Annotated in this window: 54 protein-coding genes (2 of these 54 only partly in view); 20 read left to right on the top strand and 34 right to left on the bottom strand. The window is 67.8% G+C overall.

The window, feature by feature from the left end; genetic code table 11:
- The 7 genes from ACGTN6_RS06390 to ACGTN6_RS06360 form a co-directional block, all read right to left on the bottom strand.
- On the bottom strand, positions 1 to 266 hold the start of the coding sequence (locus tag ACGTN6_RS06390) for a thiolase family protein (RefSeq protein WP_394590520.1). 925 nt of this gene lie to the left of the window's left edge; 266 of the gene's 1191 nt are visible here — the first part of the coding sequence; the start codon lies at positions 264 to 266; its stop codon lies beyond the left edge, outside the window.
- 40 nt (positions 267 to 306) lie between these two features.
- Positions 307 to 1866 carry an acyl CoA:acetate/3-ketoacid CoA transferase gene (locus tag ACGTN6_RS06385; RefSeq protein ID WP_394590519.1) on the bottom strand — a complete coding sequence of 520 codons (1560 nt, stop codon included), beginning with the start codon at positions 1864 to 1866 and terminating at the stop codon, positions 307 to 309.
- 100 nt (positions 1867 to 1966) lie between these two features.
- Positions 1967 to 3265: a TRAP transporter large permease gene (locus ACGTN6_RS06380; RefSeq protein WP_394590518.1), complete on the bottom strand. Its 1299-nt coding sequence runs from the start codon at positions 3263 to 3265 to the stop codon at positions 1967 to 1969.
- A gap of 3 nt (positions 3266 to 3268) precedes the next feature.
- Positions 3269 to 3787, bottom strand: a complete 519-nt coding sequence (locus tag ACGTN6_RS06375; RefSeq protein ID WP_394590517.1) for a TRAP transporter small permease — start codon at positions 3785 to 3787, stop codon at positions 3269 to 3271.
- Between the two features lie 64 nt (positions 3788 to 3851).
- Complete coding sequence (locus tag ACGTN6_RS06370) at positions 3852 to 4982, bottom strand: C4-dicarboxylate TRAP transporter substrate-binding protein (protein ID WP_394590516.1); 1131 nt, start codon at positions 4980 to 4982, stop codon at positions 3852 to 3854.
- A 249-nt stretch (positions 4983 to 5231) separates the two neighbouring features.
- Positions 5232 to 5645, bottom strand: a complete 414-nt coding sequence (locus tag ACGTN6_RS06365; protein WP_394590515.1) for an acyl-CoA thioesterase — start codon at positions 5643 to 5645, stop codon at positions 5232 to 5234.
- Positions 5646 to 5667: 22 nt separating this feature from the next.
- Complete coding sequence (locus ACGTN6_RS06360; RefSeq protein WP_394590514.1) at positions 5668 to 7506, bottom strand: feruloyl-CoA synthase; 1839 nt, start codon at positions 7504 to 7506, stop codon at positions 5668 to 5670.
- 207 nt (positions 7507 to 7713) lie between these two features.
- On the opposite strand from ACGTN6_RS06360, the gene ACGTN6_RS06355 reads away from it, so the two are divergent.
- On the top strand, positions 7714 to 8172 hold the full coding sequence (locus ACGTN6_RS06355) for a MarR family winged helix-turn-helix transcriptional regulator (protein ID WP_183386035.1): 459 nt from the start codon (positions 7714 to 7716) through the stop codon (positions 8170 to 8172).
- A gap of 71 nt (positions 8173 to 8243) precedes the next feature.
- On the opposite strand, the gene pcaG is transcribed toward ACGTN6_RS06355, so the two are convergent.
- The 9 genes from pcaG to ACGTN6_RS06310 all read right to left on the bottom strand — a co-directional run bounded on the left by pcaG (position 8244) and on the right by ACGTN6_RS06310 (position 17785).
- Positions 8244 to 8876 (bottom strand): protocatechuate 3,4-dioxygenase subunit alpha, encoded by a 633-nt coding sequence (gene pcaG / locus ACGTN6_RS06350; RefSeq protein ID WP_394590513.1) that lies wholly within the window; start codon positions 8874 to 8876, stop codon positions 8244 to 8246.
- 40 nt (positions 8877 to 8916) lie between these two features.
- Positions 8917 to 9648, bottom strand: a complete 732-nt coding sequence (gene pcaH / locus ACGTN6_RS06345) for a protocatechuate 3,4-dioxygenase subunit beta (RefSeq protein ID WP_183386038.1) — start codon at positions 9646 to 9648, stop codon at positions 8917 to 8919.
- A gap of 520 nt (positions 9649 to 10168) precedes the next feature.
- The gene (locus tag ACGTN6_RS06340; RefSeq protein WP_394590510.1) at positions 10169 to 10903 is read right to left on the bottom strand and encodes a metal-binding protein ZinT; all 735 of its coding nucleotides are present in this window, start codon (positions 10901 to 10903) and stop codon (positions 10169 to 10171) included.
- Positions 10904 to 11053: 150 nt separating this feature from the next.
- Positions 11054 to 11986, bottom strand: a complete 933-nt coding sequence (gene pcaQ / locus ACGTN6_RS06335; RefSeq protein WP_394590508.1) for a pca operon transcription factor PcaQ — start codon at positions 11984 to 11986, stop codon at positions 11054 to 11056.
- A gap of 7 nt (positions 11987 to 11993) precedes the next feature.
- Positions 11994 to 13193 carry an alpha/beta fold hydrolase gene (locus ACGTN6_RS06330; RefSeq protein ID WP_394590506.1) on the bottom strand — a complete coding sequence of 400 codons (1200 nt, stop codon included), beginning with the start codon at positions 13191 to 13193 and terminating at the stop codon, positions 11994 to 11996.
- Between the two features lie 156 nt (positions 13194 to 13349).
- Positions 13350 to 14558, bottom strand: coding sequence for a 3-oxoadipyl-CoA thiolase (gene pcaF, locus ACGTN6_RS06325; protein WP_394590504.1), 1209 nt, complete (start codon positions 14556 to 14558; stop codon positions 13350 to 13352).
- A 16-nt stretch (positions 14559 to 14574) separates the two neighbouring features.
- Entirely contained in the window at positions 14575 to 15363 is a 789-nt protein-coding gene (locus ACGTN6_RS06320) for a CoA-transferase subunit beta (protein ID WP_444875041.1), read from the bottom strand.
- Entirely contained in the window at positions 15363 to 16181 is an 819-nt protein-coding gene (locus ACGTN6_RS06315; RefSeq protein WP_394590502.1) for a CoA transferase subunit A, read from the bottom strand. Before ACGTN6_RS06315 ends, ACGTN6_RS06320 begins: the two co-directional genes overlap by 1 nt.
- A gap of 239 nt (positions 16182 to 16420) precedes the next feature.
- Positions 16421 to 17785, bottom strand: coding sequence for a lyase family protein (locus ACGTN6_RS06310; RefSeq protein ID WP_394590500.1), 1365 nt, complete (start codon positions 17783 to 17785; stop codon positions 16421 to 16423).
- A 155-nt stretch (positions 17786 to 17940) separates the two neighbouring features.
- Between ACGTN6_RS06310 and ACGTN6_RS06305 the strand changes: the two genes are divergently transcribed.
- Both ACGTN6_RS06305 and ACGTN6_RS06300 read left to right on the top strand, forming a co-directional pair.
- On the top strand, positions 17941 to 18720 hold the full coding sequence (locus ACGTN6_RS06305) for an IclR family transcriptional regulator domain-containing protein (RefSeq protein ID WP_394590498.1): 780 nt from the start codon (positions 17941 to 17943) through the stop codon (positions 18718 to 18720).
- Positions 18721 to 18821: 101 nt separating this feature from the next.
- A complete protein-coding gene (locus tag ACGTN6_RS06300) occupies positions 18822 to 19775 on the top strand; it encodes an AEC family transporter (RefSeq protein ID WP_394590496.1) in 954 nt (317 codons plus the stop codon).
- A 13-nt stretch (positions 19776 to 19788) separates the two neighbouring features.
- On the opposite strand, the gene aroQ is transcribed toward ACGTN6_RS06300, so the two are convergent.
- From aroQ to ACGTN6_RS06270, 6 genes are all read right to left on the bottom strand, one after another.
- A complete protein-coding gene (gene aroQ / locus ACGTN6_RS06295) occupies positions 19789 to 20223 on the bottom strand; it encodes a type II 3-dehydroquinate dehydratase (protein ID WP_394590494.1) in 435 nt (144 codons plus the stop codon).
- A 31-nt stretch (positions 20224 to 20254) separates the two neighbouring features.
- Positions 20255 to 23233, bottom strand: a complete 2979-nt coding sequence (gene glnE, locus ACGTN6_RS06290; RefSeq protein WP_394590492.1) for a bifunctional [glutamate--ammonia ligase]-adenylyl-L-tyrosine phosphorylase/[glutamate--ammonia-ligase] adenylyltransferase — start codon at positions 23231 to 23233, stop codon at positions 20255 to 20257.
- 65 nt (positions 23234 to 23298) lie between these two features.
- Positions 23299 to 23670 carry a diacylglycerol kinase gene (locus ACGTN6_RS06285; protein WP_394590490.1) on the bottom strand — a complete coding sequence of 124 codons (372 nt, stop codon included), beginning with the start codon at positions 23668 to 23670 and terminating at the stop codon, positions 23299 to 23301.
- Positions 23671 to 23734: 64 nt separating this feature from the next.
- The gene (locus ACGTN6_RS06280; protein ID WP_394590488.1) at positions 23735 to 25036 is read right to left on the bottom strand and encodes an amidohydrolase; all 1302 of its coding nucleotides are present in this window, start codon (positions 25034 to 25036) and stop codon (positions 23735 to 23737) included.
- Positions 25037 to 25072: 36 nt separating this feature from the next.
- Positions 25073 to 26521 carry a sodium:solute symporter family protein gene (locus ACGTN6_RS06275; RefSeq protein WP_394590486.1) on the bottom strand — a complete coding sequence of 483 codons (1449 nt, stop codon included), beginning with the start codon at positions 26519 to 26521 and terminating at the stop codon, positions 25073 to 25075.
- The gene (locus ACGTN6_RS06270) at positions 26514 to 26726 is read right to left on the bottom strand and encodes a hypothetical protein (protein WP_394590484.1); all 213 of its coding nucleotides are present in this window, start codon (positions 26724 to 26726) and stop codon (positions 26514 to 26516) included. Before ACGTN6_RS06270 ends, ACGTN6_RS06275 begins: the two co-directional genes overlap by 8 nt.
- Before the next feature lie 135 nt (positions 26727 to 26861).
- On the opposite strand from ACGTN6_RS06270, the gene ACGTN6_RS06265 reads away from it, so the two are divergent.
- Positions 26862 to 27743, top strand: a complete 882-nt coding sequence (locus ACGTN6_RS06265; RefSeq protein WP_394590482.1) for a LysR family transcriptional regulator — start codon at positions 26862 to 26864, stop codon at positions 27741 to 27743.
- On the opposite strand, the gene dacB is transcribed toward ACGTN6_RS06265, so the two are convergent.
- The 3 genes from dacB to ACGTN6_RS06250 form a co-directional block, all read right to left on the bottom strand.
- Entirely contained in the window at positions 27737 to 29185 is a 1449-nt protein-coding gene (gene dacB / locus ACGTN6_RS06260; RefSeq protein ID WP_394590480.1) for a D-alanyl-D-alanine carboxypeptidase/D-alanyl-D-alanine endopeptidase, read from the bottom strand. The genes ACGTN6_RS06265 and dacB overlap by 7 nt on opposite strands.
- Before the next feature lie 86 nt (positions 29186 to 29271).
- Positions 29272 to 29604 carry a DMT family transporter gene (locus ACGTN6_RS06255; RefSeq protein WP_394590623.1) on the bottom strand — a complete coding sequence of 111 codons (333 nt, stop codon included), beginning with the start codon at positions 29602 to 29604 and terminating at the stop codon, positions 29272 to 29274.
- Complete coding sequence (locus ACGTN6_RS06250) at positions 29601 to 30017, bottom strand: PACE efflux transporter (RefSeq protein WP_394590478.1); 417 nt, start codon at positions 30015 to 30017, stop codon at positions 29601 to 29603. The genes ACGTN6_RS06255 and ACGTN6_RS06250 overlap by 4 nt, the downstream gene beginning before the upstream one ends.
- A 119-nt stretch (positions 30018 to 30136) precedes the next feature.
- On the opposite strand from ACGTN6_RS06250, the gene ACGTN6_RS06245 reads away from it, so the two are divergent.
- Complete coding sequence (locus ACGTN6_RS06245; protein WP_394590476.1) at positions 30137 to 31030, top strand: LysR family transcriptional regulator; 894 nt, start codon at positions 30137 to 30139, stop codon at positions 31028 to 31030.
- 51 nt (positions 31031 to 31081) lie between these two features.
- On the opposite strand, the gene trmB is transcribed toward ACGTN6_RS06245, so the two are convergent.
- The gene (trmB, locus tag ACGTN6_RS06240; RefSeq protein WP_394590474.1) at positions 31082 to 31771 is read right to left on the bottom strand and encodes a tRNA (guanine(46)-N(7))-methyltransferase TrmB; all 690 of its coding nucleotides are present in this window, start codon (positions 31769 to 31771) and stop codon (positions 31082 to 31084) included.
- A 202-nt stretch (positions 31772 to 31973) separates the two neighbouring features.
- Here trmB and ACGTN6_RS06235 point away from each other — a divergent pair, with 202 nt between their 5' ends.
- From ACGTN6_RS06235 to ACGTN6_RS06210, 6 genes are all read left to right on the top strand, one after another.
- On the top strand, positions 31974 to 33866 hold the full coding sequence (locus ACGTN6_RS06235) for a beta-ketoacyl synthase (RefSeq protein WP_394590622.1): 1893 nt from the start codon (positions 31974 to 31976) through the stop codon (positions 33864 to 33866).
- Positions 33866 to 34345, top strand: a complete 480-nt coding sequence (gene coaD, locus ACGTN6_RS06230) for a pantetheine-phosphate adenylyltransferase (RefSeq protein ID WP_394590472.1) — start codon at positions 33866 to 33868, stop codon at positions 34343 to 34345. The genes ACGTN6_RS06235 and coaD overlap by 1 nt, the downstream gene beginning before the upstream one ends.
- Before the next feature lie 58 nt (positions 34346 to 34403).
- On the top strand, positions 34404 to 34652 hold the full coding sequence (locus tag ACGTN6_RS06225) for a YfhL family 4Fe-4S dicluster ferredoxin (RefSeq protein WP_183386061.1): 249 nt from the start codon (positions 34404 to 34406) through the stop codon (positions 34650 to 34652).
- A gap of 182 nt (positions 34653 to 34834) precedes the next feature.
- Entirely contained in the window at positions 34835 to 36190 is a 1356-nt protein-coding gene (locus ACGTN6_RS06220) for an MATE family efflux transporter (protein ID WP_394590470.1), read from the top strand.
- A 105-nt stretch (positions 36191 to 36295) separates the two neighbouring features.
- Entirely contained in the window at positions 36296 to 37606 is a 1311-nt protein-coding gene (locus tag ACGTN6_RS06215) for a short-chain fatty acid transporter (protein WP_394590468.1), read from the top strand.
- A gap of 120 nt (positions 37607 to 37726) precedes the next feature.
- A complete protein-coding gene (locus ACGTN6_RS06210) occupies positions 37727 to 38230 on the top strand; it encodes an acyl-CoA thioesterase (RefSeq protein ID WP_394590466.1) in 504 nt (167 codons plus the stop codon).
- A gap of 10 nt (positions 38231 to 38240) precedes the next feature.
- Here ACGTN6_RS06210 and ACGTN6_RS06205 read toward each other — a convergent pair whose 3' ends face one another.
- Both ACGTN6_RS06205 and ACGTN6_RS06200 read right to left on the bottom strand, forming a co-directional pair.
- Complete coding sequence (locus ACGTN6_RS06205) at positions 38241 to 38378, bottom strand: entericidin A/B family lipoprotein (protein ID WP_183388775.1); 138 nt, start codon at positions 38376 to 38378, stop codon at positions 38241 to 38243.
- Between the two features lie 79 nt (positions 38379 to 38457).
- Positions 38458 to 39204, bottom strand: a complete 747-nt coding sequence (locus ACGTN6_RS06200; protein WP_394590463.1) for a sulfite exporter TauE/SafE family protein — start codon at positions 39202 to 39204, stop codon at positions 38458 to 38460.
- Positions 39205 to 39308: 104 nt separating this feature from the next.
- Here ACGTN6_RS06200 and ACGTN6_RS06195 point away from each other — a divergent pair, with 104 nt between their 5' ends.
- Positions 39309 to 39740 carry an HIT domain-containing protein gene (locus ACGTN6_RS06195; RefSeq protein WP_394590461.1) on the top strand — a complete coding sequence of 144 codons (432 nt, stop codon included), beginning with the start codon at positions 39309 to 39311 and terminating at the stop codon, positions 39738 to 39740.
- A gap of 5 nt (positions 39741 to 39745) precedes the next feature.
- Here the strand turns inward: ACGTN6_RS06195 and ACGTN6_RS06190 are convergent, their stop codons facing one another.
- Both ACGTN6_RS06190 and ACGTN6_RS06185 read right to left on the bottom strand, forming a co-directional pair.
- The gene (locus tag ACGTN6_RS06190) at positions 39746 to 40105 is read right to left on the bottom strand and encodes a hypothetical protein (protein WP_394590459.1); all 360 of its coding nucleotides are present in this window, start codon (positions 40103 to 40105) and stop codon (positions 39746 to 39748) included.
- On the bottom strand, positions 40102 to 40629 hold the full coding sequence (locus tag ACGTN6_RS06185) for a hypothetical protein (protein WP_394590458.1): 528 nt from the start codon (positions 40627 to 40629) through the stop codon (positions 40102 to 40104). The genes ACGTN6_RS06190 and ACGTN6_RS06185 overlap by 4 nt, the downstream gene beginning before the upstream one ends.
- 245 nt (positions 40630 to 40874) lie before the next feature.
- Between ACGTN6_RS06185 and ACGTN6_RS06180 the strand changes: the two genes are divergently transcribed.
- Together ACGTN6_RS06180 and ACGTN6_RS06175 are read left to right on the top strand one after the other, a co-directional pair.
- Complete coding sequence (locus tag ACGTN6_RS06180) at positions 40875 to 41348, top strand: Dps family protein (RefSeq protein ID WP_394590457.1); 474 nt, start codon at positions 40875 to 40877, stop codon at positions 41346 to 41348.
- A 218-nt stretch (positions 41349 to 41566) separates the two neighbouring features.
- The gene (locus ACGTN6_RS06175; RefSeq protein ID WP_394590456.1) at positions 41567 to 42721 is read left to right on the top strand and encodes an alpha-hydroxy acid oxidase; all 1155 of its coding nucleotides are present in this window, start codon (positions 41567 to 41569) and stop codon (positions 42719 to 42721) included.
- Positions 42722 to 42733: 12 nt separating this feature from the next.
- Here ACGTN6_RS06175 and ACGTN6_RS06170 read toward each other — a convergent pair whose 3' ends face one another.
- Positions 42734 to 44113, bottom strand: a complete 1380-nt coding sequence (locus ACGTN6_RS06170; protein ID WP_394590454.1) for a DNA recombination protein RmuC — start codon at positions 44111 to 44113, stop codon at positions 42734 to 42736.
- A gap of 124 nt (positions 44114 to 44237) precedes the next feature.
- Between ACGTN6_RS06170 and ACGTN6_RS06165 the strand changes: the two genes are divergently transcribed.
- Positions 44238 to 44639, top strand: a complete 402-nt coding sequence (locus ACGTN6_RS06165) for a hypothetical protein (RefSeq protein ID WP_394590453.1) — start codon at positions 44238 to 44240, stop codon at positions 44637 to 44639.
- Positions 44640 to 44645: 6 nt separating this feature from the next.
- Here the strand turns inward: ACGTN6_RS06165 and ACGTN6_RS06160 are convergent, their stop codons facing one another.
- Positions 44646 to 46112: an aminoacyl-histidine dipeptidase gene (locus tag ACGTN6_RS06160; RefSeq protein WP_394590452.1), complete on the bottom strand. Its 1467-nt coding sequence runs from the start codon at positions 46110 to 46112 to the stop codon at positions 44646 to 44648.
- Positions 46113 to 46144: 32 nt separating this feature from the next.
- Entirely contained in the window at positions 46145 to 48331 is a 2187-nt protein-coding gene (locus ACGTN6_RS06155) for a tRNA(Met) cytidine acetyltransferase TmcA (RefSeq protein ID WP_394590451.1), read from the bottom strand.
- A gap of 321 nt (positions 48332 to 48652) precedes the next feature.
- Between ACGTN6_RS06155 and dctP the strand changes: the two genes are divergently transcribed.
- From dctP to ACGTN6_RS06135, 4 genes are all read left to right on the top strand, one after another.
- A complete protein-coding gene (gene dctP, locus ACGTN6_RS06150; protein ID WP_394590450.1) occupies positions 48653 to 49759 on the top strand; it encodes a TRAP transporter substrate-binding protein DctP in 1107 nt (368 codons plus the stop codon).
- Between the two features lie 79 nt (positions 49760 to 49838).
- Positions 49839 to 50342, top strand: coding sequence for a TRAP transporter small permease subunit (locus ACGTN6_RS06145; RefSeq protein WP_394590448.1), 504 nt, complete (start codon positions 49839 to 49841; stop codon positions 50340 to 50342).
- On the top strand, positions 50339 to 51667 hold the full coding sequence (locus tag ACGTN6_RS06140; protein ID WP_394590447.1) for a TRAP transporter large permease: 1329 nt from the start codon (positions 50339 to 50341) through the stop codon (positions 51665 to 51667). Before ACGTN6_RS06145 ends, ACGTN6_RS06140 begins: the two co-directional genes overlap by 4 nt.
- A 145-nt stretch (positions 51668 to 51812) precedes the next feature.
- Positions 51813 to 53513, top strand: a complete 1701-nt coding sequence (locus ACGTN6_RS06135; protein WP_394590446.1) for an ABC transporter permease — start codon at positions 51813 to 51815, stop codon at positions 53511 to 53513.
- Here the strand turns inward: ACGTN6_RS06135 and ACGTN6_RS06130 are convergent.
- On the bottom strand, positions 53475 to 54593 hold the full coding sequence (locus ACGTN6_RS06130; protein WP_394590444.1) for an ABC transporter ATP-binding protein: 1119 nt from the start codon (positions 54591 to 54593) through the stop codon (positions 53475 to 53477). The two genes, ACGTN6_RS06135 and ACGTN6_RS06130, sit on opposite strands and share 39 nt — an antisense overlap.
- A gap of 196 nt (positions 54594 to 54789) precedes the next feature.
- Between ACGTN6_RS06130 and ACGTN6_RS06125 the strand changes: the two genes are divergently transcribed.
- A protein-coding gene (locus ACGTN6_RS06125) for a Fe(3+) ABC transporter substrate-binding protein (RefSeq protein WP_394590442.1) crosses the window boundary here: on the top strand, positions 54790 to 55551 show its 5' portion. The gene runs 267 nt beyond the window's last position; only the first 762 of its 1029 coding nucleotides appear in the window; the start codon lies at positions 54790 to 54792; its stop codon lies off the right edge, out of view.

Genomic DNA, 55551 nt, shown 5'->3' with positions numbered 1-55551 from the left:
GCCTGGGTGATGTTCTGCCCGGGCGCCTGTCCGGCGCCCATCATGGCCGCCGCCCAGGGGGCACCATAGAAGATCGACTTCTGCCCCACCGAGACCCCGAGATAGAGGTAGTCGATGATCGTCGGATCGAGCTCGCGGGACGCGAACCAGCGCTTGCTGGTGGCCGCGCCCAGCTCGATCGAGTTGATGTTGGCCAGGCTGCCCATCCACTTGCAGAAGGGACTGGAGTAATAACCGCCGTAGGGGATATAGGCGTTCTTGAACATGTTCGACTCCTCGATGGGATGAAGGGACTCGCCCCGGGGCTCAGGCGACGGTCAGCCGCTCGCGCAACCCGCCCCACTGGGGCTGAAAGAGCTCATGGGGCATCTCGCGCAGCTCGTCGGCGATGCGTGGCACGAAGTCCATGGCCGCCAGGATGTCGCGCTCGATATCGAGGCCCGGCGCCACTTCGGTGAGGGTGATCTCGCCGTCGATCAGCTCGAACACGCAGCGCTCGGTGACGAACAGCACCGGCTTGCCGACCTCGCGGGCATAGCGCCCGCTGAAGGTGACCTGGTCGACGCGCTGCACAAACTTGCGGCGATGGCCTTCCTGGCGAATGGCCAGCCGGCCGTCCTCGACCATCACCTCGCCGCCGTTGGTGAAAGTGCCGCAGAACACCACCTTGCGGGCGTTCTGGCTGATGTTGATGAAGCCGCCCGGGCCGACCACCTTGTCGCCGAACTTGCTGACGTTGAGGTTGCCCTCGTGGTCGGTCTGGGCCAGGCCGAGGAAGCAAACGTCCAGGCCGCCGCCGTCGTAGAAGTCGAACTGGTAGCCGTGGTCGATGATCGCCTCGGCGTTCCAGGAGGTGGCGAAGTCGCCGCCGCTGGCCGGCACCCCGCCATAGGTGCCGAGCTCGGTGGTCAGGGTCATCAGGTCGCTGACGCCCTCCTCCGCGGCGACGCTCGAGACCCCCTCGGGCATGCCGATGCCGAGGTTGACCATGCCTCCCGGCACCAGCTCCATGGCGGCGCGTCGAGCGATCACCTTGCGCGGACCCAGCGGCATCGGCGCGATGCCGCCGAGCGGCACCTTGAGATCGCCGGAGAGCGCCGGGTTGTAACCGGTGGTCATGGTCTGCATGTGCTGCTCGGGTTCGGCCACCACCACGTAGTCCACCAGGTCGCCCGGCACCTTGACGCGCTGCGGATGCAAGCTGCCCTGCTTCGCCAGGTATTCCACCTGGGCGATGACGATGCCGCCGCTGTTCTTGGCCGCCTGGGCCATCGACAGCTGCTCGAGGAAGATCGCCTCTCGCTCCAGACTCAGGTTGCCGCGCTCGTCGGCGGTAGTGGCGCGGATCACCGCCACGTCCACCGGGAAGGTGCGATAGAGCAGCCACTCCTCGCCCTCGAGCTCGAGGGACTTGACCAGGTCTTCCTCGGCCACCGTATTGGCCTTGCCGCCCTCCAGGCGCGGGTCGACGAAGGTGCCGAGCCCCACCTTGCTGATCACTCCCGGTTTGCCGCCGGCGATGTGTCGCCACAGGTGGGCCATTACGCCCTGGGGCAGCAAGTAGCCCTCGATGAGGTTCTCGCGAATCAGCTCGCCCATGCGCGGCGCCTGGCCGGTGTGGCCGCTGACCAGACGCTTGACCAGGCCGGCATGCCCCAGGTGGTTCATGCCGCGGGTCTTGCCGTCGCCACAGCCGCAGCTATGCGCCACGGTCAGGTCCCGGGGGGCGCCGCTGTCGAGGAAGCGCGTCTCCAGCGCCGTAGCCACCGCCTCGGCGAAGCCGCACAGGCCGGCGGTGGTCCAGGCGACGGTGTCGCCATCCTGGATCAACCCGGCGGCGGTACTGCTGTCGATGATCTTGCTCACTGTCTCGGCCCTCTTCTGCAGGCATACAATGCTGTGATTTGAATATATTGTTTAAATAACAAACATTTTGAGGCGCACCACTCTTCGCCGCCGGCGGCCATCAGCCGCCGGTCATCATCAGCACGATCTGGGGATAGAAGATCACCAGGGCCACCACCAGGATGTCGGCGACCAGGAAGGTCGCGACCCCCTTGAAGATGTCCACCAGCGAGGCGTACTGCCCGGCGACGCCCTTGATGACGAAGATGTTCATGCCCACCGGCGGCGTGATCATGCCGATCTCCAGCAGCTTCACCAGCAGCACCCCGAACCAGATCAGGCTGACGTCGTAGAGCTCGAACACGGGCAGCAGCACCGGCAGAGTCACCAGCATGGCGCCGAACGGCTCCATGAACAGCCCCAGGAACAGGTAGATGCAGACAACCACCAGCATCAGCTCGAGATAGGAGGGATCCCAGCCGCTGACCGCTCCGGTGATGTAGCCGGCCAGCCCGCTCAGGCTGAGGAAGAGCGTGAACATGCTCGCCCCCACCCCGATGATCAGCAGCGCCGAGGTGGTGGTCAGCGTCTCGAGCAGCGCGGCCTTCATGGCCTCGCGATTCAGGCGGCCCAGCGCCAGGGCGATGACGATGGCCCCGGCGGCGCCCACGGCCCCGGCCTCGGTGGCGGTGAACACGCCAGAGAAAAGCCCGCCGAACACCAGCACGCCCAGCACCAGCACCGGCCATATATCGACCAGGGCCTCCCGGGCGCCGAGCTCGCGGGCGCCGACGGCCTCGCGAGGCACGATGTCAGGACGCCACCAGCTGACCAGCAGGATCACCAAGACATAGCTCAGCGCGGTCAACAGGCCGATGGTGATGCCGCCCAGGAACACCTGGGTGATGGAAACCTGGGCGAACACCCCGTAGACGATCATCAGGATGCTGGGCGGGATCAGCGCGCCGATGGTGCCGCCGGCAGCGATGGTGCCGCAGGCGAAGCTAGGCTTGTAACCGCCGCTGACCATCTCGGGGATGGCGATGCGGCCCATGGCCGCCGAGCAGGCCACGCTGGAGCCGCTCACCGCAGCGAAGCCGGAGCTGGCGACGATGCTCGAGATCGCCACCCCGCCAGGCAGCCAGCGGAACAGCACCTTGGCAGCATTGAACAATCCCTGGGTCAGGCCGGAATGGAAGCAGACGAAGCCCATCAGCAGGAACATGGGCACCGCACTGAGCGTCCATTTGGCGATGAACTCGTAAGGGGAGGACGACAGCATGCCGATGGCGGTGTCCCACCCCAGCATCAGGGTCATGCCGCCCAGCGAGACGCTGATCAGCGACAGGGCGACCGGCACGCGCAGGGCCAACAGTAACAGCAGGGCGGCGAGGCCATAGAGGCCGATGGAGACGGACATGATTCACCTCTCTCCTTGGCCGGCGGGCTCGGGGGCCTCGCCCCCAAGCAGCGCGGGCAGGCGGACGGCGCAGACCAGAGCCGCCAGGCCGAAGGCCACCGGCAGCACGAAATACGTCGGCCAGACGGGAATGGCGACATTGAGCGACATCACATAGGCGCCGATGTCGTACTGCTCCATGGCCTTGCCCCAGGTGGCCACGGCCAGGACGATATAGACCGCCATCGAGAGCACCACCACCAGGACGTCCGAGAGGCGCAGCAGCCAGGGACTCATCAGCCCCTCCAGGGCCTCCACGGCGATCATCCCCCGGCGGCGCTCCACCCAGCCCAGCGGCAGCAGCGCCATGGCGATCAGGTAATAGCGGGTCACCAGCTCGACCGTGGCGGGCACCGACACCGACAGGGTCCAGCGCAGTACCACGTCCAGGGTGATGTGAACCACCATCAGCAGCATGCCGAGGGTCCCGAGCAGCGCCAGGCCGACGGCGATCCGATCGGTCAAGCGATACAAAGCGGCCATGAGCGAGCCTCCAGCATCGTGGTCGGGCCCGGAGACCGACGTTCACGGCCTCCGGGGAGAGGCATCAGATGCCGTAGGTGGAAAAATCGACCTTGTCCCAGACCTCGCGGTTCACCGCCTCCGCCACGGCCTCAGGCTCCTCGCCGACCTCCTCGACGATGCCGTTCCACTTGTCGACCAGCGCGATGAAGCGGTCGAGCTTGGCACGAGCATCCTCGACGCCGTAACGCTCCTGGGCCTGCTCCGCGGCGTACGCGAGATCCTGCTCACCGAAGGCACGGTTGGCCTCGACCAGGGCCTCGTCGGGCTCGATGATCTCGATGTCATGCTCGCGGGCGATTTCCAGGGCCTCGTCGGTCATCTCGTAGGCCCAGCGCTCGATGGCCTGGGCGCTGGCCTCGGTCGAGGCGCGCACGATGGCCTCGCGATCCGCCGGCGTCAGGCTCTGCCAGGTCGTTTCGCTCACGGCATGGGAGATGGTGCTGTGGAACGTACCCAGGTCGAGTTTGGTGATGCTGTCGATCGCGTCTTCGAGACGGAACGAGATGATGTCGCCCATCGAAGCGACGGTGCCGTCGATGACGCCCTGGGAAAGCGCCTCGAACTGCTCGCCCACCGGGATCGAGGCCGGCGAGGCCGACATGGCCTCCGCCCAGCGCGAGTACTGCGGGCCCCCGACACGCAGTCGCAGCCCCTCGAGATCCTCCTGGGTGCGCACCGGCTGGGTGCTCAGCAGCTGGTAGGTATCGCTGGAGTGGGAGCTGGTGAAGACGATGCCGAGCGCCTTGAGCTCGGCCTGGCAGGCATCGCAGGTAGCGATGTACTCGGTCATCGCCGCGCCCATGGCATAGGAATTGGTGCCAAGCAGGGCCATGTCGCCGACCAGGTTGATCTCGGGCAGATCGGCAGGGAAATAGGCCGGCAGGAACAGCCCCACCTCCACCAGACCGCTGCGCATGGCGTTGCGCATGTTGCCGATCGAGGCGATCTCGGTGCCGAGAAGCTGCCCCCCCAGGCTGCCATCCGTCGCCTCCCCCAGCTGGTCCACGAAGTCAGTATAGAGCGGCGTGTGGGCCGGATGCGCCGGCGGCACCCCCGGCGCCATGCGCAGGTCGCGGGCCTGGGCCTGGCCGACGAGCGTCAGGCTGCCCAGGGCGGCGGCGATGGCGAGGGTCTTGAAGGGACGATGCATCATGGATCACCTCAGCGGTAGGATGGCGTTGTATTTGTTTATTTATAAAACAATAGATTTTTACATCTATCTTGAAGCCGATTATAGGCCACACAACCGCTATGCCCGATACCAGACTTTGGTATGAACGGCGCCGCCATGGTCTTGGCCCATGCCACGGGCGCCACCGGGCACCCAAGTCGCCATGGACCATGGGGCGCCTGGTGGCGTCTCGTGGCGCCGTGCCCAAGGGCACCGGGAGCGGAAGACGGCCTAGCCCAGGGCCACCCTCACCTCCTCCGGCACCGGCCGGCCCTGCAGGCGTTGCGGGTCGTCCGGGTGCCATCCCGCCCACACGCGGGTCACGGTGGCCTCCACGGTCAACTCCTCGCCACGATGCAGCACATGGTGCACGTCGAAGCTGCTGCGCCGGAACTCGGCGATCCGCGTCTCGATGCGCACCTCGTCGCCGAAGCGACAGGGGGCCAGGAAACGGCTGCGCAGGTCGACCACCGGGTAGCCGATCACCGCGAAGCGCGCCTGCAGGGTCGCCAGGTCGAGACCGGCCTTGGCGAACAACAGGCAGGTGCCATGATCGAAGTAGGCCAGATAGCGGGGATGGAAGACGATCCCCGCCGGGTCGCAGTCGCCCCATTCGATGGTGCGAACATGGGTATGGGTCAGCATGGGCTCCTCACCGGGGCTGGGCTCAGTCGAGCCGCAGTACTCTCTCGAACGGCGCGTCGGCGTAGAGCTCGTCGACGATGGCGGCGCGATTCTCCAGCACCGCTCGCTGGTTGATCGAGCCCTTGTCGGTGGCCTCGTTGGCATCCAGGCGCGGCGGCTCGTCGAGCAGCACCGCGCGTCGGACGCGATTCGAGCTGCCCGTGCTGTGCTCGGCAAGTTCGCCCAGCAGGCGGCGGAAGCGCTCGCGCACCGGCTCGCTGGCCAGCACCTCCGCGACCGTCGCCTCCCGGCCAGCCCCTGCCAGCTCACGGCACTTGTCGAGCTCGGGGAAGACCAGGATCGAGACATGGGAGCGGTCGATCCCGGCGATCACCACGTCCTTGACGTGGGGCGCGCCAAGCTCGATGACGCGGGCCCGCAGCGGGCCGACGCTCACCCAGGTGCCGGTATCGAGCTTGAAGTCCTCGGAGATGCGTCCGTCGAAGCGCATGCCGCGCTGGGGCGTTTCAGGGTCGATGAACTTGACCGCATCGCCCAGGCAGTAGAAGCCCTCCTCGTCGAAGCTCTTGGCGGTGATCTCGGGCTGACGCCAGTAGCCTGGCATGACGCTTGGCCCCTTCACCCGGCACTCCAGCTTGCCGCCGTTGGGCACCAGTTTGACCGTCACGCCGCGGGCCGGCAGCCCGACCACGCCGGAGCGAGATTCCTCCAGCGAGGCGAACATCGCCGAGGGCGCCGTCTCGGTGGCGCCCAGCCCGGTCAGCATGCCCACCTTGCAGCCGAGCGTCTGGATAGCCAGGCGATCGAGCTCATCCCAGACGTGCTGAGAGAGTCCCGCGGCGGCGAAGAACATCAGGTTGAGACGCGAGAAAAAGGTCTCGCGCAGGGCATCGTCGCGCTTCAGGTGTTCGACCAGGATCTCGAAGCCCTTGGGCACGTTGAAATAGATCGTCGGGGCGATCTCGCGCAGGTTGTCGAGGGTCTTGTCGAACTCCCCCGGCACCGGGCGCCCGTCGTCGATATAGAGGCTTCCGCCGTTGTAGAGCACGATCCCGGCATTGTGGTTGCCGCCGAAGGTATGGTTCCAGGGCAGCCAGTCGACCAGCACCGGCGGCTCGTCGCGCAGGAAGGGCATCTGCGCCGCCAACATCTCCTGGTTGGCGCACAGCATCTGGTTGGTGTTGATCACCCCCTTGGGCATGCCGGTGGAGCCGGAGGTGAACAGGAACTTGGCGATGGTGTCGGGGGTGACGGCCGCATGGGCCGAGTCGACCGCCTCGCTGACCGGGGTATCAAGCAGCTCGCAGAACTGGCGCGCCCCGTCCACGGCTCCGGGGTCCACGGCCAGGCAGTCGCAGTCGTCAGGCTTGACCGCCGCCAGGGCGGAGGCGAAATCGTCGGCTCGATCGACCATCACCATGCCCGGCGTCAGCAGATCGACGATATGACGCAGCTTGACGAAGTCACGGCTGATCAGCGAGTAGGCGGGGGAGATCGATGCATAGGGAATGCCCACGTACATGGCGGCCATCGCCAGCAGCAGATGCTCCACGGAGTTGCCGCTGAGGATGACGAGAGGACGCTCGACGCTCAGCCCTGCATCGAGCAGGCCCTGGGCCAGGCAGCGCACCCGCTCGCGGGTCTCGGCATAGCTCAATCGTCGCCATTGGCCCGTGTCATCACGACGCGCCACGAAGCAGCGCTCCGGGGCCTCGGCTGCCCAGTGATCCAGGCAATCCATCAGAGTATCCGGATACTCGCCGAGCGGCTCGGCGACTCGCAGCAGTTGGACGCCATCATCGCGGCGCGTGAGCTGCGCCGTCGCTTCACCCAGACGGACATCGCGGAAGGAATGTAGCATGTTAGCACCCGGTCATTGTGTCGTTGTCGAGAAGGCTCGATCTGCCCTACCCCGGGCATCGATGCCTTGGTAGCATGCTCTTCAATAGTTCCACATATTGTTTAGGTGCAAAACATTATATGTGTTAAACATTGGTCTAGGGTGCCGCTGCGAGCGGCTCCGACCGCCTTTGTGCGCCTGACGCTTTCACACGAGCAGAGCAGACACATGAATCACGACGACAGTAATGAGATCGACTATTCGATGCTGAAGTCACGCCTCGGCTACAAGCTGCGGCGCGCCCAGATGGTCTACTTCGACGTCTTCGCCGAGGCCTGTGCCAGGGAAGGCATCACCCCGGGCCTGTTCGGCATCCTCGCCATCGTCTATCACAACCCCGGACTGACCCAGTCGGCTGTCTCGAATGCGCTGGACGTGGACCGCTCCGCCATGGTGGCGGCGATCGACAAGCTGGAGGGCATGGAAGTGATCGAGCGACGCAAGTCGAAGCACGACCGTCGCTCCTATGCGCTCTACCTGACACCGAAGGGCAAGACCTTCACCGAACGTCTCAATCAGAAGGTCGAGGCGGGCGAGGAGGCGTTCACCACCTTCATGGAAGAAGGAGAACGAGAGCAACTGCTGGAGACCCTCGACCGGATCATCCAGGCTCGCAGGGGAAGCTGAGACAAGACGACATCGCCGGCGACGGCAACGCCCCCACCGAGCGAGGTCGTTGCCACAAGGCGTCGCAGCGGCTAGAAGTCGAAGAACACCGTCTCGCCCTCGCCCTGCAGGCGAATATCGAGGCGATAGCGCACCTTGCCGTCCACTTCCTCGCGCTTGGCGATCAGCGTCTGGCGCCGGGTCGGTGACTCGATGGCGCTCAGCACCGGGCAGGCGGCGTTGGCCTGGGCCTCGTCCTCGAAATAGAGCCGGGTCTGCAGCTGGATGTTGATGCCTCGGGCGAAGATCGCCAGGTTGATGTGAGGCGCCATGACCTTGCCGTCGCCGCGGGTCACCGCCCCCGGCTTGATGGTCTCGAAGCGCCACTCGCTGGCGCCTTCTGCGGTGGTGGCGGTGCGACCAAAGCCGTTGAACGGCTGCTCGAGATCGAATCCGGGCCGGTATACGCCCTGGCTATCGGACTGCCAGGCCTCGATCAGGGCGTCGCGCACCGGGTCGCCGTTGCCGTCGATGACGGTGCCGATCACCTCGATATGCTCGCCCTCGGCCTCCGGCTTGGCCATGCGATTCCAGATCTCTTCCTCACGCTCGGGCAGGCCGGCCACGTCCAGGGCCAGGCCGATATGCACGTAGGGCCCCGCGGTCTGGGAGGCGGTCTCGCGCAGCATCAGCTCAGCGGTGGGGGTCGAATTGGGCTGTTTCATGATGGTCCCCTGATCCTGTATCACTGATTCTCGAACCAGCTCATTGATTTTCGAAATAGGTCTGCAGCTCGCCGCGCACCACCAGGTCGAAGCGATAGGCCAGGCAATCCATGGGCTTGCTTTGCGCCATGTCGAGTCGACCGATCATGGTCTCGACGGCCTCGGGGTCCTTGAGGGTCTGTACGATGGGGCAGATCGGGATCAGCGGATCGCCCTCGAAATACATCTGGGTGATCAGGCGGGTGGAGATCGCCGGGCCCATCACCGAGACGTGGATATGGGCCGGGCGCCAAGTGTTGATGCCGTTGCCCCAGGGGTAGGGGCCGGGCTTGACGGTACGGAAGCGGTACCAGCCCTGCTCGTCGGTGAGACAACGCCCCACGCCGCCGAAGTTGGGGTCGAGCGGGGCCAGGTAGGCGTCCTTCTTGTGGCGATAGCGGCCACCCGCGTTGGCCTGCCACATTTCCACCAGGGTATGCGGCACCGGCTTGCCGAACTGGTCGACCACGCGGCCGAACAGCATCATGCGCTCGCCGACCGGCAGGCCATCCTGCCCCTGGCCCTCCCGATAGTTCATCAGCAGGTCGTTGTCGTAACGTCCCATACGCAGCCGGCGGAAGTCGGGGCCGCCGAGCTCGGAGATGCTGGGCGACTGCAGACTCACCAGGGCCTGGCTCGGCGAGCGGGCCACGGAGGTCTTGTAGCCGGGCGCATAGGCCGGCGGATGCCAGTCACGGTCGCGTTCCACGAAACGCTTATTATCGTCTTGCATATGGCGTGTCTCTTGCTGGCTGACGGGAGTGGCACCGCCGGCAAGGACGGAACGCCACCTCATGACAGCCAGTGTGGCGCCTCGTCGCGGGGCTGCCAATTGACGTCTCGCCGAGGAGGTATAACTCCATGGTTATATCTTCGATAGTACGAAGGCCCCTCGATCGAGGGGCCTTCGCGTACTGAACGGATGGCAGCATGCGAGCCGCCGGCACCTTGCCCTGGCTGACTAGGGAGGCGCTGATTTATGTCGCGAGCGATGAGAGGCGGGGGCGCCTAGCCTGGCCGCCGCCGGAGCGCAGAACCGAGCGAAGCGACAAAACATCCGGAGGATGGCCCCGAAGGGGTGAGGAACCGAAGGTTCCGAATCAACCGGAGTGTAGCCTGCTACATGAGGATTCCGGTCGGACCGGCGTACCGGCACCGCCGGCGACCAGGATCGCTAGGTTCGTTCCCGACGAACCTACGCATTTCCCACCTCCCTGTGGGTCATCGAGCGCAGCAATAAATCAGCGTTTCCCCTAGTGCGCCAGCATCTCCTCGGCGATCTCCTGCCCCTCCAGGTCGGCGGGGTAGTAGGTCGGCCAGTGCTCGACCTCTTCCAGCAGCGCCTGGCGATCGTCGCCCCAGTACAGGTGGTAATGCCCGGCGTCGTTCGGGGCGATCGCGTGATCGCTGAACTGGATGAACTCGGGCAGCGCCTCGCCCCCGGCTTGCCGCTCGAAGATATAGCGGACACCGCGGTTGCCGGCCTCGTAGGTCAGGATCTCGTAGCCGTCATAGGCGTACTCGCCGGTGCGCGACCCTTGCGGGTCATGGAAGGTGACGTCGTTGCCGTCGATCTCGATGCGCGCCACGTCCGTCTGGTAGCCCTTCTGGTAATACGCCTTGTAGTCGTCGGCCGTCTTGTCGGCGCTGTCCGCCGCCTTGGCGGCCATCACCTCGTCGAGGGTGCCATCCTGCAGGTACGGATACACCGACTGCCAGTCGCCCTGCCAGTCCGCCAGCGAACGGTCCTCGACCTGGCTGTCGTCGAAATAGCCGGCGTAGATGTCCTCGTCGTGGTCGTGCCCATGATCATGCGCGTGGTCGTGGTCGTGGTCGTGGTCGTGGTCGTGGTCGTGCCCATGATCGTGATGGCCATGCGCGTGGTCATGCTCGCCGTCGGCCGACTGGGCAAGAGCCCACTGGCTGGCCGTCACCGACAGCATGGCGATGGCCATCACACTCAGCTTCCTGGAATATCGCGTGCTCAAGGTATTTCCTCCGGGGTCGTCGCACTTGCATCGCACCGGGGTCGGCGCTCGAAAAATATGTTATAACATAACCAAAAAAGGACGCGCGACACCGCTTCGCATCCTCCGGGCATATTCCTGGCATCAAGGCTCCCACGGGGCACGGAGCGCTTACTCGCCGGGCCGCCCAGACCGTGGCTCCGCGGCCACCTCCCGCAGCACCTCGCAGAACGCCTCCAGGGCCAGCGAGGGCTGCATGGTGGCGTTGGTGCACAGCCCCACCGAACCGCCCTGCCCCTCCAGCGGCAGCGCCAGCTCGACGAGGCGGCCGTCGGCGAGATCGTCGAGCACCGACTCCCGGGGCGCCACCCAGATGGCGTCCCCTTCCTGGGTGAAGCGGCGGCTGATCGGCAACGACAGGGTCTCCAGCAGCCGGCCGGGCAGCGTCAGCGAATGGCGCACGCAGAAGCTGTCGACCTGCTGGCGCAGGGTGGTGCGAGGCGGCGGCACCACCCAGGGAAAATCGACCAGCCGCGCCGGAGCCAGGGGATCGACGCCGGCCAGCAGGTGGCCGCGGCTCACCACCAGCAGCAGCGGCTCGTAGTAGAGGTGCTCGAAGGCCAGGTCACGGATCTCGCGGGCCTCGGTCATGCGCCCCACCACCAGGTCGAGCTCGCCGAGCCGCAGCTGCGAGAGCAGAAAGGCACTAGAGCCGGCCACCACGTTGACGCCAACCTCGGCCGCCGCGTTCTCCTGCCATCGCTGGATGGCGACGGGCAGCAGCCGGCTCTCCACGGTGGACAGCGCACCGACGCGCAGCCACTGCCCCCGGTGGGCATCGCCCACCGCGGTCACGCCCTCCTCCAGCGCGCGGATCGCCGGCCCGGCGTGGCGCAGGAAGGTCAGCCCGGCCTGAGTCAGCGCCACGCCCTGGGCGCTGCGCTCGAACAGCTCGGCGCCCAGGACCTCCTCGAGTTCGCGGATAGTCTTGGAGACGCCCGGCTGGCTGATCGCCAGACTGTCGGCGGCACGGGCAAAGCTGCGTCGCTTGGCGACCTCCAGGAAGGCCTGCAAATGGCGCAGCTTGATACGCGAACTCAACATCGGGGGCTCAGTCCTGCGCCTCGCCCCAGCCCAATTGCTTGGCCAGCGCGAAGGCATGGTTGGCCGCCGGCACGCCACCGTAGATGGCCACATGCATCAGCACCTGGCGCAGCTGAGCCTCGCTGAGGCCGATGCGCTTGGCGGTCTTGAGATGCAGCTCCAGCTCCTCGCGGCCCAGGGCGGCGAGGATGCCGGTGGTGATCATGCTGCGCTCGGCGCGGGTCAGATCCTCGTTGCCCCACAGCTCGCCCCAGGCCAGCCGGGTGATCATCTGCTGGAAGGGCGCGTCCAGGCTGGTGGCGTTCTCGGTGGAGCGCGCCACATGGGCCTCGCCCAGCACCTGCTTGCGGGTCTCGAGCCCCTCGGCGTAGGCCACGCCCTGTTCACCGACCTGCGAGCGATCCGCGGCCATCCACAGCAGCAACCGCTTGGCGAATGCCTCGGGGACCTCCACCGAGGGCACGTGGCCGACGGCCTCGATGACCTCCAGCGGTGCGCCGCCGCACTCGGCGGCCAGGGTCTGCAGGGTCTCCGGCGGCGTCGCCATGTCCTCGCTGCCGCCCAGCAGATGGACGTCGACGCCCTCCGGACCGGCACAGGACTCCTTGAGCCGGCCACGAAAGTCGGTGCGGCCAAGCATCTCGCACAGCCGGGCGTAGCTCTCGCCGTCGGTGCGCGCCATCTGGACGCACCAGCCGCTCTCCAGGGCCGGGACGCGCTTGATCAGGTCGGCGGCGAACCAGCGCGGCACGATCTCGCTAGCCATGGTGGCCAGGCCTTCCTCGCGCACTCGGCCGGCCCGGGTATTCCACAGCTCGGCGTTGCCGATCACCGCGCCGGTGTTGGTCAGGGTGGCCGACAGCAGCCGCTCGGCGTTCGCCTGGATCAGCTGCTGACCGACCACCCCACCGATGGAGGTACCGACGAAGTGGAAGCGCGCCGCACCGGCCCGCTCGGCCAGGGCCAGCGCCTCGGCGGCCAGCGCCTCCGGGGTGATCTCGCCGCCGTCGGCCGGCCAGGCCTCGCTGGCGCCGTGCCCGGGCAGGTCCCAGGTCAGCACACGATAGCGCGGCAGCAGCGCCGCCAGCACGTCGTCCCACACCGCCTGGGTCATGCCCAGCGGATGGGCCAGGATCACCAGCGGGTTGGCCTCGGCGCCCAGTAGGCGATAGGCCACGCTGCGACCCTCGATGTTCAGAAATGCCATGAAACACTCTCCCATCCTCAGGCGTCGAATCACGGCTCGGCGCCCGATTGGAAACCGTGGGAAGAGGGAAGACCGATGCTCGGCACCTGGAAGAGGACAGAAATCTCGGTCTTTCTTCCTTCCCTCTTCTACCTTCCCTCTTCCCTCTTGTACCTCTTACACCCTTTCGATCAGCGTCGCGATGCCTTGCCCCACGCCGACGCACATAGTGCACAGTGCATAGCGCTTGCCGGTCTTCTGAAGCTCATGGGCGGCGGTCATCAGCAGCCTCGCGCCGGACATGCCCAGCGGATGGCCCAGGGCGATGGCGCCGCCGTTGGGGTTCACCCGCGGGTCGTCGTCCTCGAGACCCAGATCGCGCATGCAGGCGAGCGCCTGGGCGGCAAAGGCCTCGTTGAGCTCGATGACGTCGATCTCGTCCAACGACACGCCGGTCCGCTCCAGCAGGCGACGCACCGCAGGCACCGGACCATAGCCCATGATACGCGGCTCCACGCCAGCGGTGGCCATGCCGACGATCCTGGCCATGGGCGTCAGGCCGTGCTGCTCCACCGCCGCCTGGCTGGCGACCAGCATGGCCGCGGCACCGTCGTTGACCCCGGAGGCGTTGCCGGCGGTGACGCTGCCGCCCTCGGCCTTGAAGGGCGTCGGCAGCTTGGCGAGCTTCTCGACGGTGGTGCCGGCACGCGGATGCTCGTCGGTATCGAAGATCAGCGGCTCCTGCTTGCGGCGCGGGATCTCGATGGCCACGATCTCCTCGGCAAAGCGCCCGGCCTCTTGTGCCTCGGCGACCTTGGCCTGGGAGCGCGCGGCGAAGGCGTCCTGGTCCTCGCGGGAGATGCCGAACTGCTCGGCCACGTTCTCCGCGGTCTCGGGCATCGAGTGGGTCTCGTAGGCCTTCTTCATCAGCGGATTGACGAAGCGCCAGCCGATGGTGGTGTCCTCGATCTGCTGCCCGCGGGAGAAAGCGCTCTCGGCCTTGCCCATCACGTAGGGCGCGCGGGACATGGACTCCACGCCACCGGCCAGCGCCAGGTCCATCTCGCCGGCCTTGATGGCGCGGAAGGCGGTACCCACGGCGTCCATGCCCGAGCCGCACAGGCGGTTCATGGTGGTACCGGGAATGGAGGCCGGCAGGCCGGCCAGCAGCGACGACATGCGTGCCACGTTGCGGTTGTCCTCGCCGGCCTGATTGGCGCAGCCCATGAAGACTTCCTCGATCGCCGCGGCCTCGAGCCTCGGCGCCTCGGCCAGCACGGCCTTGAAGATGTCGGCGGCCAGGTCGTCGGGACGCACGCTGGCCAATGTGCCGCCGAAGCGGCCGATGGCGCTGCGGCGGGGATGACAGAGATAGACGTCGGTCATGCTGGAATCTCCTGATTTACTGGCCGGTGTGAGCGCGGGCGGTCCTGTCCTTGAGCTCACGCAACACCTCGAGCTCGCGGGCACTGGGCTCCGGGGTGCTCTCCAGCTGCTCGGCGAAGCGGATCTCCCAGCCGGTGGCCTCCTGGACCTGCTCGGCGGTCACGCCCGGGTGCAGCGACACCACCGTGAGCTCCTTGGTCTCGGGGTCCGGCTTCATCACGCACAGGTCGGTGATCACCCGTGTCGGGCCCTTGCCGATGTTGGGCACCCCGTCGCGGCCCTTGCCGTCGCGGCCGAAGCCCAGGGTGGTGACGAAATCGACCTGGTCGACGAAGGCGCGCTTGGAGTGCTTGAGGGTGATGAAGACCTCACCGGCGTTGGTCGCAATCTCCGGCGCGCCACCGCCGCCCGGCAGGCGCACCTTGGGTGCGGTGTAGTCGCCGATCAGGGTGGTGTTGAGGTTGCAGTAGCGGTCAATCTGGGCGGTGCCGAGGAAACCGACGTTGATCTTGCCGCCCTGCAGCCAGTAGCGGAACATTTCCGGCACCGAGACGGTGGTCAGCGCGGTCTCGCACAGTTCGCCGTCGCCGATCGACAGCGGCAGCACCTCGGGCTTGGTCTGCAGGGTGCCGGATTCGTAGATCAGCACCACATCCGGGGCATGGGTCAGGCGCGCCAGGTTGGCGGCCTCCGAGGGCAGGCCGATGCCGACGAAGCAGGTGGTGCCGTTTTCCAGCGCCCGCGCGGCGGTCACGGTCATCATCTCGCCGGCGGTGTAGTCCAGGCTCTTTTCGACGGTACTCATCAGGCGTTCCCCCCGGCGTTCATGACGTTGTCGTCGATCCATTGGGTGAAGGCATCGCGGTCGCGGGCGATGGCGTCCCACTCCTTGTAGAAGCTGTTGTTGCGCGGGTAGTAACCGTGCGCATAGGACGGCAGCGAGCCCTTCTCGGCCACGGCGATGGCGTCGATGGCCCAGCCCGGGATCACGCAGGCATTGGGATGCGTATCGAGATCGTCGACGATTTCCTCGACGGTGACGATGCTGTGCTTGGCGGCCAGCACGGCTTCCTTCTGCACGCCGACGATGCCCTCGACCAGCACGTTGCCGGCGCGATCGGCCTTCTGGGCATGCACGATGGAGACGTCCGGACGCACAGACGGCACCGCGGCCAGGCGCTCGCCGGTGAAGGGGCATTCGATGAACTTGATCTGGTCGTTGACGTTGGGCAGCTCGCTGCCGACGTAGCCGCGCAGCACGGCCAGCGGCAGTCCGGCGGCGCCGGCCTCGAAGGCGCAGGCCATGGCGGCGTGGCTGTGCTCGAGAATCTCGATCTTGTGCGGCCAGCCCTTCTCGACGGCGTCGCGCAGGCGGTGCAGGGAACCCACGCCGGGATTGCCGCCCCAGGAAAAGATCACCTTCTTCGCGCAGCCGGCGCCGATCAGCTGGTCGTAGACCAGGTCCGGCGTCATGCGGATCAGGGTCAGGTCACGCTTGCCCTGGCGAATGACTTCGTGCCCGGCGGCAAAGGGAATCAGATGGGTGAAGCCTTCCATGGCCACGGTGGCGCCGTCTTCGACGTAGCGCGCCACCGCGTCATGCAGGCTGAGGAGCTCGGCCATGATGTTCGCCTCTCGGTTGGAACACCGCGGGAACCCGTCCGAGAGGCCCACGCTGGCGTTCGAGGATTGCTGTTCGAGCGCCTGCGCGTTCGAACCTTGATGTGCGCTATGTGAACATAGGTTTGTGATACGAACAAAATAATCCGCACGACAGGCATCGTCAAATCACCACGCAAGAGGGGGCCGACAATGCCGGCCCCCTCTCTCGTGACTTTTTTATCGATATTTCAAGGTGTTAATTAGCACTCTAACCAGGCGATCGCCCGCGCCACCTGCGCTACGCTGCTACCAAGGTATAAGGCCGGGTCGCTGGCGGCCTCGAGATCGGCACGCTCGAATTCGGCCGCCAGTTCTCCATGCCGGGACACCAGCAACGCTTCGAGCGCGTCGGCATAGGCACCGCCCTGGCGGCGGGCCTGCTCCGCCGCTTCCGCCGCCAGCCCCTTGGCCGCGTCAGGGCCCAGGCGGGGCGTCAGCAGCCTGGCCACCGGCTCGGCCATGATCGCGCCGCCGGTCACCGCGAGGTTGCGTCGCATGGCCTCGCCATGGACCTCCAGGCCTTCGAGCAGCACGGCGGCCTGCTCGAGGGCGCCTTCCAGCAGCAGCGCGCTGTCGACCAGAGGCCCCCACTCGGCATGCCATTCGCCAAGCCCTCGCTCCAGCGGCTGTGCCGTGGCGTTGAGGATCACCGAGGTGTGGCCATGGATCTGTCGGCAGGCCCCACGGATCATCGCACTGCGCACCGGGTTGCGCTTGTGAGGCATCGACGACGACTCCCCCATGCCCTCGCCTGCCGGCTCGGACACCTCGCCGAGCTCGGTCTGGGTCATCAGGGCGACGTCCAGCGCCAGCTTCTCGGCGGCGCCGGCCACGGCGTCGAAAGCCGTCGCCAGGGCATGTATCGGCTGACGATCGGTGTGCCATGGCAGCACCGGCGCCGACAGCCCGAGGCGTTCGGCAAGGCCGTCCATGACGCTGAGGCCGAGGCCCTCCCGGCCCGGCTCGTCTAAACCAGAGTGCACGCCCACGGCACCGCCGAACTGCACCGGCAGCCCCGGTCTGGCCAGCGCGGCCAGGCGCCGGCGCGCCTGCTCGAGGCCCAGCGCCCAGTGCGCCACCTTGACGCCGAAGGTGATCGGCAATGCCTGCTGCATCAGCGTGCGTCCGACCATCGGCGTCCGTTCATGGGCCTGCATCAGGGGCAGCGCCGCCCTGCGGCAGCGCAGGAGCAGCGCATCCAGGCTGGCCAGCCGTGGCGTCAGCAGGACCATCAGGGCAGAATCGACCACGTCCTGACTGGTGGCGCCGAGATGCCAGTAGCGCTTGAGGTCGTCGGACAGCGCGGCACGCCCGGCCTTGACGAAGGGAATGGCCGCGTTGCCGCCACGGGCGATGCCGGCGGCGATCGCGGACATGTCGAAGGCGTGCCCCTCCAGCTGCTCGCGCATGCGTTCGGCGGTCCCGGCGGGAATGCCCCCTTCGGCCTCCTGGGTGTCGGCCAGGGCCAGCTCGAAGGCCAGCATGGCGGCGATGAAGTCCTCATCGCGGCTGGCGGCCAGGGCGTGCTGGCTCATGAAGGGACGCTGAATCAGATCGGCGGGCATGGCAGGATCTCCCTAGGGTGAGATGGCCGCCCCGCAAACGAGGCCGGCCCGTCACTTGACCAAAGTCGTACAAGTGTTCGCAATTCGAACAATATGCTAGATTGATCCCTGATGACCTATCAACTCGATACAGACCAACTGCGATGACGCGTGCCATGCATGACGAGACCCTGACCCCCGATGATCGTGACTTCGTCACCGCCCTGGCCAGCGGGCTGGAGGTGATCCAGGCCTTCGACGACAGTTCGCCGCGCATGACGCTGAGCGAGGTTGCTACCAAGACAGGCATGAACCGGGCACGCGCCCGCCGCTTCCTGCTGACGCTGCATGCCCTCGGCTACGTGCGCAAGCAGCAGCGCCACTTCGAGCTCGCGCCCAAGGTCCTTCAGCTCGGCTACGCCTTCCTGTCGGCCAACAACTATCGATCGGTGATCCAGCAGTACCTGGAAGACATCACCGCCGAGATCGGCGAATCCTCGTCGCTGGGGGTGCTGGACGGCGACGATGTCATGTACGTGGCCCGCTCCTCCGCCAAGCATAGACTGATGGCGATCACCCTGTCGGTCGGCACGCGCCTGCCGGCGGCCTACACCTCGATGGGGCGAGTGCTGCTGGCCCAGCTCTCCGACGAGGCCCTGGAGGCCTACCTGGCGCGAGTGACGCTCGAGGCCCACACCGATCGCTCGATCACCGACGTAGCGCAGCTGCGCAACTGCATCGACCAGGTACGCCAGCAGGGCTACAGCATCGTCGATCAGGAGCTGGACCCGGGGCTGCGCTCCCTGGCGGTGCCGGCCTTCGACGCCAACGGCAAGCTGCTGGGCGCCATCAACGTCAGCACCAACGCCGCGCGCATCGACTTCGACACCCTGACTCAATCGTTCCTGCCGCTGCTGCAGGACAAGGTGCAGCTGATTCGCGCCAATGTCAGCTGACCCCCGCGCCTGATTGACGCCCGCCGCCAGCGTCATGCCAGCGGTTCATAATCACACGGCCTTCCACACGAGACGGGAGTGCTACGGCAAGGAGGCCACGTTTGCTCGACATCCTCGCCATCACCACTCCGATCTTCGCGATCATCGGGCTGGGCTACCTGGCTCGGGCCGGCCGCCTCATCGGCCATGAGGCGATTCAGGGGATCGGCACCTTCGTCATGTACTTCGCTCTGCCGGCACTGGTCATTCGCGCGCTGACCCAGAATCCCCTCAAGGAGGTTTTCGATCCCCACTATCTGCTGGCCTACGGCGCCGGCTCGCTGGCGGTGTTCGCCCTCGGCCTGGCGCTCACGCTGGAGCTGGAACGCAAGTCGCTGGCCACCGCCGCTATCCAGACCCTGGGAATGTCGGCCTCCAACAGCGGCTTCATCGGCTACCCGGTAGCCGCCATGGTGCTCGGGCCGCCCGCGGCGATGTTCCTGGCCCTGAACATGCTGATCGAGAACCTGCTGATCATTCCCCTGGCGCTGATTCTCGCCGAGCTGGGCCAACAGGCCGGCAACGGCCTTCGCGAGACACTGCGCCAGACGGGATTGCGCCTGGCACGCAACCCGGTATTGATCGGACTCGTGATCGGCATGCTGCTAGCCGCAACAGGAGGCCCTCTGCCAGCCCCCCTGGCCAAGGTCATCGACATGCTGGCCGGCGCCGCCGGCCCCGCCGCGCTGTTCGTGATCGGGGGGTCGCTGTACGGCCTGAAGCCTAGGGGCATGGTGCGAGATATGGGGCAGATCGCCGTCGGCAAGCTGATACTGCACCCGCTGTTAGTGTTCGGCGTTTTTCTGCTGCTGCCGGACGTCGATCCCCTACTGATCACCGGCGCCCTGCTGTTCGCCTGCGCGCCGATGATCAGTGTCTATCCGCTGTTCGGGCAGCGCTTCGGGCTTGGCGACATCAGCGCCGCGGCGCTGATGGTCAGCACCCTGGCCTCCTTCCTGACCATCAGCCTGACACTGTGGCTGATCCGCCACGGCGGGCTCTTCGTCACGCCCTGACGACGTCGATGCCTCAGACGCCGGCCATCACCGCCTCCAGGGCCAGGCCATAGCCGCGACTTCCGAGCCCGGCGATCACGCCATCGGCACGCAACGAGACATAAGAGTGGTGGCGAAAGGCCTCACGCTGGTGAACGTTGGAAAGATGCACCTCGATCACCTTGCCGTCGAAGGCGTTGAGGGCATCGAGGATGGCCACCGAGGTGTGGGTATAGGCAGCGGGGTTGATGATGATGGCAGCAGTGCCGTCGAGCCGGGCGGCGTGGATAGCATCGATCAGCTCACCCTCGTGGTTGCTCTGCCGACAGTCGATCTCCCAGCCCGCGCCCTGGGCCTGCTCGCGCAGGGTTGAGTCGATGTCGGCGAGGGTCTCGCGGCCGTAGATCTCCGGCTGGCGGGTCCCCAGCAGGTTGAGGTTGGGGCCGTGCAGCACAAGTGCCTTGTTCATTTCATGATGTCCTTCATCAGTGTGGCAGGCGTCACGTCGCCGGCTCGAGCAGTCGTTGCCAGGCATCGATGACCGCCCGGCGGTGTTCCGCGAAGTCGGCGTTGCGGCCGCGGCCCGGCTCGCGGGTCAGGGCCGATCGGTGGGCCGCGGTGCGGCAGGCCAGGTAGGCCTCGCGCAGCCGCTGGCAGTCCTCGGCGGGCAGCCGGCCGCTGCTCTCCAGGGTCTCGAGGATGCGCATGTTGTCGCTGTAGGTCAGCAGCGCCGGCGTCTCGTGGGACATCGCCAGCACCGCGTACTGGCACAGAAACTCGATATCGACCATGCCGCCCGGGTCCTGCTTGAGGTCGAAGTCGTCGCCCTCCCCGCCGCCGGCCAGGTGCTCGCGCATCTTGTGGCGCATCGCCACCACCTCCTCGCGCAGCGTGGCGGTGTCGCGTGCTCGACCGAGGATCTCGCCGCGCACGGCATCGAAGCCCTCAGCCAGCTCGGCATGCCCGGCCACCACCCGGGCCCGCACCAGTGCCTGGTGCTCCCAGGTCCAGGCCTCGCGGCGCTGGTAGTCGGCGAAGGCGTCGAGGCTCGACACCAGCAGGCCGGCGTTGCCGGACGGCCGCAGGCGCATGTCGACCTCATACAGGCTGCCCGCCGGGGTCACCGCGGTCAGCAGGTGGATGATGCGCTGGCCGAGCCGGGTGAAGAACACGGCATTGTCCAGCGGCCGCTGGCCGTCGGTGCTGCCCTGAGTCGCGCCGTCGTGGAGGAACACCAGGTCAAGGTCCGAGCCATAGCCGAGCTCGATACCGCCGAGCTTGCCGTAGCCAACGATCAGAAACTCGGCGGCCTGGCCGCAGCGCTCGCCGTCGCGGCGCAGCGGAAAGCCGTGCTTGCGGGTCAGATGCTTCCAGGCCATGCCCAGCACCGTCTCCAGCACCACCTCGGCGATGTAGGTCAGGTAGTCGCTGACCTTCATCAGGTGGCGGGTGCCGGCGATGTCGGAGGCCGCCACGTGCAGCACCTGGGCATGCTTGAAGACTCGCAGCGCCTCCAGCTCGGCCTCCTCGTCGCCCTCGGGGATGCGCCCCAGGGCCTGGCGCAGCTCGTCGGCCAGCCGCGTCTTGTCGGCCGGAGTGTAGAGGGTGTCCGGCGTCAGCAGCTCGTCGAGCAGGATGGGGTGACGCGCCAGCTGCTCGGCGATCCAGGGACTGGCACTGCACAGCCGCATCAGGTGCTCCAGCGCCTCGGGGTTCTCACGCAGCAGCGCCAGATAGGCGGTGCGCCGCAGCACCGACTCGACCAGCGGCAGCACCCGCTCCAGGGCCATGTCCGGGGCGTCGCTGGCCGCCGCGGCATCGAGCAGCAGCGGCATCAACGCCTCCAGCCGCTCGTAGCCGATGCGCTGCATGGCCTGCACCTGGCGCGAGTCGCGCAGCGCGCGCAGCCGGCGGTAGGCGGCGGCCGAGTCGGCGAAGCCCGCCTCTTCGAGGCGCAACAGGGCCTCTTCCTCGCCCTGGACATCGCGCCACAGCGCCCGCCATTCCTCCAGCTCGACGCCGCCCGCCTCGGCGGCGGTCTCGTCCTCGACTTCCTCCTCGGGGTCGGCGATCACCGCATCGAAGTGCCGCCGCACCCGGGCGCGCACCTCGTCGAGCCTCGCCATCAGCGCCGGCCAGTCCTCCATGTCGAGCGCCAGCGCCAGGCGTTCGCGATCGACCTCCTCGGCCGGTAGGGTCTGGGTCTGGCGGTCCTCCAGGGCCTGGAGGGCGTGCTCGATGTCGCGCAGGAAGACGTAGTCGGGGGTGAGTTCCTCGACCACCTCTTCGGGCAGCAGGCCGAGCTCTGGCAAGCGCTCCAGGGCGGTCGCGAGCGAGGTGACCTGCAGCTCGGTGTCGCGTCCGCCGCGGATCAGCTGGAAGGCCTGGACCACGAACTCCACCTCGCGGATGCCGCCGGGGCCGAGCTTGATGTTGCCCTGCATCCCCCGGCGACGCACCTCGCGGTTGATCATCGCCTTGAGTTCACGCAGCGATTCGATGGCGCCGAAGTCCAGGTACTTGCGATAGACGAAAGGCCGCACGCTGGCCAGCAGTTCGGCGCCGGCGCCCAGGTCGCCGGCCACCGGGCGCGCCTTGAGCATGGCGTAACGCTCCCACTCGCGGCCCTGGTCCTGGTAGTAGCTGGCCAGCGAGGCAAAGCTGCCGACCAGCGGGCCGCCGTCGCCCAGCGGGCGCAGGCGCATGTCGACGCGGAAGGCGAAGCCGTCGGCGGTCACCGCGTCCAGGGCGGTGATCAGTTTCTGACCGAGCTTGGTGAAGTATTCCTGGTGTTCGAGCGCCTTGCGGCCGCCCTGCGTCTCGCCCTTCTCGGGGAAGGCGAAGATCAGGTCGATGTCCGAGGAGAGGTTCAGTTCACCGGCGCCCAGCTTGCCCATGCCGAGCACCACCAGGCGCTGCTCGCTGCCGTCGGCGCGCGGCGCCGGGCGTCCCCAGCGCGCCTCGAGGTGGCGTTCGAGCCAGGCCAGGGCCTGCTCGAGGCAGGCCTCGGCAAGTCGAGTCACGGCGGCGGCGGTGGCCCACATGTCGATGCCCGGCGGGCGGGTCAGGTCGCGCCACACGATGCCCAGCATGCGCGCGCGGCGGAAGCGTCGGATGGCGGCATGCATGGCCGCCTCGTCCTCGGCGCTCTCCAGGCGCTCGGCGAGGGTCTCGTGCCACGCCGCCCCGTCGGGTGCAGCGTCCAGCTCGCCGGCGGCATCGAGGTGGGGCAGCCAGTCGGGGTGGCGAATCAGCGTCTCGGCGGCGAAGTCCGAGATCGCCAGTACCCGAGCCAGCTGCTCGCGGCGATGCGGCGCCAGCGCCGCCCAGGTCTCGCCCGGCCCTTCCTGGTCCTGCAGCGAGGCCAGGTTGTCGGCCTGCTCGAGGGCAGTGCCGAGGCGCTCCCAGGCATGATGCAGCGGCGCCACCAGCGGCTCGGGAATGGCATCCAGCGGCAGGAAGTCATCGGGCAGGGCCATGGGCATCTCGCATCCGGTTGATCGATACCCTTCAGCATACCCAAGCCGAGGCGGCTCACACTAGCTCAGCCCAGGAAGCGACCCCAGCCGATCAGCCCCCAGGTCAGCGCGACGGTCATCAGCGACAGCATCACCGCCGCCGAGCCGATGTCCTTGGCGCGCCCGGACAGCTTGTGGCGCTCGGGGCCGATGCGGTCGACCACGCTCTCGATGGCGCTGTTGAGCAGCTCGACGATCAGCACCAGCAGGCAGCTGCCCATCAGCAGGATCCACTCCACCGGCTCGCGGCCGACCCACACGGCCAGCGGCAGCAGGATCACGCAGATGCCGAGTTCCTGGCGAAAGGCGGCCTCGTGGCGGTAGGCCGCCCCAAGGCCCTTGAGGGAATAGCGGGTGGAGTGCACCAGGTGGCGCCAGCCGGTGTGTCCGGGTTTCATCTGCAGCATCCGTCAGCGATTGGCTTCGAAGCCGCGATGGTAGCAGAGCCGAACGTCGCGCGTGTTACGCCAACCAGGCCAGGGCGGCACTGGCCAGCGTCGCCATGCCGGTCTTCAGCGTCGCCGCCTGCCCCGGTGAATAGTAGGGCGAATGCGGCATCTCAAGATGGCGCATCTTCTCGGCGACGCCGTTGCCCGGGGTGTCGCGCCAGCGCGCCTCGGGCGTCGAACCGATAAACCAGTACACACAGGGGATGTCCTCGCCGCCGAAGCCGCCTGCCTCGGCATTGCCGAAGTAGGGAAAATCCTCGCTGCCGTTGAGACGCGGCATGGCGAACAGCCGTTCCTCGCCGAACTGGGCGGCGTGGGCACGGCGCACCCGCTCGACGCTCGCTTCGTCGTTGTGCAGGGCGAGGGTCTCGGTGAGCACCCGAAATTCCGGCTCCCGGGGCGAACGACCGGCCTGGCACTCAGCGTGGATGATGCGCTCTATGGCCTCGAGCACCTGGCGATGCAGGGCGTTGTCGAAGCCGCGCACGTTGATCTCTAGCTCCGCCGTATGGGGAATGATATTGCCCTGGGTGCCGGCGTGCAGCTTGCCGACTGTGACCACTACCGTCTCCTCGGGCGGCACCTCCCGGGCGACGATGGTCTGCAGGCGGGTCACCACGTGGGCGGCGATCACCACAGGGTCGACGGTCTGGGCCGGCATCGAGCCGTGGCCGCCATCGCCGTGGATGGTCACGCCCAGGGTGGTGGCGGCAGCCATGGCGCTGCCGGCGATATGCCCCACCGTGCCTTCCCGGGCCGGCATGTTGTGCTGTCCGAGCACGATATCCGGCCGCGCGAAGCGCTCGTAGAGGCCGTCGTCCAGCATCGCCTGGGCGCCACCGAACACCTCCTCGGCGGGCTGGGCGACCAGCATCAGGGTTCCTCGCCACTGCTCGCGGAGCCCGGCCAGCACCGCGCCGGCGCCCACCAGGCAGCTGCTGTGCAGGTCGTGGCCGCAGGCATGCATCACCGGCACTCGCTTACCCTCGGCGGTCTCGGCGGTCTCGCGGCTGGCGAAGTCGAGCCCGGTCTGCTCCTCGATGGGCAGGGCATCCATGTCGCCGCGCAGCATCACCGTGGGGCCCTCGCCGTTGCGCAGCAGGGCCACCACGCCGGTACCGCCGACGCCGCGGGTCACCTCGTAGCCCAGGGCCTCCAGCGCCTCGGCGATCTTGGCGCCGGTGCGATGCTCCTGGAAGGGCAGCTCCGGGTGGCAATGCAGGTCCCTGTAGAGGCCCTGCACCCGCTCCAGGGCCTGTTCGACCCGTGTCTCGATGGATGTCTTCCTGCCCGCCTGCTCTGCGTGATGGCTCATGGATCACTCCTTCTGGATAGAAAATTCTGGCGCGAATCAGGCCTCGGCCCGAGCAGCCACCTGCCTGGCCAGCAGCGCCTGGCACACGCCCAGCACCACCAGGTTGGCGAGCACGCCCCAGACGCCGGCATGCCAGCCCAGCGGGGAGCCGATTCCGAAATCGAGCAGCAGGAAGGTCAGGCTGCCGGCGATGGCGCCGGCCATGACGCTGACGCGCCGCAGCGATGGGAAGAACAGCGCACCCAGCACCATCGGGAAGAGCTGCACGATCACGCCATAGGCGGTAAGCAGGATCATCACCAGCGAGGCCGGGTTGAGCAGGGCGATGCCATAGGCCGCCAGCGACAGGCCCAGCACGCTCCAGCGGGTCGCCGACACCGAGGCTCGCTCGCTGGCACCTCGCATCAGGGTGGTGCCGAGAACATCGCGGACCAGCACCACGGCCGCGGTGTGGGCCAGGTTGGCACCGGTGGACATGGCCGCCGCCAGGGCGCCGGAAAGCATCAGCCCGACCACCCAGGGCGAGAAGTCGGCAACGTCCATGACCAGGCGCAGCAGCACCGTATCGGGGCGCGCCAGCGGCGCATCGGCGAAGACCAGCACGCCGGCGAAGCCGATCAGCAGCAACGGCACCAGCAGGTAGGCATAGAGCGGATAGAAGACGCTGACCTGACGCAGGCTACGCCCGCTGTCGGCGGAGTAGAACTTCATGAACAGGTGCGGCCACATGGCGCCGCCGAAGGCGCTGATCAGTATGGCGGTGCTGAAGTAACCCCAGCCCATGCCATTGGCGCCGGGCAGGATCAGGTGATCGGGCGCCTCGACCTGGAGGCGGGCGAACATCTCGCCGACGCCGTCGAACAGCCGCTCGGGAATCGCCAGGCCGAGGAACCAGGCGATGGCGATCATCGTGATGCCCTGCACCAGGTTGGTCCAGCCGATGCCGCTCAGGCCACTGCAGAACACGTAGGCGGCCACCACCAGGAAGGCCAGCAGGGCACCCAGCCAGAAGGGCACCAGGCCGTCGGTCGCAGCCGCGAACAGCAGCCCGGCGCCGGCGATCTGGATGGTCAGATAAGGCACCAGAGCCACCACTCCGATCACGCCGGCGAGCATCCCCAGGCCCTTGCTCTGGTAGTGGTCGGCGATCATGTCACCCTGGGTGAGATAGCCCCGGGCGCGTCCCAGCGCGGCGACCCGCGGTCCCAGCATCCAGATGGTGATCGGCACCAGCGACAGGTAGGCGAGGATGTAGAAGGCCGGCGCGCCATGCTGGTAGGCCCAGCCGGGCGTGCCGAGGAAGGCGAAGGCCGAGAAGATCTCGGCGCCGAGGATGAAGAACAGGATCACCACCCCGACATGACGCCCGCCGGCGACATAGCCTTCCAGGCTCGATCCGCCCTGGCCGCGGGCACGCAGGCCCACCCACAGCACCACCAGCAAGTAGGCCAGGGTAACGCCGGTCACGATCATGGCATCACTCATCGCGATGCCCTCCGTGCCGCACGCCGAAGGCCACCCACATGCCGATGAACAGCACCAGCATCCACAGGATGTACCAGGCAAACAGGAACGGCAGGCCGAACACGATCGGCTCTATGCGGTTGGCGATCAGCGCGCCGGGCCAAATCATCGCCAGGGTGCACAGGGCGAAGTGCAGCCCGACCAGCGTGTGGTAGGTCTTGCTCATGGGAGTCGTCCAGCTCGCCGGTGGCGAGTCTTGTTATGGGTTGTCACTGGACTATGGCGCAGAACAGCCGATACAAAAAATATCTATAATAGATGCCACCCATACCTTTTCGGCATCTCAAGCAAGGCATCATCCATGGAGTTTCGACAGCTGCACTACTTCCTCGCCGTGGTCGAGGAAGGCTCGGTGTCCGCGGCGAGCCGCCGGGTACATGTCGCCCAGCCGGCGCTGACACGCCAGATCCGGCTGCTGGAGGAAGATCTCGAGACGCGACTCTTCGAGCGTCACGCCCGAGGCATGCGGCTAACGGTGGCGGGTCGCGCCCTTCAGGAAGAGGCCCGGGAGCTGCTCGACCGGCGTGCGCGACTAAGGACGCGCCTCTGGAGTCTCGGGCAGGGCGTCATCGGCCGGGTCAGCCTGGGCGTGACGGTGACGCACCTGTGGGTGCCGGAGGTCGCCGGCCTGCTGGCGGGCTATCGCGACCGCTACCCGCAGGTGGCCTTCGAGGTCTTTCCGCTGCTGTCGGGCCCCCAGCTCGAACGCCTGCAGGACGGCAGTCTCGACGCCGGCATCCTCTACCTCGACGACGACAACCAGCCCGGCCTGGAGGCGCGGCTGCTGCAGCGAGATCACCTGATCCTGGCGGTGCCGGAGCGCTCGCCCTGGGCGACCGAGCCGCCGACAAGGCTCCAGGATGTGGCGAACGCGGACTTCATCTGGGGCTTTCGCGAGGTCTCCCCCCACTACTACGACCGCATGCAGGCCCACTTCCGGCACCTCGATTTCCAGCCCCGGGTGGTGCAGTACGGCGCCGACAACATCGCCCTGCTCGGCATGGTGGCCGCCGGCCTGGGCATCGCCATCCTGCCCGCCGCCAGCAGCAGCCACCCGACGCCCGGCGTGCGTTTCCTGCGCCTCCCCGAGCTTGAAGCCTGCGAGATGAGCCTGTGGTTTGCCTGGCGGCCGGACAACGACTCACCGGCCCTGCACAACCTGGTCGCGCTGGCGACTCAGTGAGCCCGAATCATCGTCGCCAGGTCCTCGGACAGCCGGTCCAGCACCTGCGACCAGCTCAGGTAGGGCGTCGAGCCGGTGCCATTGACCAGCACGCTGAACACGCCCCAGCGCCCGGAGAGGGTACGGAAATAACCGGCCGCGGCGCGCACCGACACCGGCTGGTTGAGGGTCCCGGTCTTGAGCATCACATGGTCCTGGAAGATCGCAGGACCACGGCGGATGAAGCGCATCACGCCGTTGCTCGGCGACTGCAGTGCCGCGACGAAGCTCGGGAACAGCGAGGGCTGGCGGAACATGTGCTCCAGCAGCACGTTCACCCCGGCGGCGCTGGTGCGGTTCTCCGGCGTCAGGCCGCTGCCGCTGTCCAGGCGCAGCGGGCCGTGCCCCGGCAGGCTCCCGGCGAACGCCTCGATGGCATCGCTGCCCTGGGTCAGAGAGGGCCGTGCCCCCGTCGCCAGATCCAGGGCGAGCGTATCGGCCATGAAATTGTTGGAATAGTTGAGGGTGCGCAGCAGCAGCTCCTGCAGCGGCTTGCCGTCCACCGCGGCGAGACGATGGGCCCCGGCCGGCGGCTCCAGGGTGGTGGTGGCGTGCCCGCCCGCCACCGGGATACCGGCCTGCTCGAGCATGGCTATCAGGGTACGCCCCGTCTGATCGGCGGGATCGGAGCTGGTGCGGTAGAGCTGACGCGGGTAGGCGTTGGTGGAGATCTGGCCGTCGACGCGCATGACATCGCCCTGGCCGTCGGTCACCCGCAGCGCCGTCAGCTGGGTACCGCTGTCAGCGGGCTTGGTCTCGATGCGATTGTCGATGCGCACCAGCGCGGTCTGGCCATCGCAGGGGGTGACCACCGCCGGCGCACCGGCCGAGCGTGCCGGCGCCACGGTCACGCACCAGTTACCATAGTTGACCGCCGCCGAGGACAGCAGCGCACTGTAGGCGTTGTCGACCCGGCGCTGGCCCTCGCAGCGGTCGACGGTCAGGCAGCTCACCGGGCCAAAACGCCACTGGCTGACCACCAGACGCCCGGTGACCTCGCGTACCCCGGCCTGATGGAGACGCTGTACCAGCCGCCACAGGTCCTCGGTGGTCAACGCCGGGTCGCCGCCGCCGTCGAGAATCAGGTCGCCGTGCAGCACGCCCGCGGCATCGGGCTCGGTGGCACCGACCAGCTTCGTGGTGAAGCGATGCTGGGGGCCGAAGCGGTCGAGCGCCGCCGCTGCCAGATAGATCTTGGAGACCGACGCCGGCGCCAACTGCTGCCCCGGGGACAGGCTACCCAGCGTCTCACCCGGCTCACCGTTGCCTAGCAGGCGCGCTTCGGCCCCTATTCGGAAGCCGTCGTCGGCCAGTTCCTCGAGGTGCGAGAAGCCCTGCGCCAGCGCGGTCAGGGGCAACAGGAGCAGCAGGGAGAGGCAGAGCGACAGGCGGCGAAACAGCATGAGGGTCATCCGTGGCAGGAGCGATGAAAGAAGACGGCAACGCCGCAGTCTACCCCCGCCCCGGTCGCGATTCGACCGCCTTCACCTCAATGCGCGGACACCTGGGAGAAGGCCTGGATGATCACCACTCCACCGATGATCATCGCCAGCCCCAGCACGGCAGGCAAATCGAGACGCTCGCCATAGACCAGGATGCCGATCAGGGTGACCAGCACGATGCCGAGCCCCGCCCAGATGGCGTAGGCGATGCCCACCGGCAGGGTGCGCAGCGCCAGGGTCAGTAGATAGAAAGTGATGGCATAGCCGACCACCACTACCAGGCTCGGCCACAGCCGAGTGAACTCCTGGGAGGCCTTGAGCGAACTGGTCGCGACCACCTCGGCGATGATCGCCAGCGCCAGGTACAGATAGGCCATCAGGCACCTCCCCGCGCCAGATAGCGGCGCATCGCCAGATCGAACAGGGTATTGAAGACCATGGCATAGGCCAGGAAGAACAGCATGAAGCCGAGGTCCAGCCAGAAGGCCTCCATCAGGCCGATGTCCATCCACCAGGCCACCGCCGGCAAGGTCATCACCAGCAGTCCCAGCTCGAAGCCGAAGGCCTGGGCAAAGCGCTGCACCAGGCTGCGCCGGCGCGTCGGCACCAGCGCATCGAAAGCGCGGTTCCAGACCAGGTTCCAGAGCATGGCGGCCGTGGCCAGCCCCACCGCCAGCACACCGATCTCGCCCATGTCATGGCCGGTCAGCCAGCTGGCGAGCGGGGTGACCATCACCAGCCCGCCGGCTTCGAATAGCAGAGTATGCGTCAGTCGTTCCTTCCAGGAGCGCATCGTGACCTCCCGTGATCCTGTCGTCGCGAAGCCGTCGGGGCCTCGACCTGAGCGCCTATTCTCGCCATGATGAAGATGGATACGAGTTAGATTCCATCTAGAAATCCGATAGGTCACCCATGCGCTGGACCCTCGACCAGTTGGAAGTGCTCATCGCCTGCGCCGAGCGCGGCTCCTTCTCCGCCGCGGCCCGCCACCTGGGCCGGGCCCAGTCGGCGGTAAGCACCGCCATCGCCCACCTCGAAGCCGATCTGGACTGCACCCTGTTCGATCGAGCCGGCCGGTTGCCGCGCCTGACCGAGGCCGGTGAGGCCCTGCTCCACGAGGCCCGGGCGGTACTTCAGCAGTGCCAGCGCCTGGACTCCCGGGCCCGCGCCATCGCCCAGGGCGAGGAAGCCCGGCTGGTGCTGGCCATCGACGAGGCGCTGGTCGAGATGCCCCCGGTGGACGAGACGCTCGAGGCCCTGGCCCAGCACTATCCCGCCCTTCAACTGACGCTGCTGTACGGCGCCCAGGGCGATATCGCCCGCTGGGTAGAGGATCGCACGGCCGACCTGGGCATCCTGCTCGGCCGACTCGGCCGCGGCCCGCTGCTGGAAGGAGTGCCGATCGCCCACCTGCGCCAGTCGCTGGTGGTCGGGCGCGATCATCCCCTGGCGGAGCGCGGCTCCCCCACGCCCGGCGACCTGGCCGCCCATCGCCAGCTGCTGATCGCCTCTCGCTCCGAGGGCGATGCCGCGGCACCGCTCAGCGCGCAGTGCTGGCGCCTCAACAGCTTCTACTCCATGGCCGAGCTGGTTACCCGCGGCCTCGGCTGGGCCCTGGTGCCCGAGCACATCGCCCAGTATCCACCGTTTCGCGAGCATCTGGTGGCCATCTCCGTCGAGTCGCTGGGCCTGCTCCCGGTCATCGAGGTGGAGACGGTATCCCGCCGCGACGCGGCCCAGGGGCCAATCACCCGCTGGCTGCGCGGCACCCTGGGGGAGCGCTTCCGCGACCGCCGCCAACGCTAGGGGAAACCCCGACTCGTGACTGCGCTCGCGCCTGGCGCGCACCGCACCCCCTCAAGCGACGGGGAACAGCTCGGGGCGATGCGGCAGCTCGGCCGCCAGGCGCCACAGCGGCTGGCCGCTGAGGTGATACTTGCGCTCGAAGTGGGTCAGGAAGTCACCGTCGGGATCATAGGCCTCCACCGGCGCGGCGACGCCGGTCGCCTGCTCGATCGCCAGGGAAAACTCCTCGACGTAGAGCCGCCAGTTGGAGCGCAGCTCCAGCCGGCCGCCCAGCGCCAGGATGGCGGGGAACACCGGATGCCCCTGCCAGCGCATCTTGAGGTGAGCGGCCTTGGGGTAAGGGTTGGGGTAGAGCAGATAATGACGCACCGGGCGCCAGCCCGTCGCCAGCGCCAGGCGCCAGAAATCCACCAGATCGGCGCGCACCAGCAGGGCGTTGTCGGGCAGCTCGCCGTGATCCCGCGACAGCCGGTCGGCGCTGCGATCGACGCCGATCACCGCACCGTCGGGATAGGCCTCGGCCAATCGGCGCGTCGACAGTCCCACGCCGCAGCCGGCGTCGAGGATCAGCGGCATGTCGGCCCGCGCCGTTCGCCAGGCCTCGGCCGCGGCGAAGGCCTGGCGGGTGTGTTCGGCCAGCGGCTTGCGCAGCGGATGGGTCAGGGCCCGGTCGACCCGACGCGCCAGGTCCTGATGGGGACCGGGCTGGTTGGAAGTGATGATGCGAGAACGCTCGGACATGACGGTGACGGGTCAACGACTGGAGAAAGGCGCGCATTCTACCAGCCATCGCCCGTCTCGCGCGCCTGCCGCCTTCCCCCACCCTCGCATGACGGCGCACCGGGCCGGGTGCTATGATCCTTGGCCAAAAGGACAATAGCAGCCCATATATCAACCGCACTACGAGGAACCCGGCTTGTCACATTTACCGGTGATCGTGGGCATGGGCGGCGTGAACCCCGCCGGCCGAGCCTCGGGCCATCAGGCGTTTCGCCGCACCGTGCTCGACGCCCTTCCCGACGACGTTCAGGCCCAGACCCTGCTCGGCCTGGCGGCCATGATGCGCCTGGCCAGCGCCCAGGCAGACGATGCCTGGCACGACGTCGATGGCCAGCCCCTCGATGCTGCGGCCATCGTCGAGCAGACCCGCCAGCGCGTGCTCGACCACACCCTGATCCGGCGCATCGAGGATCCCCGCTTCAACGCCGAGGGGCTGCCGGCCAATCGCCGAGCCAGCCTGGCCCTCGAGAGCCCGATGACGTTCCGCGTGCGCCGCCGCCAGCTGCCCGAGAGCCTGCCGCCCACCTGGCAGGTGCGCGAGGTCGACCGCCGCACCCTCGAGGTCTCGGTGCCGGCCGGCGAGATGGACGTGATGCTTCCCGAGACTCGTCAGGCCCAGGTGCGCGCCGCCGGCCAGCTGCCCTCGGGCTTCGAGCCCAGCCAGCTCTACCGCAGCGTCCACCATCCTCGCGGCCTGTCCATGGCGATCTTCGCGGCCAGCGACTGCCTCGGCGACAGCGGCCTGGAGTGGGATACGCTGCGCGACCGCCTCGACCCCGACCAGGTCGCCGTCTACGCCGGCAACTCCATCGGCCAGCTCGATGACGAGGGCTGGGGCGGGCTGCTCAAGAGCTTCGTCTCCGGCAAGCGCGCCACCTCCAAGCAGATGCCCCTAGGCTACGGCCAGATGCCCGCCGACTTCCTCAACGCCTATGTGCTGGGCAGCGTGGGCGGCACCGGGGCCGCGCTGGGCGCCTGTGCCAGTTTTCTCTACAACCTTCGCCTGGGGGTCGACGACATTCGTGCCGGCCGCCGCCGGGTGGTCATAGTCGGCACCGCGGACGCGCCCATCACGCCGGAAATCATCGAAGGCTTTCGCACCATGGGCGCGCTGGCCGACGACGAGAGCCTCAAGGCCCTGGACGCCCTGGAGTTGCTCACCGACCTGGATTACCAGCGCGCCTGCCGCCCTTTCGCCCGCAACTGCGGCTTCACCATGGGCGAGTCCAGCCAGTTCGTGATGCTGATGGATGACGCCCTGGCGTTGGAAGTCGGCGCCGAAGTACTGGGCAGCGTGCCGGACGTCTATGTCAACGCCGACGGCTGGAAGCGCTCGATCTCGGCGCCGGGCATCGGCAACTACATCACCCTCGGCAAGGCGGCCTCGCTGGTCCGCGAGCTGCTCGGCGAGACCGCCCTGCGCCAGCGCACCTTCCTGCATGCCCACGGCACCAGCACGCCGAAGAACCGCATCACCGAATCCCACGTCTTCGATCTGGTCGCCCGCGCCCACGACATCGAGGACTGGCCGGTGGTGGCGGTCAAGGCCTTCGTCGGGCATTCCCAGGGCAGCGCCGCCGGCGACCAGTTGACCAGCGCCCTGGGCAGCTTCGCCCACGGCCTGCTGCCGGGCATTCCCACCCTGGACGCCACGCTGCCCGACGACGTGCACGGGGAGCGGCTGCGGCTGTTCCGCGAGCCGCAGCGCTTCAACGCCGACGCCGCCTTCATCAATGCCAAGGGCTTCGGCGGCAACAACGCCACCGGCGTGGTGCTGTCGCCCGCGGTGACCGAGCGGCTGATGGCTGCCCGCCACGGCGAAGCGGCGATGAACGACTGGCGCCACCGCCGCGAGGATACCCGCCGGGCCGCCGCCGCCTATCTCCACGACGCCGATCACGGCCGCTTCCAGCCCCGCTACCGCTTCGGCGAAGGCGTGCTGGAAGGCCCGGAACTGGACGTCGGCGCCGACAGCATCCGGATTCCCGGCTACGCCAAGCCGGTGTCGCTTGCCGTGAACAACCCCTTCGGTACGCTCGACGACGGAGAAGCCTGATGAACGTCGCCGTCTACCCCGGCACCTTCGACCCCATCACCAACGGCCACTTCGACCTGATCGAGCGGGCCGCGCGACTGTTCGACAAGGTGGTGGTCGCCATCGCCACCAGCCCCGGCAAGGGGCCGGTGCTGGACCTGGACACGCGGATCGCCCTGGCCCGCACGGTCGTGACCGGCCTGGACAACGTCGAGGTGACCGGCTTCTCCGGCCTGATGACCGACTTCATGAAGCAGCAGCGGGCCCGCGTGCTGCTGCGCGGGCTGCGCGCAGTCTCGGACTTCGAGTACGAGCTGCAGCTGGCCAACATGAACCGTGCCCAGATGCCCGAGCTCGAGACCGTCTTCCTGACGCCCGAGGTGGAGAACTCCTACATCTCCTCCACCCTGGTACGCGAGATCGCCCGGCTCGGCGGCGACGTCTCGAAGCACGTGCACCCCGAGGTCGCCGAAGCGCTCAAGAGTCATTACAATACCTGACTAGAGCACTCGGGCATTCTGCCCGAGCTCGCCGGCCAAGATTTCCGTGAGGTACCCCATGGCCCTGATGATCACCGACGAGTGCATCAACTGCGACGTCTGCGAACCCGAATGCCCCAACGGCGCCATCTCGCCGGGGGAAGAGATCTACGTCATCGATCCCGGCCTTTGCACCGAGTGCGTCGGCCACTACGACGAACCGCAATGCCAGCAGGTCTGTCCGGTGGACTGCATCCCGCTCGACCCCGAGCGCAAGGAAAGCCGGGATGAGCTGATGGAGAAGTACCAGCGCATCACCGCTGCCTGAGCGCCCCGCGAGGATGCTCGCCAGCGACGCCTCGCCTTGGGCGGGGCGTCGTGCTTTGCCACCCTCCCGGTCTGGGCCGGTAATCGCGTGATGTGCCTAGGGCGCGCGGGCTGCCGCGGGAGACTTGCGCCTGGCGTGACCAGCGGCCATCCTGCCGGCTTCGTTCCCCGACCGGAGCCACCGTGTCCGAGACCACCCCCGCCACGCCAACCCGAGCTCCCCAACGCATCTGGGCCCTGGCCTGGCCGATCATCCTCTCCAACGTCACCGTGCCGCTGCTCGGCCTGGTCGACACCGCGGTGGTCGGCCACCTGCCCGACTCCCGTTACCTGGCCGCCGTGACACTGGGCGCCACGCTGTTCGGCTTCCTCTACTGGGGCTTCGGCTTCCTGCGCATGGGCACCACCGGCCTCACGTCCCAGGCGGCGGGCCGGGAAGACGATGAGGCGGTGAAGAACCTGCTGGGCCAGTCGCTGCTGCTGGCCGCCCTGATCGGCGGACTGCTGATCCTGGCCGGCGACCCGCTGATCACGCTCGGCCTGCGTCTGCTCGACGGCAGCCCCGAGGCCACGTCACTGGCCGCGGAATACGCCGGCATCCGCCTGCTCTCGGCACCGGCGGTGCTGGCCAACTACGCCATCCTCGGCTGGTTCCTGGGCCAGCAGAACTCTCGGGTCACCCTGGCGCTGCTGGTGCTGACCAACGGCGTCAACATCGCCCTGGACCTGTTGTTCGTGGTCGGCCTGGGAATGACCAGCGACGGCGTGGCCTGGGCCACGGTGATCGCCGACTACACGGCGCTGACTTACGGCCTGTGGCGGGTGCGCCACCAGTTGGCAACGCTGGGGGGACACATCCGTCGTTCGCGGCTGCTGCGGCTGTCCGCCTACGGCGAGCTGTTCCGGGTCAATGCCCAGCTCTTCGTGCGTACCCTGGGATTGCTGTTCGCCATGGCCTTCTTTACCTCGCGGGGCGCTGCCCAGGGTGACACCGTACTGGCGGCCAACGCCGTGCTGCTGCAGTTCATCATGCTGACCTCCTACGGGCTGGACGGCTTCGCCCATGCCGCCGAGGCGCTGACCGGCCGTGCGGTGGGGCGCGGCCGTTGGGGCGAATTCGCCGCGTCGGTGCAGGCCGCGGCGCGCCTCTCGCTGCTGACCGCCGGCCTCGCTGCCCTGGCCTTTGCGCTGGGCGGCGAGTGGCTGATCGCCTTGCTCACCGGGCTGCCGGAAGTGCGCGACACCGCCGCCACCTACCTGCCCTGGATGGTCGCCATGCCGCTGATCGCCGTGTGGAGCTACCTGCTGGACGGCGTCTTCATCGGTACCACCTCTACCCGCGAGATGCGCAACAGCATCTTCATCGCCCTGGCCGTCTACCTACCCACCTGGTGGCTCACCCAGGGCCTCGGCAACCATGGACTGTGGCTGGCCTTCAGCGTCTTCACCACGGTGCGCTCCGGCGTGCTGATCGCCTACTACCTCCACTATCGGCGCACCCGCTGGTCACACGATGCGACCCTGAGCGCCAAAAGTTAGACATTCGTCGCTTTTGACAACATTTCACCTTTACGTCAGCGTTAAGTGGCTGAAGAATCTCCCTGCCGGCGCCCGCCGGCCCCATCAGAGAAAAGGGACGTCACCATGCTGAAGGCACTCTCGCGCCCGGCCGTGAAACTGGTCGAGCGCTATCTTCCCGATCCATACATCTTCGTGCTGCTGCTGACGGTGATCGCTGCCGCCGCGGCCATCGCCGTGGAACGACAGACGCCGCTGGCGGTGCTGCGCTTCTGGGGCGACGGCTTCTGGAACCTGCTGACCTTCTCCATGCAGATGCTGCTGGTGCTGGTCACCGGCTTCATGCTGGCCAGCTCGCCCCCGGTCAAGCGGCTGTTGCAGCGTCTGGCCGGCCTGGCGCGCAATCCCGGCGCCGCCATCGTGCTGGTCACCCTGGTATCGCTGGCCGCCAGCTGGATCAACTGGGGCTTCGGCCTGGTGGTGGGCGCGCTGTTCGCCAAGGAGCTCGCCAAGCAGATCCGCGTCGACTATCGGCTACTGGTCGCCAGCGCCTACTCGGGCTTCATCGTCTGGCACGGCGGCCTGGCCGGCTCGGTGCCGCTGACCATCGCCACCGAGGGCCATTTCGCCGTCGAGCAGATCGGCGTGATCGGCACCTCCGAGACCATCTTCTCGCTGTTCAACCTGGCGATCGTCCTGGCGCTGTTCATCGCCGTGCCGCTGTTCAACCGCCTGATGCTGCCCGACGAACGCGATAGCGTATTCATCGACCCGAGCCTGCTGGAGGACGACGACGAGGCCCGCGTGCGCATCACCCGCCCCGCGGAGCGTCTCGAGAACAGCATGACCCTGGCCTGGCTGGTCGGCATCCCGGGGCTGTTGTTCCTGCTCGATCACTTCGTGCTGCAGGGCGGCGGGCTCAACCTCAATGTGGTCAACTTCCTGTTCCTGTTCCTGGCCATCGTGCTGCACCGCACCCCGCGCAGCCTGCTCGAGAGCCTGCATGAAGCGATCAAGGGCGGCGCCGGCATCGTCATCCAGTTCCCCTTCTACGCCGGCATCATGGCGATCATGGTGCAGTCGGGGCTGGCCGAGACGCTGTCCCAGGCGCTGGTCTCGCTGGCCACCGAGACTACCCTGCCGTTCTGGACCTTCATCAGCGCCGGCATCGTCAACATCTTCGTGCCTTCCGGCGGCGGCCAGTGGGCCGTGCAAGCGCCGGTCATGCTTCCCGCCGCGGAGGCGCTGGGCGTCGACGTGCCGCGGGTCGCCATGGCCGTGGCCTGGGGCGACGCCTGGACCAACCTGTTGCAGCCGTTCTGGGCCCTCCCGGTGCTCGGCATCGCCGGCCTCAAGGCCAAGGACATCATGGGCTTCTGCCTCGTCCAGCTGCTGCTGACGGGCATCATCATCGCCGTCGGCCTGACCTTCCTCTAGACCAGACTCAGGGAGAAGGGCGCCGAGGACAGGTCGTCCCATATCACCATCGACGCCTTGTCCCCATCGCGGGGGCAAGGCGTTATGCTGTAGGGACAATAGCGCAAAGGATTTCCCCCGATGGACGAACACGCCCTACCCGGCCAGCACGAGCTGACCATGACCGTGCTGATGACCCCCGACATGGCCAATTTCAGCGGCAAGGTACATGGCGGCGCCATCCTCAAGAAGCTCGACGAGGTGGCCTATGCCTGCGCCAGCCGCTTCTCCGGGCATTACGTGGTGACCCTGTCGGTGGACCAGGTGCTGTTCAAGCAGCCGATCCACGTCGGCGAGCTGGTGACCTTCCTGGCCAGCGTCAACCACGTGGGCCGCTCTTCGATGGAGATCGGTATCAAGGTGGTGGCCGAGGACATTCAGAAAAAGCTGATTCGCCACACCAACAGCTGTTATCTGACCATGGTGGCGGTGGACGAACAGGGCAAGCCGGCCCGGGTGCCGAGCCTGGCACTGGAAACCCGCACCCAGAAACTGCGCTTCGAGAACGCCGAGATGCGCAAGAAACTGCGCAAGCAAGCCGAAGCGCAAGAACGCCACGCCCAGAGCGAGCGTGGCGCCGATTGACACTTGCGTATCAGTAGGAAGAGGAGGAATCCTGGATCGCTTCGCCGCCTTCCTCGATGTCCTGGCCCACGCCGCGCACGGTGTTGCAGCCGGCCAACAGAGACAGGGTGAACAGGGCGGCGATGGTAAGCAGTAGTGTCCGCTTCATGGGAGCTCCTTGCTGGTGATAAACGAAGAAGTGGTTACTTATTCAATCTAGCAGGCACGGCGCGTTGGTCCACCCCCTCTCAGGTCAACAACAGGCGCAGCATGATCGCCAGGATCACCGCGATGGTCAGCCACTTCACCCACAGCGCCCCCCGCGGACTCATGTTGACTTTCACCGCCACCCAGGCGCCGGTCATGCTGCCGGCGGCCAGTGCCAGGCCATATCCCCAGCGCACCTGCCCCTCGAAGACGAACATGGCCAGCGCCGGCAGGGTATAGACGAGCACGATCAGCACCTTGAAGACGTTCACCTGGGCCAGATCGATCTTCAGCATCCGGTACAGCACCACGATGAACAGGATGCCGACTCCGACCTGGATGAAGCCGCCGTAGACGCCAATGGCGAACATCGCCAGGTACACGACCGGGGTCAGACTCTCCGGCGTCAGCGGCCGGGTCTCCAGGCGCGGCTGGGGCAATAGCATCAACAGCGCGGATAGCGCCATGACTGTGACCAGTACCGTCTCGAACAGGCCATCGCTCACCTCCAGGGCGAGGCGTGCGCCCAGCAGGGCACCGAGCATCGCCGGCACCGCCAGGCGCAGACTCAAGCCGAGGTGGTGGGCACCGGCCCGGAAGAAGTTGACGACCGCCGACACGCTCTGAAGGGCGACCGACACCCGATTGGTGCCGTTGGCGGCCTGGGGCGGCAACCCCAGGAAGATCAGCAGCGGCAGGGTGAGCATCGAGCCCCCCGCCGATAGCACGTTGATGAAGCCGGCCAGGCCGCCGATGGCGAACAGGGCCAGCACCTCGAGTGGCGTCATGAAGGCATCCTTTCCGATTCGTGAAACGGCGCCGGGGCATCGCCCGGCGCCGCGCTGTGCCATGATACCGCCATCACGCCCCCAGGACGCTAAAAGGAGCCCCCATGTCGGATTTCGAGCCGGATTCTCGCCTGGTCGAGGACAGCTACCCGGTCACCGAGCTGCCACTGTGCCAGCTCAGACTGATGAACGACGCCCGCTACCCCTGGCTGGTGCTGATTCCGCGCCGCCCGAACGTCGTCGAGGTATTCGACCTGGACGACGACGCCCAGCGGCGCCTATGGCAGGAGACCGGCCTGGTCGGCCGCGCCCTCAAGGAAGCCCTGGGCGGCGACAAGCTGAACATCGCCACCCTGGGCAACATGGTGCCCCAGTTGCACGTGCACGTGATCCTGCGCCGCCAGGGCGACGACGCCTGGCCGGGGCCGGTGTGGGGTCAGGGCACCGCCGAGCCCTACGACCTGGACGCCCTGGCCGCGATGCGCGACCGCCTGCTGGCGATGGTCGAGGGCGTCGACGCCCTTCGGCAGGACTGAAGGATTCAGGGACTCATCAGCAGTCGGCTGTTCAGCTCGGTGAGCAGCGGCTCGACCAGCCGCGGTGGCAGCGGTCTGCCGCCGCGCCAGGCGGTCATGGCCAGCCGGCTCTCGCCGTCGCTCGCCTCGACGTCCAGGCGCACGCGATACCCTGGCCAGCGCGCGATCACCGCCTCCAGTCGGCCCAGCTCGGGGTCGGCGTGGCGAATCACGTATCCTTGCTCCATCAGCAGCGCCATCGCCTCCTCCAGCACCGTGACCGGTGCCGTGTCCAGGGTGCGCGTCGCCGGCACGGCAGGCGATGGTGCCACGGCACACCCCGCGAGCCATAGCACCAGGCTCACCAGCAGCAGTCCACGTTTCATGCTCCCTCCCCCGGCTGGCGACGAATGGCATCGTGCAACTCACGACAGAAGCTGGCGTCGCTGGCGGTGCGCGACCGTCGCAGTTCCCCGCGCCAGTCGAACAGCTGGATATCGCGACTGACCCGCACCGTGTCTGCCCCGACCACCACCGAGACGCGCTGGATCTCGGTGGCTTCGTCATCGAGCACTCCGACACCGAAGCCGCCGCCGATGAACACGCCGTGTCCGAAGCGGCTGCGTGAGCCCCCCAGCACGAAGATGTCCGGTTCGGGGGCGCCATGGAAGACGGTACGCTCGGAGCGCTCGGCGCTGACCAGTCCCAGCGATGCCTCGGTGTGGCGAATCAGAAAGCCGTCGGCCTCGAGCGCCGCCACCACCCGGTTGAGGGTCGCCGGCGGGACGTCGGACGAGCGCTCCCAGCGGCAGGCCTCGGCGGGCGCCGGCTCGCCCACCGGCAACTGCGACGGCACTGCCTGGCAGCCGGCCAGCAGCGCAAGCAGGACGACTCCGGCGCCTCTCCACATGATCACATCTCCAACGATTTAACTTGAGTCTAGTGTCCTGTATCAGCGCTTGACCATGGAATTCTGGCGACCTGGCGACGCGCAATCTCCTCAACGAGCCTGCGAAACGAGGCACGGCCCCTTGAAGATCGTCGCCGACGTCCGCATGTCATGAGACAAGGCTATGATGGCGATGCAGTAAATTAGCTTATCCCGCATCCTCTGCTCGCATACACTGGCTGCACAGAGATCAAGGAGGTATTGGCATGACCGACACCAACAGCATCGGCCTGCACGAAGGCAGCGCCAGCCAGCTCGCTGAACGACTCAACGTCCTGCTGGCCAATTACCAGATCTTCTACATGAACGTGCGCGGCTATCACTGGAACGTGAAGGGCAACGACTTCTTCCAGCTGCACGAGAAGTTCGAGGAGTTCTACACCGACCTGCTGCTCAAGGTCGATGAGGTCGCCGAGCGCATCCTGACCCTCGGCCACCAGCCGGTACACGCCTACAGCGACTACTTCCGTATCGCCAGCATCGAGGAAGACAAGGGCGTGCATGATGGCCAGGCCTGCGTGCGCGGCGTGCTGCAGGGCTACCAGCAGCTGATCGAGCTGCAGCGCGAAATCCTGTCGCTGGCCTCCGATGCCGACGATGAGGGCACCGCCGCCCAGGTCGGCGACTACATTCGCGAGCAGGAAAAGACCGTCTGGATGCTCAACGCCTACCTGGGCTGAGAGCCGGCTGGGCTGAGCCCCTCGCGGCAGAAACCAGAAAGACGCGCACAGGACGCCGCCCCACGGGGCGGCGTCCTGCGTGTGGGGCCTGGCCCCGAAGCCGCCCCGAGGTCGCCTTGCGTTCGGGGAGGGACAGGAGCACGATAAACATTAAGCAGGCTTGCTATCCGCCGCCTCGCCTTCTCTCCCCGCCGATGTCACAAGGAGCCGACCCTCGCATGCCCATCACCTGTGTGGCCGACCTACAGCGCCTCGCCCGCCGCCGCGTTCCGAAGATGTTCTACGACTACGCCGACTCCGGCTCCTGGACCGAGAGCACCTATCGGGCCAACGAGGACGACCTGGCGGCCATTCGCTTCCGCCAGAAAGTGATGGTCGACATGTCGGATCGGAAGCTGGGTACGACGCTGCTGGACGAGCCGCTGACCATGCCCGTGGCGATCGCCCCGACGGGGCTGGCCGGGATGCAGCATGCGGACGGCGAGATCCTGGCCGCGCGGGCGGCCGAGCGCTTCGGCGTGCCCTACACCCTGTCGACCATGAGCATCTGCTCCATCGAGGACGTCGCCGCCCACACCACGCGGCCGTTCTGGTTCCAGCTCTACGTGATGAAGGACCGCGACTACATCGCCCGGCTGATCGACCGCGCCAAGGCGGTGGGCTGCTCGGCGCTGGTGCTCACCGCGGACCTGCAGATCCTGGGGCAGCGCCACAAGGACGTGATCAACGGCCTCTCGGTGCCGCCGAAGCCGACGCTCGCCACCGTCGCCGACCTGGCGACCAAGTGGCGCTGGGGGCTCGGCATGCTGCGCACCAGGCGCCGCACCTTCGGCAACATCGCCGGCCACGTCGAGGACGCGACGGACCTGAACTCCCTCTCCGCCTGGACCGCCTCCCAGTTCGACACCTCGCTGAGCTGGGACGACGTCAAGTGGATCAAGGAGCGCTGGGGCGGCAAGCTGATCATCAAAGGCATCATGGAGCCGGGGGATGCACGTTCGGCCGTCGATGCCGGGGCCGACGCCATCATCGTTTCCAACCACGGCGGCCGCCAGCTCGACGGCGCCCTGTCCTCGATCCAGGCGCTGCCGGCCATCGTGGCCGAGGTGGGCGACCGCGTCGAGGTACACATGGACGGCGGCATCCGCTCTGGCCAGGACGTGCTGAAGGCCGTGGCGCTGGGCGCCAGGGGCGTGTACATCGGCCGCGCCTACCTCTACGGCCTGGGAGCGAAGGGCGAGGCCGGGGTGACCGATTGCCTGGAGCTCATCCGTAAGGAGCTGGACACCACGCTGGCGCTCTGCGGCCTGCGCGACATCCACGACGTGACCCGCGACATCCTGGTGCCGGGCACCTACCCCGAGGCGGGCTGAGCGCCCGGCGGCTCAGGGCGCCTCATCGTCCGGCGCATCGCCCTCGGCGGCGCGCACCAGCTCGGCAGGCAGCGGTTTCTTCATGCGCACGCCTAGCCGCTCCAGCTCACGGGCCTGGGCTACCAGGCTGCCCTGTCCTTCGGAGAGTCGGTTGATGGCCCGGCGATGGCTGTCACCGGCACGCTCCAGGTGGCGCCCCACTTCCTGCAGGCTCTCCACCAGGCCGCCGAACTTGGTCAACAATCGCTCGGCCCGTTCGCCGATCAGTCGAGCGTTCTCGTTCTGACGCTCCAGGCTCCACAGCCCGGCCACGGTACGCAGGCTGGCCAGCAGCGTGGTCGGGGTGACCATCACCACCTGGCGTTCGAAGGCCTCCTGAAAGAGCTCGGGATCGCGCTCGAAGGCCGCGGCGAAGGCCGGCTCCACCGGCACGAACAGGAACACGAAGTCCGGCGAGCGCAGGCCGGGCAGGCCGGGATAGTCCTTGGCGGCGAGCCCCTGGACGTGCCCGCGCAGCGAGCGCAGGTGCTCGCCCATGGCTGCCTCACGTTCGGCCTCGTCCTCGGCGTTGACCACCCGATTCCAGGCCACCAGCGAGACCTTGGCGTCGACGATCAGGTGGCGCTCCTCGGGCAGGTAGATGACCGCATCGGGACGCCGCCGGCCGGCCTCGCCCTCGATCGACACCTCACGACGGTACTCGACGTCGCGGCGCAGGCCGCTGCGCTCCAGCACCGTCTCCAGGATCAGTTCGCCCCAGTTGCCCTGGGCCTTCTGGTCGCCCTTGAGCGCCCGGGCAAGCGACGCGGCTTCGTCGCCGAGTCGCGCATTGAGCCCGGCAAGCTGGTCGAGTTGGGCCTTGAGCGAGCCGCGCTCGCGCTGCTCCTGGCCGTGCAGTGCCTCCACCCGCTGGCGGAACTGCTCGACCTGCTCGCGAAACGGCTGGAGCAATGCCTCCAGGCTCTGACGGCTCTGGGCGCTGTAAGCCTGCTGCCGCTCCTCGAAGACACGCCCGGCGAGCTGGTGGAATTCGTCCTTGAGCCGCTCGCGAGCCTCCTCCAGCAGCGCCAGCTGCTCGCGATGGCGAATCGCCGTCTGCTCGCGCTCCGTCTCCAGCCGAGCCGAGCGCTCGCGCTGCTCGGCCAGCCGGTCGCGGGCCTCACCGAGGGCCGCCTCGAGGCCTTCCAGCCGCTCGCGGCAGCCGTCGAGCTGGGCATCGCTCTGGGTGAGCTCCTGCTCGAGGCGCGCGGTCGCCGCCCGTCGCTCGGCCAGCTCGCGGCGCACCTCGACGAGCCGGCGCCGCTGGACGATTCCCCAGCCGCAGGCCAGCAGGGCCACTGCCGCGAGCCCCACTACCCAGGCGCCGCCCATTTCCGTCATAGCGTCGAGCATGCTCCTCTCCCTGATAATGGCGCCGGTCATGGATATGCGACGGCCCCAGCAACGCGGGCACCGGCGCCACTATACTGAAGCGCAGACACTCCCTGGCCAATGTCTCGTCATCGAGGAGGCGACCATGCACCGCTGCCTGACGGCCACCTGCCTGACGTTGCTGATCCTGGCACCCGCCATGGCCGGCGCGGAGGATCATCGCCACGGTCCCGTGCTGTTCGGCACCGCCGCAGGCCACCAGCACGGCCCCGTTCACTATGGCAACGGCCCGGATTATCGGCAGGCCCCAGGCCTATACCGGACCCACCCCGACGCGGAATCGCCCTATCTGGTGCCACACCCGTCCCGGCCCACCTCGCCGGTGATCATCGTCGAGCCACGGATCTACCTGGACCGCCACGAGCACCGGGGCTTTTCCCGTTCGGACCACTGGCGAACGCGGCACCGCGAGCGCTTCCATCGAGACGATCCGCCGTGGTTCGACAAGCATCGCTGGCCGCCGCGAGACCCACGCACGACGCCCTGACCGTCTTCAACGCACCGGGCGAGCCAGGTCCTCGATCAGCGCCCTGAGCAGCCCCCAGAACTCCTCCACCGAGGCCAGCTCGACCCGCTCGTCCGGGGAGTGGGCACCGCGAATCAGCGGGCCGAAGGAGATCATCGCCATGTCCGGGTACTTGGCGCCGAGGATGCCGCACTCCAGGCCGGCATGGATCACCTTGACCTCGGGGTCGACGCCCAACCGCGCCTCGTGCAGGTTGCGAAAGTGGGCCAGCAGCGCACTGTCCGGATCCGGCGCCCAGCCCGGGTAGGCCCCCTCGACCCGAACGCGGGCGCCGATCAGCTCGAACAGCGCACGGAAGCGGTCGGCGAGATCCTCGACGGCGCTATCGCGCAGCGAGCGCACCAGGGCGCAGAGATGGAAGCGACCGGCCTCCAGCGACACCACACCCAGGTTGTTGGAGGTTTCCACCACCCCTGGCACGGCGACGCTCATGCGCTCGACGCCGCAGGGCGCGGCGTGCAGAGCGGCCACCAGCAGCCGGCTGGCGTCCCGGGTCAGGGCTTCGCCCTCGGGGGCCGGCACCCGCTCGAGGGCCAGAGCAAGCCCATCGTCAACGCCGGCCAACTCGGCGCGCAGCGTCGATGCCAGCTCCGGCAGCCGCGCGCGGGCGGCCTCGAAGGCTTCGGCGGGCAACGCCAGGGTGGCGAAGGCCTCCCGCGGCAGGGCATTGCGCAGGGTGCCGCCACGGTAGTCGACCAGGCGCGCGTCGACGTTCTCCAGGGCGCGCAGTACGCGCACCAGCAGGCGGTTGGCGTTGCCGCGGCCCTTGTCGATGTCGATGCCGGAGTGCCCGCCGCGCAGACCGGTCAACGAGAGACGCACCGCCACTTCGTCGTCATCGAGTCGCGAGGTGGGCAGCTGGGCGTCGACCACCACATCGGCCCCGCCAGCGCAGCCGATGTAGACTTGGCCGCGATCCTCGGAGTCCAGGTTGAGCAGCACGCGGCCGTCAAGCCATCCCTCGTCCAGGTTCAGCGCGCCGCCCATGGAGGATTCCTCCTCGAGGGTGAACAGCGCCTCCAGCGGGCCGTGGGACAGGGTATCGTCCTCCAGCACCGCCAGCGCCGCCGCCACGCCCAGGCCGTTGTCGGCGCCCAGGGTGGTATGGCGGGCATGCAGCCAACCGTCTTCGACATAGGTCTCGATGGGATCACGGGTGAAGTCGTGCGGATGCTCGGCGTTGGCCTGGGCCACCATGTCCAGATGGCCCTGCAGGACGATGCTCGGTGCGGTTTCCAGGCCCGGCGTCGCCGGTTTGTGCAGGCGCAGGTTACCGTAGGCGTCACGGTCGTGAGCCAGGCCCCGCTCGTCGGCCCAGGCCTCGAGGACGGCCACCAGGGCGGCTTCGTGGCCGGAAGGACGCGGCGTGTTGCACAGGGTCCGGAAGTGCCGCCACAGCGGCTGCGGCGAGAGCCGTTCGAGATGTGCGTTCATGATCTGTCTATATCGCGGTTGACCCGGGCACTCTACCCCTCGCCTTCGCCCGAGGAAAGCGCCCCGGCCGACAGTCGGCGAGCCACCTGTTCGCGGCGCCAGGCCTCCACCGCCTTGCTGCCGGAGAGCCCCAGCCGCGCGGCCAGCCAGGCCGTGCCGCGGCCCTGGAAGGCCCAGGCGGCGAGCAGCGCCAGCGCCTCGTCGCGCGCTCCCCGCCACGCGGCGTCGATGACCAGCGCCTGCACCGCGGGCCGCACCAGCGCCGGCTCGCGGTGCCCATGGGCCACGTCCGCGAGGTCGCGCCGCGCCTCGTCATCCAGGGGTCGGGGGCCACCTTCGGCCAGCAGCGCCAACGCCACCGCCGAGTCCAGCTCGCGCAGCTCGAAGGCCAGCAGCGACGGCAGCAGCGACTGAAAGCGGTCCGCCAGGCGCTTGGCCAGCGCCTCTCCGCCCTCGGCCGCCGGTGCGACCACCATCAGCGCATGCTCGCCGGTGGCCGCCTCACGGGTCAGCCCGAGACGCACCGCGCGAAATCCCTGGGCCTGCCAGAACGCCAGCAGGCCCGGCTCGGCGCCGAAGCTCGCTCCCAGCAGCGCGATGCCCGCCTCTCGCGCCGCCTGCCGTTCGACGGCCAGCAGTCGCCGGCCGAGTCCCCGGCGGCGCGCCGCCGGATGCACGGCGATGCGCAGCACCCGGCGCAGCCGACCGCTCAGCGCTTCCCGCACGCCGGCGTGAGCGGCCAGCGACTGGGCCATCAGGTGGCCGCGGGGCCGACGCTCGCCCCGCGCCACCCGCTCCGCCAGCGCGGCGTCGAAGCCACCCTCGTCGGCGCTGACTACGACCGCCTGGGGACCTGCGTCGTTACCGAGGGTGGTGAGCCGCGTATCGGGGCCATCCAACAAGCGGCGCAGGTCGCTAGGCGTGGTGCGGTAGTGGGCCTGGACCAGCAGTCCGAACAGCGTGCGCAGGCGCGGCTCGTCACGGGCCAGGGTGCGAGGCGACTCGAGCCGCCATTCGGGCGCCTCTCCAGTGGGCGGCGTCGGCTCGGCGTCCAGCATCAGCAGCCGCGCGGTAAGTGCCTCCAGGGGATCGTCCGGGGCCCAGCGGATCGGAGCGGCCAGATGCCACTCGCGCCATTCGGGGGTCAGGCGCTCGAGTCGCTCGCGAAAGCGCAGCGCGAAGCCGCGGCCGGCGCCCTCGTAGCCGTGCACCGTAGTGGCGAAGGCGATGCGCGGGAAGGCCGCGAGCCACTGGCCGAGCATCCCGGCGGGGATCGCCGCGGCCTCGTCGACCAGCAGCCAGGCCCCGGCGCCGCCGGCATCGAGGCGTTCTACCCGGGCGCTGAGCTCGTCGGGTGCCAGGAAAACCACTCGCCCGCCGGCCTCTTCGAAGCGATTGCCGTGGCGCCGCCCCTCGGGCCGCAGCGCGGCGAGCCGCTCGAAGAGCCCGGCCACCGCCGCCGGACGCGGGGCGGTCACCAGGATCTCGGTTTCGCCTTCCTTGCCCTGGCCTCGCTCGCCCTGGGCCAGCAGCCGGGCGCAGGCGATGCCTAGCGCCGCCGTCTTGCCGCGCCCCCGATCCGCGGTGAGTACCAGCGGCCGGCGTCGGCGTAGCCGGACCAGCCGCGCTACCGCCTCGGCCTGGTCGCGGGTCAGGCAGTCGGGATCGTCGGGAAGCGATTCGACGGGCGCGACCTCGGGCCAGTCGGGGATCGCGAGCGCCCCTTCTGCGGGCCAGCGGATCGCCCGCGGCGAGGCGGCCAGCAGGTGGGCGAGGCGGTCCAGATAGTGCGCCGATAGCTGTTCCGCTCGCCAGGGATGGGCGGCCAGCCGCGTATAGTCAGCGTCGGGACGCCCGCCCCAGTCCGCAGGGGTCAGCAGCACCAGCAGCCCGCCGGCGCGCAGGGTGCCCGCGAGCGCGCCGAAGGCGTCGGGGTCGAAGCCCGCCCCGGACGAGACCGCGTCATAGACGATCAGGTCGTGCTCGCCGCCGAGCCGGGTGCGCGCCTTGGCGGGGGGCAGCCAATCTTCCGCCTCCAGGCTCGTCGGCGGCTCGGGGGAGACCCACAGCGCCGCCCCGCCGGGCCGGGCGTGCCATAGCGCCAGGGCCCGTCGAGAGGCATCCGCGACCTCTCCCGTCAGCCATACCAGGCCCCGCCAGCGGCGTTCCTCCAAGCGAGCCTGGCAGGCCAGGAGGTCATCGGGCACCTCGGCGTTCATGAGCATTCCTTTAAATTGCTGAACTTTGGTCTAAGGAGTAGGCGTCGTTTCAACGCCCGGTCACTCTTCGGCAGTGCAACATGCCGGTCATACTCTTGTTTTATACATCTGAAATTCAAGGCTTTTCCGATCCCGACGAACGATGAGAGCCGGTAGCAGGCGCCATGGCTTAGACGATCGGCGACCGTCGAACCTGCCACGAGGCCCATGCTAGGTTGAGGCAACGGCCACCTCGCCAGGCGGGGAGGCCTGATTTTTCTGCACTGCATCACGTTCGTCACCCATCTCCAAAATCAGAACAAACCGCAGGAGAGAATCGCGATGAAACAGACCCGCTTCGCCCTCACCGGACTCGCCGCCGGCATCGCTCTGGCCAGCCTGGCCACCACCGCCCAGGCCCAGGAATCCTGGACCATGACCACCACCTGGCCGGACAATCTGGACCTGATCCAGATCGACCGCCACTGGGTCGAGCTGGTCAACCAGCTGGCCGGCGACGAGTTAACGATCAACTTCCGCGCCGGCGGCACCCTGATGCCCGGCACCCAGGTCTTCGATGCCACCGAAACCGGCAGCATCCAGGCCGCCGGCGACTGGCCCGGCTACTGGGCCGGGCGCAGCTCCGCCTTCTCGCCACTAGCTACCACCACCAGCCTGTTCAACGGCGTCGACTACCTGAACTGGATCATGGAGTGGGGCGGCTGGGAGCTCTACCAGGAAGTCTACGGCCAGTACAACATGGTCTACCTGCCCTACGGCATCACCAACAACGAATCCGGTTTCCGCGGCGGCACGCCCATCGAGAGCATCGCCGACCTGGAAGGCAAGCGCCTGCGCCTTTCCGGACGCGACCAGGGCCGGGTGCTGGAACAGCTCGGCGGTTCCCAGGTCACCCTGGCCGGCGGCGAGATCTACCAGGCCATCGAGCGCGGCGTGGTCGACGGCGCCGAGTTCTCGACCCCTGGGGTGGACTACAAGGCCGGCTTCTCCGAGGTCGCCGACTACTGGTCGGTGCCGGGTTGGCACCAGTCCGCCAGCGTGTTCGGGGTGATGATCAACCAGGACGCCTGGGACGCCCTCTCCGAGGAAACTCAGGAGAAGCTGAAGATCGCCGCCGAGGCCACCATGGCCTGGTCACTGGCCTGGTCGGAGCGCGAGTCCACCGAAGGCACGGTGAAGTTCCTCGACGACGGCACCGAGATCAACCAGCTCTCCGAGGAGGACCTGGCGCAGATCCAGGAGATCACCAACGAGGTGATCGTGCAGGGCGCCTGCGAGGACCCGATGCACGCCAAGGTCTACCACTCCATGATCAGCTACATGGAGCACTACGCCAATTGGCGCGACATCTCGGTGCCCTTCAACATGAGCCGGGTGACCGACAACCTGCCCTCTCTGGAGGACATCGAGGCCTGCATGAACCAGTGACCGGTCCGCTTCGCCGGGGCGCCATGCCCCGGCGAGCCCGGCACCTTCCCCTGTCCGTTCGCACTCGGAAATGTCGACCATGAATGCCATTGCCAGGGCCATCGACGCCCTCAACGAGGCCTTCGGGCGCCTCATCGCGCCCCTGCTTGCCGTGATCACGATCATCGTGATCTATGACATCGCCATGCGCTTCTTCGTCGGCCGCCCCAGCGACTGGGCCTTCGACGTCACCAAGATGCTGTTCGGCGCCCACTTCATGCTGATGGCGGCCTTCGGACTGCGCCATCATGCCCACGTGGAGGTCGACGTGCTCAAGCGCCTGCTGTCGCGGCGCCGCCAGGCCGCCATCGAGCTCCTCGGCTACCTGATCTTCTTCGTCCCCTTCATCTGGATGCTGCTCAGCCTCGGCTGGGACTTCTTCTACCGTTCCTTCAGCCGCGGCGAGACCACCTACGGCATGGTGGCCCTCCCGGTCTATCCGGTGAAGGCGGTGATCATCGTCACCGCCATGCTGCTGCTGCTCCAGGCCATCGCGGTGGTGATCCGTGCCGTGCAGGCCTTGCACAAGGAGAACGCCGCATGAGCGCAGAAATGCTCACCCTGTTCATGTTCGGCGGCCTGCTGGTCGGGCTGTTCATGGGCCATCCGTTGGCCTTCGTGCTCGGCGGCACCGCGGTGCTCGGGGCCTGGCTGGGCCCGGGCGCCAGCACCCTGGGCATCCTGATCAACAACATCTACGGCAACGCCATGGACAATTACGTCCTGGTGGCCATTCCGCTGTTCATACTGATGGCCCGCTTCCTCAACGACTCCGGGGTCACCGAGAAGATGTTCGAGTCGATGCGCCTGCTGCTGGCCAACCTGCGCGGCGGCCTGGCCCTGACGGTGGTGGTGGTCTCGGTGCTGCTGGCCGCCACCACCGGCATCGTAGGCGCCTCCATCGCGGTGATGGGCATGATTGCCCTGGTGCCGATGCTCAAGTACCACTACAACAAGGAACTCAGCACCGGGGTAATCATGGCCAGCGGCTGCCTGGGCATCCTGATTCCGCCCAGCATCATGCTGATCCTGATGGCCAGCTACTCGCCTGTGTCGGTGGGAGCGCTGTTTGCCGGCGCCCTGGTACCCGGCCTGCTGCTCGGCGCGATGTACGCCCTCTATGTGCTGGCGATCTGCCATCTCAAGCCCAGCTACGGCCCGCTGGTGCCCGCCGAGGAGCGGGCCGAGATCTCCACCGGCGAGCTGCTGGCCATGCTCGGCAAGTACGTGCTGCCGCCGATGGCGCTGATCCTGGGGGTGCTGGGGTCGCTGTTCGCCGGCATCGCCACCGCGACCGAGGCCTCGGCGATCGGCGTGGCCATCGCCTTCGTGCTGTTCCTGATCTTCGGCGACCGCAAGCCTTCCACCTGCTACCGCACCCTGATCGAGGCCAGCAAGACCACCACCATGGTGATGCTGGTGCTGGTCGGCGCCACCGCCTTCACCGGCGTGTTCTCGATCGGCGGCGGCATGGAGGTCATCAGCGAGGTCGTCATGGCCATGCCCGGCGGCACCACCGGCGCCCTGATCCTGATGTTCTTCCTGGTGTTCATCCTGGGCATGTTCCTCGACTGGACCGGCATCGTGCTGCTCAGTTTCCCGATCATGCTGCCCATCGTGGAGAGCATGGGCGTGGACGTGCTGTGGTTCGTGGTGATGGTAGCGGTGGTACTGCAGACCTCCTTCCTCACCCCGCCGTTCGGCTATGCGCTGTTCTATCTCAAGGGCGTGGCACCGCCCGAGGTCGAGACCCTGGATCTCTACCGGGCAGTGATCCCCTTCTGCGCGCTGATCGTGCTGGCCTGCCTGCTGATGGCCTTCTTCCCGGCCCTGGTCACCGGGTTGCCCGCACTGCTCGTCGGCTACTGAGTCTCACTCCGTCACGCCGCCGCCTGCCGCCCCGGCGGGCGGCGGCGCGTTTCGGTGCAGCCTTCCCGGGCAGCTGATACCATGCTCGACCGCCAGACCATCGCCTCTGGCAAGCGTATCGGCCCTCACCGGAAGGAGAACCCGCGTGTCCAGCCCCCTCGGCCATCGGCCCTCCGCGCCCGTTCGCCGGCTGACGCAGCACCTCGATGCCTGGAGCGTCCTGACCCTGCTCATCGCCGCCATCGTGGCGCTGCCGGTGCTCACCGTGCTGGCCCATATCGTCATGCCCGCCGGCGGAGTCTGGCAGCACCTGGCCAGCACCGTACTCGGCCGCTACCTGGCCAACACCCTGTTCCTGGTCGTCACGGTGGGGCTCGGCACCTTCGTGATCGGCACCGGCACCGCCTGGCTGGTTGTGATGTGTCGCTTCCCCGGCCGCCGGCTATTCGAGTGGGCCCTGCTGCTGCCACTGGCGGTGCCGACCTACGTGATCGCCTACGCCTATACCGACTTCCTGCAGTACGCCGGGCCGCTGCAGAGCGCGCTGCGCGAAGCCTTCGGCTGGGAGCGCGGCGACTACTGGTTTCCCGACATCCGCTCGCTGGGCGGCGCCGCGACCCTGATCACCCTGGTGCTCTATCCCTACGTCTACATGCTGGCCCGAGCCAGCTTCCTCGAGCAGTCGGTGTGCGTGCTGGACGTGGGCCGCACCCTGGGCCGGGGCCCCTGGCGGCTGTTCACCAGCATCGCCATCCCGCTTGCGCGCCCGGCCATCGTCGGCGGCGTGTCGCTGGCGCTGATGGAGACCCTCAATGAGTTCGGCGCGGTGCAGTATTTCGGCGTCGACACCTTCACCACCGGCATCTACCGCACCTGGTTCGGCATGGGCGAGCAGGTCGCCGCCGCCCAGCTGGCGGCCTGCCTGCTGGCCTTCGTGATTGTCTTCGTGCTGCTCGAGCGCGCCTCGCGAGGCAAGCGACGCTACTTCCACACCACCGGCCGCTACCAGCAGTTGCCGGAGTTCCACCTCAGTGGCCTGCGCGCCGCCGCCGCGACCCTGGCCTGCCTGGCGCCGGTACTGGTCGGCTTCCTGATTCCCAGCGGGCTGCTGGGCTACCTGTCGATCCAGGGTGGGGATTCGCTGTTCGGCGCACGGTTCCTGGAGTTCGCCGGCAACAGCCTGGTGCTGTCAGCCGTGGCGGCGCTGATCGCGGTGGGGCTGGCGCTGGTGCTGAGCTACGGGGCGCGGCTACATCCCGGGCCGGTAACACGCACCGCCACCCGGGTGGCGGCCATGGGCTACGCGGTGCCCGGCTCGGTGGTCGCCGTGGGCATCCTGATTCCCTTCGCCTGGCTGGACGACACCCTGAACGGCTTCCTCCAGGCCCACTACGGGGTGATCGCCGGGCTAATCTTCAGCGGCTCGGCCTTCATCCTGATCTACGCCTACGTGGTGCGCTTCCTGGCGGTGTCGTTCAACGCCCTGGAGGCCAGCCTCGGCAAGGTGACGCCGAGCATGGACGCGGCCGCCCGCACCCTGGGGCAGACCGCCGGCGGCACGTTGCGCAAGGTACATACGCCGATCATGCGCGGCAGCCTGCTGGCCGCCGGTATCCTGGTGTTCGTCGACGTGATGAAGGAACTGCCGGCGACCATCATCCTGCGCCCCTTCGACTTCGACACCCTGGCAGTGCGCGCCCACAACCTGGCCGCCGACGAGCGCCTGGCCGAGGCCTCGACCGCCTCGCTGACCATCGTCGCGGTGGGCATCATCCCGGTGATCCTGCTCAGTCTGGCGATGCGCCGTTCACGCCCCGGGAGCCGCGGGGAAGACGAACACCTGTGACGGATCCAGCCGGATCGTAACCGGCTGGCCCTCCTCGGGCAGAAAGACGCCGGGCACCCGGGCGTGCAGGTGCGACTCGCGGCCATCGCCGCCGTGGGCACAGATGTGCAGCAGGCTGGTGCGGCCCAGCAGTTTGGCCATGATCACGTGGCTGTGATGGTCCGTCGGTGCCTCCTCCAGAGCCACCACGCGCAGCGCCTCAGGGCGGATCATCACCCGCGCCCGGGCTCCCTCCTCCAGGCCGTGAGCCATCACCTCGCCCACCGGCGTATCGACGCACCCTCCGCGCACCTTGCCCTCCAGCTCGTTGACCTCGCCGAAGAAGGTCACCACGAAGGGGTCGGCCGGGGCGCAGTAGAGCTCTCGCGGGGTCCCCATCTGCACGATGTGGCCATCACGCATCAGTGCGATGCGGTCGGCCATGAACATCGCCTCCTCCGGGTCGTGGGTGACCAGCAGGGCGCCGGCGCCGACCTTCTTGAGCACGTGCAGAGTGTCGTCGCGGATGCGGTCGCGCAGCCGGGCGTCCAGGCTCGAGAACGGCTCGTCGAGCAGCATCAGCCGGGGCGCTGGGGCCAGCGCTCGGGCCAGGGCCACGCGCTGCTGCTGGCCGCCGGACAGCATGTGCGGATAGCTCTCCGCGAAGCGCCCCATGCCCAGCTGGTCGAGCAGCTCCAAGGCGCGCTGGCGGCGCTCCTTGGCGGGCAGCGTCTCGAGGCCGAAGGTCACGTTCTGCAGCACCGAGAGATGCGGGAACAGTGCCGAGTCCTGGAAGGCCAGGCCGACGTTGCGCTTCTCCGGCGGCACGTGGGGCTGGCCGGGGCGCCCAACGGGGAGGCCGTCGAGATCCACCTCTCCCCGCTGGAGCACCTCGAGCCCGGCGACGATGCGCAGCAGGGTGGTCTTGCCGCAGCCCGAGGGGCCGAGCAGGCAGACTACCTCGCCCGGGTGCACCTCCAGGCCGACGTCCTCCACTGCCAGATGATGGCCATAGGCGTGGCGGATGTGATGCATGGCGAGGACCGGAGCCGGCTCCGGTGCAATATCTTGGACGGCGGCGAGCGGGGCGTGATGGGTCATGGGCAAGGAATCGACTCAGCCGAGGGATAGCGGAACCTGCATGGTAACGCGAAACCTTCGTCTTTTCGTCGCCATTTCGTCGCGACACTGGCCGGCAGTTGACGCCATCCAGCCCAGGCGCTTCAATGATGACCGAATAATGCAACGTATTATCATTCGAAATCATAGCTGATCCATACGCTCACGAGGTAGAACAATGCCCCAGTCCAATCGTCTCGTCATGCCCCTCGCCGCCCTGGTGGCCGGCGCGGCCTTCGCTACCAGCGCCGCCGCCGATGAGCTCAACGTCTACTCGGCCCGGCACTACGACTCCGACCAGGCACTCTACGACGCCTTCACCGAGGAGACCGGCATCGAGGTCAACGTCCTCGAGGGCGATTCGGACCAGCTGATCCAGCGCATCGAGCGCGAGGGGCAGGCCAGCCCCGCCGATGTGATGATGACCGTGGACGCCGGCCGCCTGTGGCGCGCGGAGCAGGAAGACATCTTCGCCAGCGTCAGCTCCGAGGTGCTAGCCGAGCGCCTGCCAGACTCGATGCGTCATCCTGATGGCAAGTGGTTCGGCTTCAGCCAGCGCGTTCGCGCCATCTTCTACAACCCAGATGAAGTCGATGCCGGCGAACTCAACACTTACGAGGATCTGGCGGACCCTCGCTACGAAGGCCAGGTGTGCATCCGTTCCTCCAACAACATCTACAACCAGTCGCTGCTGGCCTCGCTGATCGCGCATCACGGCGCCGAGGAAGCCGAGGCCTGGGCCCAGGGGGTAGTCGACAACATGGCTCGCGATCCCGAAGGCGGTGATACCGACCAGATCAAGGGCGTGGCCAGCGGAGAATGCGATATCGCCGTGGCCAACCATTACTACTACGTGCGCCTGCTGGAATCGGATAACGAGGCCGATCGAGAAGTCGCCGAGAGCGTCGAGATCATGTTCCCCAACCAGGACGACCGTGGC

Origin of the sequence: Halomonas sp. B23F22_20 (assembly GCF_043496985.1) — a bacterium.
GTDB lineage: Bacteria > Pseudomonadota > Gammaproteobacteria > Pseudomonadales > Halomonadaceae > Halomonas.
The sequence above is the reverse complement of the archived record's forward strand: the minus strand, read 5'-3'. Positions and strand labels throughout refer to the sequence as shown.

Excerpts from the sequence above, each read along its gene's own strand:
- ACGTN6_RS06380 (WP_394590518.1), bottom strand. The coding sequence starts at position 3,265 with ATGTCCGTCTCCATCGGCCTCTATGGCCTCGCCGCCCTGCTGTTACTG.
- ACGTN6_RS06375 (WP_394590517.1), bottom strand. The coding sequence starts at position 3,787 with ATGGCCGCTTTGTATCGCTTGACCGATCGGATCGCCGTCGGCCTGGCG.
- ACGTN6_RS06370 (WP_394590516.1), bottom strand. The coding sequence starts at position 4,982 with ATGATGCATCGTCCCTTCAAGACCCTCGCCATCGCCGCCGCCCTGGGC.
- ACGTN6_RS06365 (WP_394590515.1), bottom strand. The coding sequence starts at position 5,645 with ATGCTGACCCATACCCATGTTCGCACCATCGAATGGGGCGACTGCGAC.
- ACGTN6_RS06360 (WP_394590514.1), bottom strand. The coding sequence starts at position 7,506 with ATGCTACATTCCTTCCGCGATGTCCGTCTGGGTGAAGCGACGGCGCAG.
- ACGTN6_RS06355 (WP_183386035.1), top strand. The coding sequence starts at position 7,714 with ATGAATCACGACGACAGTAATGAGATCGACTATTCGATGCTGAAGTCA.
- pcaG (WP_394590513.1), bottom strand. The coding sequence starts at position 8,876 with ATGAAACAGCCCAATTCGACCCCCACCGCTGAGCTGATGCTGCGCGAG.
- pcaH (WP_183386038.1), bottom strand. The coding sequence starts at position 9,648 with ATGCAAGACGATAATAAGCGTTTCGTGGAACGCGACCGTGACTGGCAT.
- pcaQ (WP_394590508.1), bottom strand. The coding sequence starts at position 11,986 with ATGTTGAGTTCGCGTATCAAGCTGCGCCATTTGCAGGCCTTCCTGGAG.
- ACGTN6_RS06330 (WP_394590506.1), bottom strand. The coding sequence starts at position 13,193 with ATGGCATTTCTGAACATCGAGGGTCGCAGCGTGGCCTATCGCCTACTG.
- pcaF (WP_394590504.1), bottom strand. The coding sequence starts at position 14,558 with ATGACCGACGTCTATCTCTGTCATCCCCGCCGCAGCGCCATCGGCCGC.
- ACGTN6_RS06320 (WP_444875041.1), bottom strand. The coding sequence starts at position 15,363 with ATGAGTACCGTCGAAAAGAGCCTGGACTACACCGCCGGCGAGATGATG.
- ACGTN6_RS06315 (WP_394590502.1), bottom strand. The coding sequence starts at position 16,181 with ATGGCCGAGCTCCTCAGCCTGCATGACGCGGTGGCGCGCTACGTCGAA.
- ACGTN6_RS06310 (WP_394590500.1), bottom strand. The coding sequence starts at position 17,785 with ATGCCCGCCGATCTGATTCAGCGTCCCTTCATGAGCCAGCACGCCCTG.
- ACGTN6_RS06305 (WP_394590498.1), top strand. The coding sequence starts at position 17,941 with ATGCATGACGAGACCCTGACCCCCGATGATCGTGACTTCGTCACCGCC.
- aroQ (WP_394590494.1), bottom strand. The coding sequence starts at position 20,223 with ATGAACAAGGCACTTGTGCTGCACGGCCCCAACCTCAACCTGCTGGGG.
- glnE (WP_394590492.1), bottom strand. The coding sequence starts at position 23,233 with ATGGCCCTGCCCGATGACTTCCTGCCGCTGGATGCCATTCCCGAGCCG.
- ACGTN6_RS06285 (WP_394590490.1), bottom strand. The coding sequence starts at position 23,670 with ATGAAACCCGGACACACCGGCTGGCGCCACCTGGTGCACTCCACCCGC.
- ACGTN6_RS06280 (WP_394590488.1), bottom strand. The coding sequence starts at position 25,036 with ATGAGCCATCACGCAGAGCAGGCGGGCAGGAAGACATCCATCGAGACA.
- ACGTN6_RS06275 (WP_394590486.1), bottom strand. The coding sequence starts at position 26,521 with ATGAGTGATGCCATGATCGTGACCGGCGTTACCCTGGCCTACTTGCTG.
- ACGTN6_RS06270 (WP_394590484.1), bottom strand. The coding sequence starts at position 26,726 with ATGAGCAAGACCTACCACACGCTGGTCGGGCTGCACTTCGCCCTGTGC.
- ACGTN6_RS06265 (WP_394590482.1), top strand. The coding sequence starts at position 26,862 with ATGGAGTTTCGACAGCTGCACTACTTCCTCGCCGTGGTCGAGGAAGGC.
- dacB (WP_394590480.1), bottom strand. The coding sequence starts at position 29,185 with ATGCTGTTTCGCCGCCTGTCGCTCTGCCTCTCCCTGCTGCTCCTGTTG.
- ACGTN6_RS06250 (WP_394590478.1), bottom strand. The coding sequence starts at position 30,017 with ATGCGCTCCTGGAAGGAACGACTGACGCATACTCTGCTATTCGAAGCC.
- ACGTN6_RS06245 (WP_394590476.1), top strand. The coding sequence starts at position 30,137 with ATGCGCTGGACCCTCGACCAGTTGGAAGTGCTCATCGCCTGCGCCGAG.
- trmB (WP_394590474.1), bottom strand. The coding sequence starts at position 31,771 with ATGTCCGAGCGTTCTCGCATCATCACTTCCAACCAGCCCGGTCCCCAT.
- ACGTN6_RS06235 (WP_394590622.1), top strand. The coding sequence starts at position 31,974 with ATGGGCGGCGTGAACCCCGCCGGCCGAGCCTCGGGCCATCAGGCGTTT.
- coaD (WP_394590472.1), top strand. The coding sequence starts at position 33,866 with ATGAACGTCGCCGTCTACCCCGGCACCTTCGACCCCATCACCAACGGC.
- ACGTN6_RS06225 (WP_183386061.1), top strand. The coding sequence starts at position 34,404 with ATGGCCCTGATGATCACCGACGAGTGCATCAACTGCGACGTCTGCGAA.
- ACGTN6_RS06215 (WP_394590468.1), top strand. The coding sequence starts at position 36,296 with ATGCTGAAGGCACTCTCGCGCCCGGCCGTGAAACTGGTCGAGCGCTAT.
- ACGTN6_RS06210 (WP_394590466.1), top strand. The coding sequence starts at position 37,727 with ATGGACGAACACGCCCTACCCGGCCAGCACGAGCTGACCATGACCGTG.
- ACGTN6_RS06205 (WP_183388775.1), bottom strand. The coding sequence starts at position 38,378 with ATGAAGCGGACACTACTGCTTACCATCGCCGCCCTGTTCACCCTGTCT.
- ACGTN6_RS06200 (WP_394590463.1), bottom strand. The coding sequence starts at position 39,204 with ATGACGCCACTCGAGGTGCTGGCCCTGTTCGCCATCGGCGGCCTGGCC.
- ACGTN6_RS06195 (WP_394590461.1), top strand. The coding sequence starts at position 39,309 with ATGTCGGATTTCGAGCCGGATTCTCGCCTGGTCGAGGACAGCTACCCG.
- ACGTN6_RS06190 (WP_394590459.1), bottom strand. The coding sequence starts at position 40,105 with ATGAAACGTGGACTGCTGCTGGTGAGCCTGGTGCTATGGCTCGCGGGG.
- ACGTN6_RS06185 (WP_394590458.1), bottom strand. The coding sequence starts at position 40,629 with ATGTGGAGAGGCGCCGGAGTCGTCCTGCTTGCGCTGCTGGCCGGCTGC.
- ACGTN6_RS06180 (WP_394590457.1), top strand. The coding sequence starts at position 40,875 with ATGACCGACACCAACAGCATCGGCCTGCACGAAGGCAGCGCCAGCCAG.
- ACGTN6_RS06175 (WP_394590456.1), top strand. The coding sequence starts at position 41,567 with ATGCCCATCACCTGTGTGGCCGACCTACAGCGCCTCGCCCGCCGCCGC.
- ACGTN6_RS06170 (WP_394590454.1), bottom strand. The coding sequence starts at position 44,113 with ATGCTCGACGCTATGACGGAAATGGGCGGCGCCTGGGTAGTGGGGCTC.
- ACGTN6_RS06165 (WP_394590453.1), top strand. The coding sequence starts at position 44,238 with ATGCACCGCTGCCTGACGGCCACCTGCCTGACGTTGCTGATCCTGGCA.
- ACGTN6_RS06160 (WP_394590452.1), bottom strand. The coding sequence starts at position 46,112 with ATGAACGCACATCTCGAACGGCTCTCGCCGCAGCCGCTGTGGCGGCAC.
- ACGTN6_RS06155 (WP_394590451.1), bottom strand. The coding sequence starts at position 48,331 with ATGAACGCCGAGGTGCCCGATGACCTCCTGGCCTGCCAGGCTCGCTTG.
- dctP (WP_394590450.1), top strand. The coding sequence starts at position 48,653 with ATGAAACAGACCCGCTTCGCCCTCACCGGACTCGCCGCCGGCATCGCT.
- ACGTN6_RS06145 (WP_394590448.1), top strand. The coding sequence starts at position 49,839 with ATGAATGCCATTGCCAGGGCCATCGACGCCCTCAACGAGGCCTTCGGG.
- ACGTN6_RS06140 (WP_394590447.1), top strand. The coding sequence starts at position 50,339 with ATGAGCGCAGAAATGCTCACCCTGTTCATGTTCGGCGGCCTGCTGGTC.
- ACGTN6_RS06130 (WP_394590444.1), bottom strand. The coding sequence starts at position 54,593 with ATGACCCATCACGCCCCGCTCGCCGCCGTCCAAGATATTGCACCGGAG.